Annotated in this window: 50 protein-coding genes, 2 tRNA genes and 2 pseudogenes (2 of these 54 running past the window's edge); 30 read left to right on the top strand and 24 right to left on the bottom strand. The window is 71.5% G+C overall.

Translation table 11 applies throughout. From position 1 onward, the window contains the following. From OIE75_RS12635 to OIE75_RS12615, 5 genes are all read right to left on the bottom strand, one after another. Positions 1-496, bottom strand: the 5' portion of a protein-coding gene (locus OIE75_RS12635; RefSeq protein ID WP_307012130.1) for a carbohydrate ABC transporter permease. Its footprint begins 398 nt before the window's first position; only the first 496 of its 894 coding nucleotides appear in the window; its start codon is at positions 494-496; its stop codon lies off the left edge, out of view. After that, positions 493-1437, bottom strand: coding sequence for a carbohydrate ABC transporter permease (locus tag OIE75_RS12630; protein ID WP_329470866.1), 945 nt, complete (start codon positions 1435-1437; stop codon positions 493-495). Before OIE75_RS12630 ends, OIE75_RS12635 begins: the two co-directional genes overlap by 4 nt. A 5-nt stretch (positions 1438-1442) precedes the next feature. Next, positions 1443-2780, bottom strand: coding sequence for an ABC transporter substrate-binding protein (locus tag OIE75_RS12625; protein ID WP_307012125.1), 1338 nt, complete (start codon positions 2778-2780; stop codon positions 1443-1445). A 91-nt stretch (positions 2781-2871) separates the two neighbouring features. Continuing rightward, positions 2872-4083, bottom strand: a complete 1212-nt coding sequence (locus OIE75_RS12620) for an ROK family transcriptional regulator (RefSeq protein ID WP_329470864.1) — start codon at positions 4081-4083, stop codon at positions 2872-2874. Positions 4084-4291: 208 nt separating this feature from the next. Beyond that, positions 4292-5392 carry a mechanosensitive ion channel family protein gene (locus tag OIE75_RS12615; protein WP_307012122.1) on the bottom strand — a complete coding sequence of 367 codons (1101 nt, stop codon included), beginning with the start codon at positions 5390-5392 and terminating at the stop codon, positions 4292-4294. 305 nt (positions 5393-5697) lie between these two features. Between OIE75_RS12615 and OIE75_RS12610 the strand changes: the two genes are divergently transcribed. Further along, positions 5698-6234 carry an HNH endonuclease gene (locus tag OIE75_RS12610; RefSeq protein ID WP_122620089.1) on the top strand — a complete coding sequence of 179 codons (537 nt, stop codon included), beginning with the start codon at positions 5698-5700 and terminating at the stop codon, positions 6232-6234. Positions 6235-6270: 36 nt separating this feature from the next. On the opposite strand, the gene OIE75_RS12605 is transcribed toward OIE75_RS12610, so the two are convergent. From OIE75_RS12605 to OIE75_RS12595, 3 genes are read right to left on the bottom strand one after another with little or no spacing between them, the layout of a single operon-like run. Further along, a complete protein-coding gene (locus tag OIE75_RS12605) occupies positions 6271-6855 on the bottom strand; it encodes a Uma2 family endonuclease (RefSeq protein ID WP_329470860.1) in 585 nt (194 codons plus the stop codon). After that, positions 6852-7553 (bottom strand): ABC transporter ATP-binding protein, encoded by a 702-nt coding sequence (locus OIE75_RS12600; RefSeq protein ID WP_329470858.1) that lies wholly within the window; start codon positions 7551-7553, stop codon positions 6852-6854. The genes OIE75_RS12605 and OIE75_RS12600 overlap by 4 nt, the downstream gene beginning before the upstream one ends. Further along, positions 7550-8083: a PadR family transcriptional regulator gene (locus OIE75_RS12595; RefSeq protein WP_329470856.1), complete on the bottom strand. Its 534-nt coding sequence runs from the start codon at positions 8081-8083 to the stop codon at positions 7550-7552. Before OIE75_RS12595 ends, OIE75_RS12600 begins: the two co-directional genes overlap by 4 nt. A gap of 213 nt (positions 8084-8296) precedes the next feature. Between OIE75_RS12595 and OIE75_RS12590 the strand changes: the two genes are divergently transcribed. The 3 genes from OIE75_RS12590 (at position 8297) to OIE75_RS12580 (ending at position 11089) form a co-directional block, all read left to right on the top strand. Beyond that, positions 8297-8602 carry a hypothetical protein gene (locus OIE75_RS12590; RefSeq protein ID WP_122620544.1) on the top strand — a complete coding sequence of 102 codons (306 nt, stop codon included), beginning with the start codon at positions 8297-8299 and terminating at the stop codon, positions 8600-8602. A gap of 9 nt (positions 8603-8611) precedes the next feature. Then, positions 8612-10723, top strand: a complete 2112-nt coding sequence (malQ, locus tag OIE75_RS12585) for a 4-alpha-glucanotransferase (RefSeq protein ID WP_329470854.1) — start codon at positions 8612-8614, stop codon at positions 10721-10723. A 72-nt stretch (positions 10724-10795) separates the two neighbouring features. Further along, positions 10796-11089, top strand: a complete 294-nt coding sequence (locus OIE75_RS12580) for a hypothetical protein (RefSeq protein WP_329470852.1) — start codon at positions 10796-10798, stop codon at positions 11087-11089. A gap of 92 nt (positions 11090-11181) precedes the next feature. Here the strand turns inward: OIE75_RS12580 and OIE75_RS12575 are convergent. After that, positions 11182-11529: pseudogene (locus tag OIE75_RS12575) on the bottom strand (TetR/AcrR family transcriptional regulator); the annotation flags it as partial. On the opposite strand from OIE75_RS12575, the pseudogene OIE75_RS12570 reads away from it, so the two are divergent. Then, a pseudogene (locus OIE75_RS12570) lies at positions 11527-11895 on the top strand (aromatic-ring hydroxylase C-terminal domain-containing protein); the annotation flags it as partial. The pseudogenes OIE75_RS12575 and OIE75_RS12570 sit on opposite strands and share 3 nt — an antisense overlap. 30 nt (positions 11896-11925) lie before the next feature. Here OIE75_RS12570 and OIE75_RS12565 read toward each other — a convergent pair. Next, positions 11926-12459 carry a MarR family winged helix-turn-helix transcriptional regulator gene (locus OIE75_RS12565; protein ID WP_329470850.1) on the bottom strand — a complete coding sequence of 178 codons (534 nt, stop codon included), beginning with the start codon at positions 12457-12459 and terminating at the stop codon, positions 11926-11928. A gap of 78 nt (positions 12460-12537) precedes the next feature. Between OIE75_RS12565 and OIE75_RS12560 the strand changes: the two genes are divergently transcribed. From OIE75_RS12560 to OIE75_RS12550, 3 genes are read left to right on the top strand one after another with little or no spacing between them, the layout of a single operon-like run. Beyond that, complete coding sequence (locus OIE75_RS12560; RefSeq protein WP_329470849.1) at positions 12538-13491, top strand: EamA family transporter; 954 nt, start codon at positions 12538-12540, stop codon at positions 13489-13491. Between the two features lie 34 nt (positions 13492-13525). Next, complete coding sequence (locus tag OIE75_RS12555) at positions 13526-14455, top strand: DMT family transporter (RefSeq protein WP_443078338.1); 930 nt, start codon at positions 13526-13528, stop codon at positions 14453-14455. Between the two features lie 29 nt (positions 14456-14484). Continuing rightward, positions 14485-15387 (top strand): LysR family transcriptional regulator, encoded by a 903-nt coding sequence (locus OIE75_RS12550; RefSeq protein ID WP_307012103.1) that lies wholly within the window; start codon positions 14485-14487, stop codon positions 15385-15387. Positions 15388-15558: 171 nt separating this feature from the next. Here the strand turns inward: OIE75_RS12550 and pepN (OIE75_RS12545) are convergent, their stop codons facing one another. Further along, a complete protein-coding gene (gene pepN / locus OIE75_RS12545) occupies positions 15559-18135 on the bottom strand; it encodes an aminopeptidase N (RefSeq protein ID WP_329470848.1) in 2577 nt (858 codons plus the stop codon). A 113-nt stretch (positions 18136-18248) separates the two neighbouring features. On the opposite strand from pepN (OIE75_RS12545), the gene OIE75_RS12540 reads away from it, so the two are divergent. Further along, positions 18249-18725: a DUF1203 domain-containing protein gene (locus tag OIE75_RS12540; RefSeq protein ID WP_329473972.1), complete on the top strand. Its 477-nt coding sequence runs from the start codon at positions 18249-18251 to the stop codon at positions 18723-18725. Positions 18726-18735: 10 nt separating this feature from the next. On the opposite strand, the gene OIE75_RS12535 is transcribed toward OIE75_RS12540, so the two are convergent. After that, a complete protein-coding gene (locus tag OIE75_RS12535; RefSeq protein ID WP_307012101.1) occupies positions 18736-19752 on the bottom strand; it encodes an aspartate-semialdehyde dehydrogenase in 1017 nt (338 codons plus the stop codon). Between the two features lie 275 nt (positions 19753-20027). Between OIE75_RS12535 and OIE75_RS12530 the strand changes: the two genes are divergently transcribed. Then, a complete protein-coding gene (locus OIE75_RS12530; protein ID WP_307012100.1) occupies positions 20028-20564 on the top strand; it encodes an RNA polymerase sigma factor in 537 nt (178 codons plus the stop codon). 1 nt (position 20565) lies between these two features. Beyond that, the gene (locus OIE75_RS12525) at positions 20566-21348 is read left to right on the top strand and encodes a hypothetical protein (protein WP_329470847.1); all 783 of its coding nucleotides are present in this window, start codon (positions 20566-20568) and stop codon (positions 21346-21348) included. Between the two features lie 71 nt (positions 21349-21419). Here the strand turns inward: OIE75_RS12525 and OIE75_RS12520 are convergent, their stop codons facing one another. The 3 genes from OIE75_RS12520 to pepN (OIE75_RS12510) all read right to left on the bottom strand — a co-directional run bounded on the left by OIE75_RS12520 (position 21420) and on the right by pepN (OIE75_RS12510) (position 28933). After that, positions 21420-24716: a S8 family serine peptidase gene (locus OIE75_RS12520; protein WP_329470846.1), complete on the bottom strand. Its 3297-nt coding sequence runs from the start codon at positions 24714-24716 to the stop codon at positions 21420-21422. A 299-nt stretch (positions 24717-25015) separates the two neighbouring features. Further along, complete coding sequence (locus tag OIE75_RS12515) at positions 25016-26080, bottom strand: hypothetical protein (RefSeq protein WP_329470844.1); 1065 nt, start codon at positions 26078-26080, stop codon at positions 25016-25018. Between the two features lie 222 nt (positions 26081-26302). After that, a complete protein-coding gene (gene pepN, locus OIE75_RS12510) occupies positions 26303-28933 on the bottom strand; it encodes an aminopeptidase N (protein WP_329470843.1) in 2631 nt (876 codons plus the stop codon). 145 nt (positions 28934-29078) lie between these two features. Between pepN (OIE75_RS12510) and OIE75_RS12505 the strand changes: the two genes are divergently transcribed. Then, positions 29079-29717 (top strand): mycothiol-dependent nitroreductase Rv2466c family protein, encoded by a 639-nt coding sequence (locus tag OIE75_RS12505; RefSeq protein ID WP_307012092.1) that lies wholly within the window; start codon positions 29079-29081, stop codon positions 29715-29717. On the opposite strand, the gene OIE75_RS12500 is transcribed toward OIE75_RS12505, so the two are convergent. Next, positions 29704-29931 carry a hypothetical protein gene (locus tag OIE75_RS12500; protein ID WP_307012091.1) on the bottom strand — a complete coding sequence of 76 codons (228 nt, stop codon included), beginning with the start codon at positions 29929-29931 and terminating at the stop codon, positions 29704-29706. The genes OIE75_RS12505 and OIE75_RS12500 overlap by 14 nt on opposite strands. A gap of 127 nt (positions 29932-30058) precedes the next feature. Here OIE75_RS12500 and OIE75_RS12495 point away from each other — a divergent pair, with 127 nt between their 5' ends. After that, positions 30059-30844 (top strand): SAM-dependent methyltransferase, encoded by a 786-nt coding sequence (locus tag OIE75_RS12495; RefSeq protein WP_329470839.1) that lies wholly within the window; start codon positions 30059-30061, stop codon positions 30842-30844. 127 nt (positions 30845-30971) lie between these two features. Here the strand turns inward: OIE75_RS12495 and OIE75_RS12490 are convergent, their stop codons facing one another. Together OIE75_RS12490 and OIE75_RS12485 are read right to left on the bottom strand one after the other, a co-directional pair. Continuing rightward, positions 30972-31613: a superoxide dismutase gene (locus OIE75_RS12490; RefSeq protein WP_307012088.1), complete on the bottom strand. Its 642-nt coding sequence runs from the start codon at positions 31611-31613 to the stop codon at positions 30972-30974. Positions 31614-31761: 148 nt separating this feature from the next. Then, positions 31762-33144 (bottom strand): amino acid permease, encoded by a 1383-nt coding sequence (locus OIE75_RS12485; RefSeq protein WP_329470837.1) that lies wholly within the window; start codon positions 33142-33144, stop codon positions 31762-31764. 328 nt (positions 33145-33472) lie between these two features. On the opposite strand from OIE75_RS12485, the gene OIE75_RS12480 reads away from it, so the two are divergent. Continuing rightward, positions 33473-34057 (top strand): biotin transporter BioY, encoded by a 585-nt coding sequence (locus tag OIE75_RS12480; protein WP_307012084.1) that lies wholly within the window; start codon positions 33473-33475, stop codon positions 34055-34057. 84 nt (positions 34058-34141) lie between these two features. On the opposite strand, the gene OIE75_RS12475 is transcribed toward OIE75_RS12480, so the two are convergent. Beyond that, entirely contained in the window at positions 34142-35599 is a 1458-nt protein-coding gene (locus OIE75_RS12475) for an amino acid permease (protein ID WP_307012083.1), read from the bottom strand. Positions 35600-35806: 207 nt separating this feature from the next. Between OIE75_RS12475 and OIE75_RS12470 the strand changes: the two genes are divergently transcribed. Together OIE75_RS12470 and OIE75_RS12465 are read left to right on the top strand one after the other, a co-directional pair. Further along, the gene (locus tag OIE75_RS12470) at positions 35807-36292 is read left to right on the top strand and encodes a ribose-5-phosphate isomerase (protein WP_307012081.1); all 486 of its coding nucleotides are present in this window, start codon (positions 35807-35809) and stop codon (positions 36290-36292) included. Between the two features lie 389 nt (positions 36293-36681). Continuing rightward, on the top strand, positions 36682-37500 hold the full coding sequence (locus tag OIE75_RS12465; protein ID WP_329470834.1) for an Fpg/Nei family DNA glycosylase: 819 nt from the start codon (positions 36682-36684) through the stop codon (positions 37498-37500). A 10-nt stretch (positions 37501-37510) separates the two neighbouring features. Here the strand turns inward: OIE75_RS12465 and OIE75_RS12460 are convergent, their stop codons facing one another. After that, positions 37511-38740, bottom strand: a complete 1230-nt coding sequence (locus OIE75_RS12460) for a GNAT family N-acetyltransferase (protein ID WP_329473971.1) — start codon at positions 38738-38740, stop codon at positions 37511-37513. Between the two features lie 196 nt (positions 38741-38936). On the opposite strand from OIE75_RS12460, the gene OIE75_RS12455 reads away from it, so the two are divergent. After that, on the top strand, positions 38937-40127 hold the full coding sequence (locus OIE75_RS12455) for a PP2C family protein-serine/threonine phosphatase (RefSeq protein WP_329470833.1): 1191 nt from the start codon (positions 38937-38939) through the stop codon (positions 40125-40127). 13 nt (positions 40128-40140) lie between these two features. Next, positions 40141-40632 (top strand): HD domain-containing protein, encoded by a 492-nt coding sequence (locus OIE75_RS12450; protein WP_329470832.1) that lies wholly within the window; start codon positions 40141-40143, stop codon positions 40630-40632. A gap of 32 nt (positions 40633-40664) precedes the next feature. On the opposite strand, the gene OIE75_RS12445 is transcribed toward OIE75_RS12450, so the two are convergent. Beyond that, positions 40665-41843 carry an acyltransferase family protein gene (locus OIE75_RS12445; RefSeq protein ID WP_329470831.1) on the bottom strand — a complete coding sequence of 393 codons (1179 nt, stop codon included), beginning with the start codon at positions 41841-41843 and terminating at the stop codon, positions 40665-40667. A gap of 663 nt (positions 41844-42506) precedes the next feature. Here OIE75_RS12445 and OIE75_RS12440 point away from each other — a divergent pair. Continuing rightward, the gene (locus OIE75_RS12440) at positions 42507-42701 is read left to right on the top strand and encodes a hypothetical protein (protein ID WP_053130833.1); all 195 of its coding nucleotides are present in this window, start codon (positions 42507-42509) and stop codon (positions 42699-42701) included. Positions 42702-42745: 44 nt separating this feature from the next. Here OIE75_RS12440 and OIE75_RS12435 read toward each other — a convergent pair whose 3' ends face one another. Then, on the bottom strand, positions 42746-43231 hold the full coding sequence (locus tag OIE75_RS12435; RefSeq protein ID WP_393562881.1) for a hypothetical protein: 486 nt from the start codon (positions 43229-43231) through the stop codon (positions 42746-42748). Positions 43232-43331: 100 nt separating this feature from the next. Beyond that, a tRNA-Gly gene (locus tag OIE75_RS12430) sits at positions 43332-43405 on the bottom strand. Positions 43406-43569: 164 nt separating this feature from the next. Here OIE75_RS12430 and OIE75_RS12425 point away from each other — a divergent pair. The 5 genes from OIE75_RS12425 (at position 43570) to clpX (ending at position 48419) form a co-directional block, all read left to right on the top strand. Then, positions 43570-43646, top strand: a tRNA-Pro gene (locus OIE75_RS12425). A gap of 195 nt (positions 43647-43841) precedes the next feature. After that, positions 43842-45236, top strand: coding sequence for a trigger factor (tig, locus tag OIE75_RS12420; RefSeq protein WP_329470827.1), 1395 nt, complete (start codon positions 43842-43844; stop codon positions 45234-45236). Between the two features lie 368 nt (positions 45237-45604). Further along, entirely contained in the window at positions 45605-46210 is a 606-nt protein-coding gene (locus tag OIE75_RS12415; protein WP_031040345.1) for an ATP-dependent Clp protease proteolytic subunit, read from the top strand. A gap of 50 nt (positions 46211-46260) precedes the next feature. Further along, a complete protein-coding gene (locus OIE75_RS12410; RefSeq protein ID WP_052838146.1) occupies positions 46261-46941 on the top strand; it encodes an ATP-dependent Clp protease proteolytic subunit in 681 nt (226 codons plus the stop codon). 191 nt (positions 46942-47132) lie between these two features. Continuing rightward, positions 47133-48419, top strand: coding sequence for an ATP-dependent Clp protease ATP-binding subunit ClpX (gene clpX / locus OIE75_RS12405; RefSeq protein ID WP_122620118.1), 1287 nt, complete (start codon positions 47133-47135; stop codon positions 48417-48419). A 74-nt stretch (positions 48420-48493) separates the two neighbouring features. Here clpX and OIE75_RS12400 read toward each other — a convergent pair whose 3' ends face one another. After that, on the bottom strand, positions 48494-49474 hold the full coding sequence (locus OIE75_RS12400; protein ID WP_307012069.1) for a hypothetical protein: 981 nt from the start codon (positions 49472-49474) through the stop codon (positions 48494-48496). Between the two features lie 137 nt (positions 49475-49611). Here OIE75_RS12400 and OIE75_RS12395 point away from each other — a divergent pair, with 137 nt between their 5' ends. The 6 genes from OIE75_RS12395 to mreC form a co-directional block, all read left to right on the top strand. Further along, positions 49612-52263, top strand: coding sequence for a valine--tRNA ligase (locus OIE75_RS12395; RefSeq protein WP_329470823.1), 2652 nt, complete (start codon positions 49612-49614; stop codon positions 52261-52263). A gap of 169 nt (positions 52264-52432) precedes the next feature. Then, the gene (gene folC / locus OIE75_RS12390) at positions 52433-53947 is read left to right on the top strand and encodes a bifunctional tetrahydrofolate synthase/dihydrofolate synthase (RefSeq protein WP_307012066.1); all 1515 of its coding nucleotides are present in this window, start codon (positions 52433-52435) and stop codon (positions 53945-53947) included. Between the two features lie 6 nt (positions 53948-53953). Then, positions 53954-54310 (top strand): DUF4233 domain-containing protein, encoded by a 357-nt coding sequence (locus OIE75_RS12385; RefSeq protein ID WP_125493043.1) that lies wholly within the window; start codon positions 53954-53956, stop codon positions 54308-54310. 104 nt (positions 54311-54414) lie between these two features. After that, positions 54415-54828, top strand: coding sequence for a nucleoside-diphosphate kinase (ndk, locus tag OIE75_RS12380; RefSeq protein ID WP_307012065.1), 414 nt, complete (start codon positions 54415-54417; stop codon positions 54826-54828). A 321-nt stretch (positions 54829-55149) separates the two neighbouring features. After that, positions 55150-56169, top strand: a complete 1020-nt coding sequence (locus OIE75_RS12375; RefSeq protein WP_007449816.1) for a rod shape-determining protein — start codon at positions 55150-55152, stop codon at positions 56167-56169. A 201-nt stretch (positions 56170-56370) separates the two neighbouring features. Further along, positions 56371-56738, top strand: the start of a protein-coding gene (gene mreC / locus OIE75_RS12370) for a rod shape-determining protein MreC (RefSeq protein ID WP_329470821.1). The gene runs 685 nt beyond the window's last position; 368 of the gene's 1053 nt are visible here — the first part of the coding sequence; the start codon lies at positions 56371-56373; its stop codon lies beyond the right edge, outside the window.

Genomic DNA, 56738 nt, shown 5'->3' with positions numbered 1-56738 from the left:
TCGGGATGATCAGCGGCCAGAGGGTGCCGGACAGGTCCAGCTGCTTCGCCCAGAACAGGTACATCGGGATGATGATCACCTGCGGGGGCAGCATCATCATCGAGATCACCAGCATCAGGGACAGATGCCGCCCCCGGAAGCGGAACTTGGCCAGCGCGTAGGCCACGGGCACCGAGGACACGACGGTCAATGCGGTGCCCAGACCGGCGTAGAGCAGTGTGTTCCGCCACCAGGTGAGGAAGCCGGGCGTGTCCAGGACCGTGCGGTAGTTGCCCCACTCCCAGGTGTGCGGCCACAGGTCCCGGGTGAGGGCCTGCTGGTCGCTCATCAGCGAGGTGAGCACCACGAAGACGAACGGCAGGGTGAAGAACAGGGCGGCGGCGACGCCCAGGGCGTGGACGCCGATCCACTCCAGGAACACGCGCCGGCGGGCGGCACGCCGTGCGGTGGGTGGTGTCGTGCCGGCCGCCACGGGCCGGTCCAGTACCTGGGTCATCGGTCACCTGCCTGGATCAGTCCGCCCCGGCGGCGCATCAGCAGCGCCGTGCACGCCATGGCCAGCGCGAACAGCACGAGGGCGACCACGCACGCGGAGCCGTAGTCGAAGCGCTGGAAGCCGAGGTTGTAGACGAGCTGGGGGAGCGTGAGGGTCGACTTGTCCGGGTAGCCCGGCTCGAAGGACTGGCCGGAGCCGCCGATGATCCCGGAGGCGACCTTCCCCGCGACCAGCGGCTGCGTGTAGTACTGCATCGTCTGGATCACGCCGGTGACCACGGCGAACAGCACGATCGGCGAGATGTTCGGCAGCGTCACGAACCGGAACCGCTGCCACGCCGACGCCCCGTCCAGCTCCGCCGCCTCGTACTGCTCCTTCGGTACGTCGAGCAGCGCGGCCATGAAGATGACCATGAGGTCGCCCACGCCCCACAGCGCGAGCGCGGTCAGCGCCGGCTTGGACCAGGCGGCGTCCGTGAACCAGCCGGGCGCGTGGACGCCCAGGCCCTCCAGGACGGAGTTGACCGGTCCGGTGCCGGGGTTGAGGAGGAAGACGAAGGCCAGCGTCGCGGCGACCGGCGGGGCGAGGTAGGGGAGGTAGAAGAGGGTGCGGAAGACTCCGGCCCCCGTCCTGATCTTCGTGATGAGCAGCCCGATCCCGAGCCCGAACACGACCCGGCAGGTCACCATCACCACGACCAGCCACAGGGTGTTGCGCAGGGCCGGCCAGAACAGGGGGTAGTCCTGGAAGACGTACACCCAGTTGTCCAGGCCCCGGAACTCCGGGACCCCGAAGCCGTCGTACCTCATCAGCGAGAAGTACACGGTGGACACCAGGGGGTAGGCGAAGAAGACGCCGAACCCGACGAGCCACGGTGACATGAAGGCCAGCGTGCGCAGCGCCGAGGAACGGCGCTTCGCGCGGAGGGTGTTCGTGGTCATGCCCGCTACTTCGTCTGCTCGATGTCGCGGTCGATCTGCTCGGCGGTCTTCTCCAGCCCGGCCTCGAGATCCTTCACCTTGCCCGACTCGTACTGGTACCCGAAGTCCTGGAGCGTGAGCTGGTACGTGGAGCCGTTGACGGAGGCCGGCGGGGAGTTCGACCCGGGGTGCCGGGCGATGTCCAGGAAGGTCTTGAACGCGGGGTCGGTCCTGAGGTCCGGGGACTTCAGGGCCGGGAACGTGGAGGGCACGTTGCGGATGGCGTTGGCGAAGGCGACGACGGCCCCGGTGTCGGTCGTCATGTACTTCACCAGCTCCCACGCGGCGTTCTTCTTCTCGCTCTGCGGCGCGATGCCCATGACGGTGCCGGACAGGAACCCCTTGCCGTACTCGTCCACCTCGTCGTCGGCGACGGGCATCGGCGCCGTGCCGATCTCGAAGTCCACCCCGGCGTCCTTGGCCATGCCGAGCCGCCACTCGCCGTCGAGCTGCATCGCCACCTGGCCGGTGTGGAACGGGTGTTCGGCGCCCCACTCGTCACCGAAGGTGTTGCGGTACTTCTCCAGCCTGTCGAAGCCGCCGAGGTCGTCGACGAGCTTCTTCTGGTACGTGAACATCTCCGCGAAGGCCGGGTCCTCGGCGACGCTCGACTTGCCGTCCTGGTCGAAGTAGGCGTGGTCCCACTGGGACATGTAGTGGTCGACGACGGTCTCGTAGCCGTGGTAGTTCGGCATGAAGCCGAGCTGCTCGTAGCCGTCGCCCTTCGGCTTGGTCAGCTTCTTCGCCACCTCGGCGAACTCGGACCAGGTCCTGGGCGGGGCCTTGATGCCGGCCGCCGCGAAGGCGTCCTTGTCGTAGTAGAGGCCGTAGGCGTCGCCGAGCAGGGGCAGGGCGCAGCGCACGCCCTCGAACTGCGTGTAGTCCAGCATCGGCTTCGGGATGAGCGTGTCCAGGTCGAGCTTCGACTTCTCGATGAAGGGCTTCAGGTCGGCGAAGGCGCCCGACGAGCAGAACTTGCCGATGTTGGAGGTGGTGAACGAGGACACCACGTCGGGCCCGCTCGAACCGCCCGCGCGCAGCGCCTGGTTGAGCTTGTCGTCGTTGATGTTGCCGACGACCTTCACCTTGATGTTGGGGTGCGCCTTCTCGAAGCGGTCGACGTTGGCCTGGACGGCCTTCACCTCGGCGGGCGCGCTCCAGCCGTGCCAGAAGGTGAGGGTGGTCCTGGCGTTCGGGTCGTCGGAGGCGCCGGAATCGGCCTGGCCGGTACAGGCGGTGGCGAGCAGGGCGAGGGAGGCGGAGGCGGCGACCGCGAGGGCGGCCTTTCTGGATATTCCGGGCATGGCGAGGCTCCCTGGGGCAGGGCGTGGCGGGACGGGGGTGGTGGTGCGGTGCGGGTGGTGCCGTGCGGGGGTGGTGCCGTGCGGGGGTGGCTCAGCGCGAGGTGTCGAAGACCTCGTCGCGGGTGGTCGCGAGGGCGCTCTCCAGCGCGCCGCGCAGTACGGGGTGGTCGGTCACGTCACCGACGACGAGCCGGGGCCGGGAGGCGGCCAGTTCCTCCAGCTCGTCCTGGACCAGGTCGCGCAGCGTCTCGCCGCCGGCGGCGAGCGAGGTGCCGCTCAGGACCACCAGCTCGGGGTCGAGCACCGAGACGAGGGAGGCGAGGCCGGTGGCCAGACGGGTGGCGTAGGTCTGGAGCAGCCGGCGGTGCGCTTCGTCGTCGGCCTCGGCGGCACGGGCGACGAGGGCGGCGGCGGCCTCGTGGTACGGCCCCGGGGGAAGGTCGGTGAGTCCCAGCTCCCGGGCGAGCCCCGGCAGGGCCTGGGAGCCGGCGAGTTCCTGGAAGCCGCCGCTGCCGGTCCGGCTGACCTTGCGGACCAGCGGTGCGCCCGGCACCGGCAGGAACCCGACCTCGCCCGCGCCGCCGGTCCAGCCGCGGTGCAGCCGGCCGCCGAGCACCAGGGCGGCGCCCAGGCCCTCCTGGTTCCACAGGAGCACGAAGTCCTCGTGCCCCCGGGCCGCGCCGAGGCGCTGCTCGGCCACGGCCGCGAGGTTCACGTCGTTCTCGTACTCGACCGGCATCGGCAGCGCGGCGGCGAGTTCGTCGAGGAGGGCGGGGGAGTGCCAGCCCGGCAGGTGGGAGGCGTAGCGCAGCCGCCCGGTGCCCGGGTCGAAGGCGCCCGGGGTGCCGATGACGAGGCGGTGGACGTCGGCCCGGGCCAGCCCGGCGGCCTTCACCGCGCCGTCGAGGGCGTCGGTGACCTGCTGGACCACCGGGGCGACCGGCCGCCGGCCAGGGGTCGGCAGTTCGAAGCGGCCGACGGTGCGCCCGGTGACGTCGGCGACCGCGGCCAGGACGCGGTCCGGGGTGACGTCCAGACCGGCGGCGTACGCGGCGGCCGGGTTGACCTCGTAGAGCTGGGCGCCGGGGCCCGGGCGGCCCTCGGTGGTGCCGCCGGCCAGTACCAGGCCCGCGGCCTCCAGGCGGGCCAGCAGCTGGGAGGCGGTCGGCTTGGACAGGCCGGTCAGCTTGCCGATCCGGGTCCGGGACAGCGGCCCGTGCTCCAGCAGGAGGTCCAGGGCGGCCCGGTCGTTCATGGCGCGCAGGACGCGCGGGGTGCCCGGCGTGCCGGCGGTTCCTGCCATGCGTGTCCACACCTGCCTCTCGGCCGCTCAGCCTTTCAGTGGGGGACGGGTAAGTCCACTGCTCGTCCCACCGACGGTGACTGTTAGGAAAGTTTCCTGTTGGCTGAGAAACGTAGGCCCGCCCGGGAGGGGGCGTCAAGAGACCGCCCCGGGGCAACGCAGTCGTTACCTCGGGGGCGGTGTCACGGAGGGAGGGGAGCCGGTCCCGCTACTTGGTGGTACTCGGCGGCGTGATCGGGGACGCGGCGACGGACTGCGGCGACACCGTGCTCGCGTATGCCGACGGCGGCGCGACACCGGCCGCCGGGTCGGCGACGGCCGGGACGCCGTCCACCGGGAACGTGGCCCCGCCGACGATCGCGATGCCGGCCTCGTCGAAGGCCCGCTTGATCCGCCAGCGCAGCTCACGCTCGACGGTGAGGGACTTGCCGGGCATGGTCTTCGCGGAGACCCGCACGACCATGGAGTCGAGCAGTACGGAGTCCAGGCCGAGGACCTCGATCGGGCCCCAGAGCATCTCGTTCCAGGGCTCCTCCTTGCTCATCCGCTCGCCGACCGCGTCGAGGGTCTCCTTCACCTTGTCCAGGTTCTCGTCGGAGCGGACGGTCACGTCCACACCGGCGGTGGACCAGCCCTGGGAGAGGTTGCCGATCCGCTTGACCTCGCCGTTGCGGACGTACCAGATCTCGCCGTCGACGCCGCGCAGCTTGGTCACCCGCAGCCCGACCTCTATGACCTCGCCGGAGGCCACACCCGCGTCGATGCTGTCGCCGACGCCGTACTGGTCCTCAAGGATCATGAAGACGCCGGACAGGAAGTCGGTGACCAGGTTGCGGGCGCCGAAGCCGATCGCCACGCCCGCGACACCGGCGGACGCCAGCAGCGGGGCCAGGTTGATCTGGAAGGTGCCGAGGATCATCAGCGCGGCGGTGCCGAGGATGAGGAAGCTGGCCACCGAGCGCATCACGGACCCGATGGCCTCGGAGCGCTGCCGGCGCCGCTCGGCGTTGACCAGCAGACTGCTCAGCGCGGTGCCGCCGCCGGTTCCGGTCCTGCGGTTCATCCGCTCTATCAGCTTGGTGATCGCCCGCCGCACCACCGCCCGCAGCACCGCCGCGATCACCAGGATCAGCAGCACCCGCAGACCGATCGCCAGCCACGTCGACCAGTTCTCCTCGACCCAGCCCGCGGCGTTCGTCGCGTGTTCCTGGGCGTCCCGGAGCGAGGGCACGGGCGGCGTCGTCGACCCCGAGGGCGTCGGGGACGGCGACGGACCGGCGGCCGTGCGGACGGCGGCGGACAGGGACACGACGGCTTACCTCCAAGTGCGGCGGCCCGTCCTTCGAGGTCCGGTTCAAGGTCACGGAAAGGTCACCGGACGGGCAGATGCACCACACTAACGGGGCACCGGGCGCGGAACGGCCCGAAATGGGCGGGAGAGACGGTCCTCACCCGCGCTCGGACTGGTCACGCCACCGGCGCCGCGCTCCGTGTGGTCGAAAACACTCCCAGCCCGTTACCGGGACATGGTGGCGCTTCGACCAGCCATGAGGGGAGACTGAACCAGATCGTCCCGGCGCGAGCCACGCGCCGCCGACGCCCAAGGAGGCACCCGTGCCGCATGTCCTGGTCCTCAACGCGTCGTACGAGCCCCTCGGCGTCGTACCGCTCCGCCGCGCGCTCGTCCTCGTCCTCGAGAACAAGGCCGTATGCCTCGAGGAGTCCGGCGCCTACCTGCACAGCGCGACCGTCACCGTGCCCGCACCCAGCGTGGTCCGGCTCAAGCGGTTCGTGCGGGTGCCCTACCGGGGCCCCGTCCCGCTCACCCGCCGTGCCCTCTTCGCCCGCGACGGAGGCCGCTGCATGTACTGCGGCGCCGTCGCCACCAGCGTCGACCACGTCATCCCGCGCAGCCGCGGAGGGCTGCACGCCTGGGACAACGTGGTGGCCTCCTGCCGCCGCTGCAACCACGTCAAGGCCGACCGCCACCTCGGCGAGATCGGCTGGCGCCTGCACCACAAACCCGCCCCGCCCACCGGTCTGGCCTGGCGCATCATCGGCACGGGCCATAGGGACCCGCGCTGGCTGCCCTACTTGCAGCCGTACGGCGCGGACGACGCCATGGCCCGGATCGACGGCATTTCCGCCTGACGGTCCGGGCCTTCGCGTACGCCGGTGCGGGGCCGCTCAGCGCACCCAGTTCTTCAGCGGCTCGGTCTCCAGCGTGATCCCGACCGGCTCGGGGAGCGCGACCTCCTTGCCGAAGGGCAGGGTCTGCACGGTCTCGTAGCGTCCGCCGTCCGGTCGGCTGTGCACCTTGACCTCGCAGGTGTCCCGGTCGATGAGGACGAAGACCGGGATCCCCGCTCCGGCGTACGCACGTGGCTTCTCGACGCGGTCGCGTCGGTCGGTGTCGGAGTCGTACGAGGTGACCTCGACGGTCATGAGGACGGGGGCGGGATCGGCCCATTCACCTTGGCCGACGAACGCCTCCGCCGGGGCCAGGGAGCCGTCGGGGCGGGCGCGCCCGCCGCGGTACGTCTCGACCACGAGCCCTTGCACCGGGTCCAGCCACAGGTCAGGCCTGTGCTGCATGCAGATGCGCGTGAGCCACTGAATGACACGTCCGTGATCGCCGTCCGGCACGGCCTTGCCCCCAAGGTGTCCGTTGATGAACTCGAGCCGCGCGCCTTCTATGCTCCGGTCGGCATGGCGGGCGAGTTCCTCGAACTCGGTGACGAGCATCTGGGGCCTGTCAGCGGTCACGGTCACAGGGCTCCTCCGGTTGTGCAGGGGTCCACATCGTCAGGGTAGGGGAGATCCGGCCTGGCGGGCGGGGCGTTCGGATCGGTTGCACCCTCCTGCTGAACGGCCGTCACACGTACCGCAGCTCTCCCGGCCGCACCGAGCGCCCCAGCAGCGGCAGAGCCGTGGCGGCCGCCAGCAGGCAGGCGGCGTACACCGCCGGTGCGACCAGCAGGGCGGTCCAGCGCCGCCCGCTGTGCCTGCCCGCCGCTCATCTCTCCGGGGCGCAACTCCTCCTGCCCGCGCACCCCGAACCGTTCCAGCCACTCACCGGCGCGCGCCCGCGCCTCGGCCCGTGCGGTGCCGGCCAGCATCAGCGGCAGTGCCACGTTGTCCAGCGCCGTCAGTTCCGGGATCAGCTGCCCGAACTGGAAGACCACCCCGAAGTCGGTGCGCCGCAGCTCGCTCAGCCGATGCTCCGGCAGCCCCTCCAGCGGCCGGCCGGAGTACGTCACCGAGCCCGCGTCCGGCCGGACGATCCCGGCCAGGCAGTGCAGCAGCGTGGACTTGCCGCTGCCGCTGGCCCCGGTGACGGCGAGGATCTCGCCGGCCCGGAGGTCGACGGAGACTCCCCGCAGGGCCTCTGTCCTGCCGTACGTCTTCACCAGGTCGCGGGCCGCGAGCAGCGGTCCCGTCGTGGCCTGGTACGTGTCCCCGTTCGTCATGCGGTGCGGACCTCCGTGGTCAGGGTGGTGAGCCGGGCCGCGGTGGTGGTCATCCAGCGCAGGTCGGCATCGAGGTGGTTGAGGGCGTAGTCGGCCGAGAGCACGGTCGCGAGGTCGGTGCCCGGCGTCGTCTTGAGCGCGGTGAGCTCCCGCATCCGGCCCATGTGGGCTTCGCGCTGGGCCAGCAGGTAGGCACCCGCGTCGCCGCCGGTGAGGATCGAGACGACGACCTTGGCGAAGATCTCGTTGGTCACGAAGGGTGCGGGCGGTGCGATCTCGCCCGCCCACCGCGCCAGTTCACGCGCGCCCTCGTCCGTCGCGCGGTACGCGGTGCGCTCCGGGCCGCCGTCGGACGCGATGCCGTCGACCTCCGCGAGGCCGTCCCGGACCAGCCGCTGCAGGGTCGTGTAGACCTGCCCGTAGGCCAGTGGACGGGCCTGTGGGAAGCGTTCGTCGTGGCGCCGTTTGAGGTCGTAGCCGTGGCTCGGCCCCGAGGCGATCAGGCCCAGGAGGAGATGGCGGGTGCTCATGAAGATCAGTATTCACCACGTACATGTACTGAGTGAATAGCATGACGGACTCGGTTGGGGATTTCTTTTGCCCGGATCATGGGTATTTGGAAGGAGTGAGATGTGACCAGGGCCACGTTGCGGGTGTCAGAGTGCCTGTCTGCGCACCTTCTGGGTAGGGGGCTGCCGAAACCCGCAAGAAGCGTGCTCGCAACACAGCCCGACCCAAAGGAGATCTCCGTGGCTGCACCCCTCCTGCTCCCGGCCCCTTCCAAACCCGTGGCGGAGCCGTCCACTCCATGGGCCGAGCCCTCCGCCGCCTCCGAGACCGCGCACTACTGCGTCTTCGGCGCCGCCCAGAGCTTCGCCGAGACCCCGCTCACCAGCGAACCTCCACTGCCCGACGCCGAGCCCCTGACCAGCGAGTCGCCGTTCGCCGACGCCGTGCCGCTGACCAGCGAGTCCTCGCCCGAGCTCACGGCCGACGTGCCGGAGCAGGGCGGCCCCTCCTTCGCCGTTCCCGAGCCGACGAGGTCGTGAGGGTCACAGATGCCAGCAGCCGGGCCGGCCGAGCCCTCCGCCGAGGACCTTCCCGAGGATCTGACCAGGCTCGCCGCCCTGCACGGCGTCGCCACCGCCTACCGCCCGTCCCCGGACCGCACCGTCCCGGCCTCGGTCACCGCGGTGACCCTCGCGCTGGCCGCCCTCGGCGTGGACACGAGTACCCCCGAGGCCGTACGGGCCGCGCTCGCCGCGTGTGAGAACGGGCTGCGTGACCGCCTGCTGCCGCCCACCGTGGTCGGCTGGAGCGACGGCGGCACGCCGGCCGCTCTCGCCGCACTGCCCGAGGGCACCCTGCTCCGCGTCGACACCGAGCAGGGCGAGACCCGCGACGACGCCGGGCGGCTCCCGCCCGGCGTCCACCGCCTGACCGCCACCACCCCCGACGGCCGCACCGCCCGGGCCCACCTGATCGTGGCGCCCGCCCGGCTGCCCGCGCCCGCCGGCCGCTCCCACGGACTCCTGGTCCAGCTCTACTCCCTCCTCTCCCGCCGCTCCTGGGGCATGGGCGACCTCGGTGACCTCCGCGAACTGGCCGACTGGGCCGGACGGGCCCTCGGCGCCGGGTTCGTCCAGGTCAACCCGCTGCACGCGGCCGTGCCCGGCGCCCCGTCCGACCCCTCCCCGTACCGGCCCTCCTCGCGCCGCTTCCCCGACCCCGTCCACCTGCGGATCGAGGACGTGCCCGAGTACGCCTACGTCACCGACCCCGAGCGCGCCCGGAAGCTCGGGGAACGGGCGGGACGGCTGCGCGGTGCCGTACTGGACGACGGCGCCCTCATCGACCGGGACGCCGTGTGGGAGGTGAAGCGCGACGCCCTCGACCTGCTCCACGAGGTCCCCCTCGGGCCCGGCCGCCGCGCCGCCTACTGCGACTACCTCGCCGCACAGGGCACCGCGCTGGAGGACCACGCCACCTGGTGCGCGCTCGCCGAGATCCACGGCCCCGACTGGCACCGCTGGCCCGAGGGTCTGCGCGACCCCCGCTCGGCCGCCACCGAACGCGCCCGCACCGAGCTGATGGACCGCGTCGACTTCCACTCCCGGCTCACCTGGCTCACCGACACCCAGCTCACCGCCGCCCAGCACACCGCCCGCGAGGCCGGGATGCCGGTCGGGATCGTGCACGACCTCGCCGTCGGCGTGCACCCGCGCGGCGCCGACTCCTGGGCGCAGCAGGAGTACTTCGCCCGCGGCATGTCGGTGGGCGCCCCGCCCGACGCCTTCAACGCCCTCGGCCAGGACTGGGGCCTGCCGCCCTGGCGCCCCGACCGCCTCGCCGACTCCGGGTACGCGCCCTTCCGGGACCTGCTGCGCGGCCTGTTCCGCTACGCCGGCGCGCTGCGCGTCGACCACGTCATGGGCCTGTTCCGGCTCTGGTGGGTTCCCGAGGGCCACCCGCCCACCCAGGGCACCTACGTCCACTACGACGCCGAGGCCATGCTCGCCGTCCTCGTCCTGGAGGCCACCCGGGCCGGTGCCGTCGTCATCGGCGAGGACCTGGGCACCGTCGAACCCGGCGTGCGCGAGGCGCTGCGCGAACGCGGGGTGCTGGGCACCTCGGTGCTGTGGTTCGAGCGCGACTGGACCGGCGACGGCCGTCCGCTGCCACCCGAGCGGTGGCGCGCCGACTGCCTCGCCACCGCCACCACCCACGACCTGCCGTCCACCGCAGCCCGCCTCACCGGCGAGCACGTCGAACTCCGCGACCGCCTCGGCCTGCTCACCCGCCCGCTGGAGCGGGAGCGCGCCGAGTCCGCGGCGGACACCGCGGAGTGGCTGGAAGTCCTCGCCCGGCTCGGGCTGCTGGACGGCACCGGCGGCGACACCGGAGCCCCCGCGGAGGAGGCGGAGATCCAGGCCGTGCACCGCTTCCTGCTGCGCACCCCGGCCCGCATGGTCGGCGTCTGGCTCCCGGACGCCGTCGGCGACCGCCGCCCGCAGAACCTCCCCGGCACCTGGGACCAGTACCCGAACTGGCGGCTGCCCGTCGCCGACGCCGAGGGCCGCCCGGTGACCCTGGAGGACCTGGCCGCCTCACCCCGCCTGCACGCCCTGATCGACGTCGTAAGGGAACGCGACGACGGCCGGGACGGCTGAACCGGGCGCCCGCGGGCCCCGTACGGGCACCCCGGGCGCGCGGTCCCTCCGGCCGTTCGCTAACTTGGCACCGTGGACAAGAAGAACGCCCTGCGCGCCGGCGCCCTGGCAGCCGGTACGACGCTGATGATGCTGCTCATGTCGTCCCCCGCGCTCGCGCTGACCCGCGACGACGGCGACGACCCCGGCACCGGCCTGAGCGTCATCGAGACGCTGGGCTACTACGTCCTGGCCCCGCTCGCGCTGTTCGTGGTCATCGCCGGTCTGGTCATGGCCCTGGACAGGTCCAAGCCGGAGCACCGGGTGATCACTCCCGGGACCAAGAACAAGACCAAGACCAAGGCCGAGGTCGCCGCGAAGGCCTGACCTCTCCGCAACGGCTTCACCGAGGGCGCCGCCCCGCACACATGTGACGGGGCGGCGCCCTTTGGCGTTCTCACGGGCCGGGGCCGCGTGTCTCAGGGACTCGGCGCGGTCAGATAGCGTTCGAGCGTCGGCGCCAGCCACGCCAGAAGCTCCTCGCGGTGCAGCGCCACGGCCGGCGGGAACCGCAGGATGTAGCGCGTGAGCGCCAGACCGAGCACCTGCGTCGCGACGAGCGCGGCCCGCGCGGGCGCCTGCTCGGGGTCCGGGCAGACCCGTAGGGCGACCGGCAGTACCTGGTCGCGGAAGATGCCCTGCATGCGTTCCGCCCCGGCCTGGTTGGTGGTCCCGGCCCGGAGCAGCGCCGTGAGCACCTCGTTCTCCTCCCACCGGGAGAGGAAGTGCGTCATCAGGGCCCGTCCGACCTCCTCGCGCGGCAGCTCGGCCACGTGGGCCCGGCCCGTCGCCGGGTCACCGGCCGGGTCACGGGCATCGGCTACAACTACCCCGCTCCCCGCGGCGCCCACGGGCTGACCGGCACCCGCGTCCCGGACCTGCCCCTCGCGGGCGGGGGCCGGCTCTACGAGGCGCTGCGCGGCGGACGGTTCGTGCTGATCACTCCGGCGTCGGCCCAGGGTGCGCAGGCGCACCTGGACGGGGAGGGCCGCAAGGAGCGGCTGTCCGTGGAGTGCTGGGCGAGCGGGCGGCGTACGACGGTGCTGGTGCGCCCCGACGGGTACGTGGCCTGGGCGGCGGACGACGCCGGCGCGGCGGAGACCGGGTCGGCCGTCGCCGCGCACGTGGGCTGAGGGATCTGAGGGATCCGCCTGCTTCCCGGCCTACTTCTCGGTGCCGGCGAGCAGGACCCGCAGCAGGCCGGCCACCTCGGCGGCCTGTCGCGCGTCCAGGGCGGACAGGGCCTCCGTCTGGGCGGCGAGACCCGCGCCGACCGCCTCGTCGATCAGCTCCAGGCCCCGGTCGGTGAGCGTGACCTGGAGTCCCCGGCGGTCGTGCGGGTCGGGGGAGCGCCGCAGCAGCCCCGCGCGTTCGAGCTTGTCCAGGCGGCCGGTCATGCCGCCGGTGGTGAGCATCAGCGTGGCCGAGAGCTGCCGGGGCGAGAGCGTGTAGGGCTCGCCGGAGCGGCGCAGGGTGGCCAGGGCGTCGAACTCCCCGCGGGAGATCCCGAAGCGGGCGTACGCCTTCTCCATCCGGTCGCCCATGGCGCGGGCCAGCCGGAAGACCCGGCCGAACACCTCCATGGCGGCCGTGTCCAGGTCGGGACGGACCACCGCCCACTGGTCGACGATCGCGTCGACGGGGTCCTTGCGCGGCTCGGGGGAGGACTCGGGGGGTGTCCCGGGGTGATCGGTCATGGCACGAGTATCGGGAGGATTCCGCTCGGCCGCAAGAAAGTAGCTTGACGGAAACTTGCTTACAAGTAAGCTACCTCCATGCCGTCCGCCGGTCGCACCTCCCTCATCGCGCTCACCGCCCTCGCCCCCGTCTCCTGGGGCACCACCTACGCCGTGACCACCGAGTTCCTCCCACCGGACCGGCCCCTGTTCACCGGTCTGGCCCGCGCCCTGCCCGCCGGCCTGCTGCTGCTCGCGCTCGCCCGGGTGCTGCCGCGCGGCGCCTGGTGGTGGAAGGCGGCGGTGCTGGGCGCGCTGAACATCGGCGCCTTCTTCCCGCTGCTGTTCCTCTCCGCGTACCGGCTGCCGGGCGGCATGGCGGCCGTCGTCGGCTCGGTCGGCCCGCTCTTCGTCGTCGGGCTCTCGGCCCTGCTGCTGGGACAGCGGCCCACCACGCGCGCGGTGCTCACCGGTGTCGTCGCCGCGTTCGGCGTCAGCCTGGTCGTGCTGAAGGCGGCCGGGGGGCTGGACGCGCTCGGCGCGCCGGCCGCCCTGGCCTCCGCCGCGTCCATGTCCACCGGCACCGTGCTCACCAAGCGCTGGGGCCGCCCCGAAGGCGTCGGCCCGCTCGCGCTCACCGGCTGGCAACTGACCGCGGGCGGGCTGCTCATCGCGCCGGTCGCCCTCCTGGTCGAGGGTGCTCCACCCGCCCTGGACGGCGCGGCGGTCGGCGGCTACCTCTACCTGGCGCTGGCCAACACGGCGGTGGCGTACTGGCTCTGGTTCCGCGGCATCGGCCGGCTCTCCGCCACCCAGGTCACCTTCCTCGGCCCGCTCTCGCCGCTCACCGCCGCGGTCGTCGGCTGGGCGGCGCTGGGCGAGACGCTGACGCCGGTGCAACTGGCCGGCATGGCGCTGGCGTTCGGGGCGACGGTCGCGGGGCAGCGGGCGCCGCGAGCGAAGACGGGCACGGCGCTCGAACCGTTCAGTTCTCCTTCAAGGAACAGTCGAAAAGATTCGATGGACCTGACGGGTCCGGGCCTGCGACGGTAGCTCCACCACGACCGTCGACAGTGAAAGGACCTCCGTGGCCGTAGCCGACCGCCGGACCGTCACCCCCGCTCCCACCCCTGCCAACGCCCTCGCCGCGCCCGCCGCCCCCGTCGCGCTCGGGATCGGGCTCGCCGTGCTCGCCACCGTCGTCTGGTCCGGCAGCTTCGTCGCCTCCCGTGCCCTCGGGGACAGCGTCCCGCCCGTGCAGCACGCGTTCTGGCGCTGGGTGGTGGCGCTCGCGGTCGTGGCCCCCTTCGGCGCCCGGCGGGCATGGCGGCAGCGCGCGCTCATCCGGCGCCACCTCGGCTTCGTACTCCTCGCCTCCCTGCTCGGCGTGGCCGTCTACAACACCCTCGTCAACCAGGCCGGCGTCACCACGCCCGCCGCCAACATGGGCATGATCATGGCGGCGTCCCCGGTGCTGATGGCGGTCTACGAACGGGCGGGCGGCGTACGGCTCGGCGCCCGTCGGGTGGCGGGGCTGCTCGTCGCCTGCGCGGGGGTGCTGCTGCTGGTCGGAGGCGGGGCGGGCTTCTCGGCGGGCGACCTGTGGATGATCGCCGCGGCCTGCTGCTTCGGGTCGTACAGCGCGCTGCTGCGCCGCAGGCCCACCGGTCTGGACGGGGTCGGGTTCCTGTTCACCACGTTCCTCCTCGGCACCCTCATGCTGCTTCCCGCGCAGGGCGTCAGCCTCGCCGCGCGGGGCGGCTTCAGCCCGGAGCCGGGCACCGTCCTCGCCCTCCTCTACGTCGGTGTCGCCTCCTCGGCGGTGGCCTTCTTCGCCTGGAACAGGGCGATCTCCCTGATCGGCCCGTCCCGCGCCGGCGTCGTCTACTACCTCCAGCCGGTGTGCGTCGCCCTGCTCTCCTGGGCGCTGCTGGCCGAACCGACCGGCTGGGCGCAGGCGGGCTGCATGGCGCTGATCCTCGGCGGTGTCGTCCTCGGCGCGGGGTCGCGTCGGTGACGGGGGCCGGGCGCGGACAGGTTGCCGACATGGCCGACTGGGACATCCGCAAGCTGCAGATCCTGCGGACGCTGCGGGAACGGGGCACGGTGACCGCGACGGCCGAGGCGCTGAACATGACGCCGTCCGCCGTCTCCCAGCAGCTGACGAACCTCTCCCGGCAGCTCGGCGTGGAACTGCTCCGGGCCCAGGGGCGCCGGGTCCGACTGACGGACGCGGCCCGCCTCGTACTGCGGCACACGGAGGCGGTCTTCGAGCAACTGGAACGGGCGGAGGCCGAGTTGTCGGCGTACGTCCGGGGAGAGGCCGGCGAGGTACGGGTCGGCGCCTTCTCCACCGCCGTGCCGGCGCTCGTCGTACCGGCCGTCACCGCGCTGCGGGCGAGCCACCCCGCCGTGACGGTGCGGGTGCGGGAGGCCGAGGCGCAGGAGGCGTACGAACTGCTGGCCGCCGGGGAGGTGGACCTCGCCCTGTCGCTGGCCGCGCAGGCGCCGAGCGCCGCCGACCCGCGCTTCACCCGCGTCCCGCTGCTCGCCGACCCGCTGGACGTGGCCCTGCCCGCCGACCACCCGCTGGCCCGCGCGGAAGGGCTCCGCCTGGCGGACCTCGCCGCCGAGCCGTGGATCTTCGGCGGCAGCGGCCCCTGGTCCGCCATCACGCATGCGGCCTGCGAGACGGCCGGCTTCCGCCCGCACCAGGCCCATACGGCGGCCGGCTGGACGGCGATCCTCGCGATGGTCGGGGCCGGGATGGGCGTGGCCCTGGTACCCCGCATGGCGGCCGTCCCGCGCGACGGCGTCTCCATGCGCGACCTGCACGCCGACCGCCCCGTCCGGCACGTCGTCGCGGCCGTACGCAGGGGAGCGTCGGAGGCCCCCGCCGTCGCGACGGTACTCGGGGCTCTCCACGGGGCGGCGGCCTCCCGCCCCTGAGCCGAGCCGCGCCGGGGGCCCCGCGGCGCGGCGCGCGCCACCGGGCGTGGTGGGCGAACGGCACGGCCCGGGCGGGCCCGGTGACGGGGCGGCCGCGCGTCGGCCCACCCGGGCACACGGCAGGGGCGCCCGGCCCGACGTGCGGACCGGGCGCCCCTGCGGCGTGAAGACCTACTCCGTGGTCGCCGCCGCGTCGGCCGCCTGGGCCAGCAGGGCGCGTTCGATGCCCGAGCGGGACTCCGAGACCAGGCGGCGCAGGGCCGCGTTCGGCTGGGCGGAGGCCAGCCACGCGTCCGTGCGGTCCAGGGTCTCCTGCGACACCTGCACCGCCGGGTACAGGCCGACCGCGATCTGCTGGGCCATCTCGTGCGACCGGGACTCCCAGACGCCCTTCAGCGCCTCGAAGTACCGCTCCGTGTACGACGCCAGCAGCTCGCGCTGGTCGGTCTGGACGAAGCCGGCGATGACCGCCTCCTGGACGGCGTTCGGCAGCTTGTCGGACTCCACGACCGACTCCCAGGCCTCCGCCTTGGCCTGCTCGGTGGGCCGGGCGGCACGCGCGGTGGCGGCGTGCCGCTCACCGGCGGCCGTCTTGTCCCGCTCGTACTCCGAGGCGATCTCCGAGCCGCCGAACCGGCCCACGGCCGCCAGCCGCTGCACGAACGCCCAGCGCAGCTCCGTGTCGACGGCCAGGCCCTCGATCGTCTGCGTGCCGTCGAGGAGCGCGTCCAGCAGGTCGAGCTGCTCCGGCGTCCGCGCCGTCGCCGCGAACGCGCGCGCCCACGCCAGCTGGTGGTCGCTGCCCGCCTCGGCGGCCCGCAGGTGGGCCAGCGTGGCCTCGGTCCAGCGGGTGAGCAGCGCCTCGCGGGCGGTCGGGGCGGCGTACTGGTCGATGGCCAGCTTCACCTGGCGGTGCAGCGACTGCACGACACCGATGTCGGATTCCTTGCCGATGCCGGACAGCACCAGGGAGAGGTAGTCCCGGGTGGCCAGCTCCGCGTCCCGGGTCATGTCCCAGGCCGACGCCCAGCACAGCGCGCGCGGCAGCGACTCGGTGAAGTCGCCCAGGTGCTCGGTGACGACGGCCAGGGACTGCTCGTCCAGCCTGACCTTCGCGTACGACAGGTCGTCGTCGTTCAGGAGCAGCACCGCCGGGCGGGCCTTGCCGACCAGCTGCGGTACGTCCGTCAGCTCCCCGTCCACGTCCAGTTCCACGCGCTCGCCGCGCACCAGCTTGCCGTCCGCGTCGAGGTCGTAGGCGCCGACCGCGATGCGGTGCGGGCGCAGCGTGGGCTCGCCCTTGGCACCGGCGGGCAGGGCCGGAGCCTCCTGCCGGATGGCGAAGGAGGTGATCACTCCCTCGCCGTCCGTCTCGATCTCCGGGCGCAGCACGTTGATGCCCGCCGTCTCCAGCCACGCCTTCGACCAGGTCTTCAGGTCGCGCCCGGAGGTCTCCTCCAGCACGCCCAGCAGGTCGGACAGGCGCGTGTTGCCGAACGCGTGCCGCTTGAAGTACGCCTGCACGCCCCGGAAGAACGCGTCCTCACCGACGTACGCGACGAGCTGCTTGAGCACGCTCGCGCCCTTGGCGTACGTGATGCCGTCGAAGTTGACGAGCACGTCGTCCAGGTCGCTGATGTCCGCCATGATCGGGTGCGTGGACGGGAGCTGGTCCTGCCGGTAGGCCCAGGTCTTCATCTGGTTGGCGAACGTCGTCCACGAGTGCGGCCACTTGGAGCCGGGCGCGTCGGCCTGGCAGGCGGCCTCGGCGTAGGTGGCGAACGACTCGTTCAGCCACAGGTCGTTCCACCACTCCATGGTGACCAGGTCGCCGAACCACATGTGCGCCAGCTCGTGCAGGATCGTCGCCGCCCGCACCTCGTACGCGGCGTCCGTCACCTTCGAGCGGAACACGTACTGGTCCCGGATGGTCACCGCGCCCGCGTTCTCCATCGCGCCCGCGTTGAACTCCGGCACGAAGAGCTGGTCGTACTTCTTGAAGGGGTACGGGTAGTCGAACTTCTCCTGGAACCACTCGAAGCCCTGCCGGGTCACCTCGAAGATGGCGTCCGAGTCGAGGTGCTCGGCGAGCGACGGGCGGCAGTAGATGCCGAGCGGGACGGACTGGCCGTCCTTCTCGTACACGCTGTGCACCGAGTGGTACGGGCCGACGATCAGGGCCGTGACGTACGACGAGAGGCGCGGGGTCGGCTCGAAGACCCAGACGCTGTCCTTCGGCTCGGGCGTCGGCGAGTTGGAGATGACCGTCCAGCCCTCGGGCGCCTTCACGGTGAACTGGAACGTCGCCTTGAGGTCGGGCTGCTCGAAGGACGCGAACACCCGGCGGGCGTCCGGCACCTCGAACTGGGTGTACAGGTACGCCTGGTCGTCCACCGGGTCGACGAACCGGTGCAGGCCCTCGCCGGTGTTGGTGTACGCGCAGTCGGCGGCCACGCGCAGGATGTTGCGCCCCGGCAGCAGGCCCGGCAGGGCGATGCGGGAGTCCTGGAACACCTCGTCGGCGTCGAGGGCGTCGCCGTTCAGCGTCACCTCGTGGACCGTCGGCGCGACCAGGTCGATGAAGGACTCGCCGCCGCCCTCCGCGACGTCGAAGCGCACCGTGGTCACGGACCGGTAGGTGCCGCCCTCCTGCGCGCCGGTGAGGTCGAGATCGATCTCGTACGAGTCAACGCTCAGCAGCGTCGCCCGCTGCCGCGCCTCTTCGCGAGTCAGGTTTGTGCCAGGCACGCGGTCATCTCCTCGTTATGTGTCGGTTGCGCCATCCTTCCACGGGGCCCGCACGGAGCGCGATGTCCATTTCCCGCCGGTGGGCGGGCCGCGCGGGCGCGAACCTGGGAGCCATGGAGCACTACACCGCACACCCGGTCCCCCCTGCCACCCTGAAGGAACTGCGCGTCACCGACGACGCCGGCCGCGCCCCCGACCCGCTCACCGACCCCGAGGGCGGCGCACCCCTGCGCTGCTGCCTGCGCCGCAGCGTGCCGGGGGAGAGGATCGCCCTCGTCTCCTACGCCCCGCTGCGCCGCTGGGCGGCTCGCACCGGCGCCGACCCGGGCGCGTACGACGAGCAGGGGCCGGTCTTCGTCCACGCCGAGGAGTGCGCGGGGCCCGACGGGGACGGCCTGGCCTTCACCAACGCCCACCGCACGGTGCGCCGCTACTCGGCCGAGGGGCACATCCTGGGCGGGCGGCTGGTCGGCGGGGCCGACGAGTTCGCCCCCGCCATCCAGGAAGCGTTCGACGACCCGGCCGTGGCGTTCGTCCACGTCCGGGCCGTCGAGTACGGCTGCTTCCTCTACGAGGTGAGGCGGGGCTAGCCCCGGGCCTCTAGCCCTTCAGCTCCGCCGCCACCAGCTCCGCGATCTGCACCGCGTTCAGGGCCGCGCCCTTGCGCAGGTTGTCGTTGGAGACGAACAGGGCGAGGCCGTTCTCCACGGTCTCGTCCTCACGGATGCGGCCCACGTACGACGGGTCCTGCCCGGCCGCCTGGAGCGGGGTCGGCACCTCGGTGAGGGCGACGCCGGGGGCACCGGCCAGCAGCTCCTTGGCGCGGGCCACGCTGAGCGGGCGGGCGAAACGGGCGTTGATCTGCAGGGAGTGGCCGCTGAAGACGGGCACCCGCACGCAGGTGCCGGAGACCTTCAGCTCCGGGATCTCCAGGATCTTGCGGGACTCGTTGCGGAGCTTCTGCTCCTCGTCCGTCTCGTGCAGGCCGTCGTCGACGATGGAGCCGGCCAGCGGCAGCACGTTGTACGCGATCGGCGCCACGTACTTGTCGGGCTTCGGGAACTCCACCGCGGAGCCGTCGTGCGTGAGCTTGGGGGCGTCCGCGCCGACCTTCTGGACCTGCTCGAACAGCTCGTCCACACCGGCCAGGCCGGAGCCGGAGACCGCCTGGTACGTGGCGACGACGAGGGCTTCGAGGCCCGCCTCCGCGTGCAGCGGACGCAGCACCGGCATCGCGGCCATCGTGGTGCAGTTCGGGTTGGCGATGATGCCCTTGGGGCGGTCCGCGATCGCGTGCGGGTTCACCTCGGAGACCACCAGCGGGACCTCGGGGTCGCGGCGCCAGGCGGAGGAGTTGTCGATCACGACGGGGCCCTGCGAGGCGACCTTCTCGGCCAGCGCCTTGGAGGTGGCGCCGCCCGCGGAGAAGAGCACGATGTCCAGGCCGGAGTAGTCGGCGGTGGTCGCGTCCTCGACCGTCACGCCGTCCAGCTCCTTGCCGGCGCTGCGCGCCGAGGCGAACAGGCGCAGCTCGGTGACCGGGAAGTCGCGCTCCGTGAGGATCCTGCGCATGACCGTGCCCACCTGGCCGGTGGCTCCGACGATTCCGATCCTCACGGTGACTCCTTCTCCGTTTGTACGCGTGTCTTCACGCGCGCTTTGCTCGGCCGAGACTTTTCCATCATGGGGCGAAGCCCGGCCCGCCTGTCCAATCCTTTGCCCCGGGTGCCCGCACCCTGGGACGCGGTGGCTCGGTCCGCCCCTGCCCATCCCGTCCCACCCCACACGACGATGTGACGTACGCCTCGCGCCGCCTGCCGGCCGGACGGGCGAACGTTTCGGGCTGCCGCGGCGTCATAGGGGAGACGCGGGGACAGGTCCCAGGGGGAGGGGTGGCAGTGCTGCGCAGAAAGGCCCGCCGCGGCCAGGGGGACGCCGGACGGGACGATCCCCTGGACGCGGCCCAGGAACGCCGGGTGCGGGCGGTGCTCGCGCTGGGCGGGGTGCCGCAGGCGGACCTGCCGGACGGGGTGCAGCAGGTCCGCCTGCGGTTGCTGGAGCGGACGGCGAGCGGCCGGGAGGCGCCGCGCGACGTGTCGGCGTGGGCGGCGGTCGTCGCCTCCAACCTGGCGATGGACTGGCACCGCGCCCGGCGCCGCCAGGACCGGCTCGGGGAGCGCCTGGCCGCGCTCCGCCAGACGGACCACCCGTCGGGGGAGGACACCAGCGTGCTCTCCCTCGCCGTCGCCCAGGGCCTGGACGAGCTGCCCGACGCCCAGCGCCAGGTCCTCGTCCTGCGGTTCTTCGCGGACCTGCCGGTGCGCGGCATCGCCGAGGAGCTGGGCATCCCCGAGGGCACGGTCAAGAGCAGGCTGCACACGGCGGTACGGGCACTGCGGGCCCGCCTGCACGAGGACGAGGTGGTGTGAGATGGCCGCCGAGAAGCAGCCCGACGGGCACGCCGACGGGCACGCCGGGCACGACGCGCTGATGGCCGCGATCACGGGGGAGCCGCTGCCGCCCGGCGTCGGCGCGGAGGCCCACGGCGCGTACCGGTCCGCGACGGCCGACGTGGCGCTGCTGCGGGAACAGCTGGGGATCATCGGCCGCTCGCTGAGCGGGCCACCCGCCGAGCCGGTCCCCGGGCCGCTCCCCGAGCCCGGGACCTCCACGGTGGTCCCCGCCCCCCGCCGCCCCCGGCGCCGTCCGCTCGCCCTCGCTCTCGGCGCCCTCGCGGTGGTCTGCGCGGGCACCGTGGTGACGGGCCTCGGCTGGCTGGTGGCGCAGGGCGGGAGCGGTGGCTCCGACGACGCGTCCGGCAAGGGCGTGGCGAGCGACGAGCGGGCGGACTCCAGCGGGTCCGGAACAGCCTTCGGCAGCCCCCACTACCTCGCCTGCGCCCGACTGGTGGCCGAGGGCACGGTGACCCGCGCCGAACCCGTGCCGGGCACCGGACGCCACCGCGTCACCCTCGACGTGACCCGCACCTACAAGCCGGAGCCGGGCGGACGGCCGGAGCAGGACGGCGAGCCGGTCACCTTCGAGCTGGACGACGGCACGGCCCGCCTCGCCGCGGGCGACCGGGCGCTGATCGGCATCCCCCTGCACGGGGACACCCCGGACGCCGTGATCACCGGCGGCCCGGCCATCGCCGCCGAACGCGCCTGGATCACCGCGTCCCTCGCCGAGTCCCGCACCCTCACCTGCGACTGACCGCTGACCGCCGGACACAGCAAAGGGCGGGCGCCCCCGCGGAGCGCCCGCCCTCCCCGTACCGCACCGGACTACGGCACGACCTTCCCGATCCGCACGCTGCCCAGGCCCGCGGCCGTGCCGTGGGCGTTGACCAGCTGGACCCGGCCGAAGAACTCACGGCCCTCCGGGGCGGCGGCCAGCGCCGTCACCTGGGCGGTGACCGTCGCCGAGTCGCCCGTGCCGAGCTCGACCGGCGCCGCGTCGTCCACGGAGACCGAGCCGAGGGTGGCCGCGAAGAACACGTCCCGGTAGTCGTACTCCGTGCTGCCCGACGGCACCGAGTAGCCGGCGACCTCGACGGTGTACGTGCCGGCGGCCGGCTTCGCGACGGAGACGGACTCCTCGGAGTCGCCGTCGGCGGACTGGCCGACCACGGCACCGTCCGCGCCGTAGACCGTCAGGTCCAGGTCGGCGGCCGCGTCGGAGACCCCGCCGATGGCGACGTCCAGCGAGTCGGCGCCCTCGGGCACCTCGACGGTGGAGGTGGCCGTCTGTCCCTGCGCGATGGACGGGCGGGACGTCTCGGACGAGCCGAGCGGGCCGCCGACCAGCTTGCCCTCCAGCGGGGCGTAGCGGTTCGTCACCTTCCAGGAGACGGCGGCCGGCGTGCCGGCCTTCGCCTCGGGCACGGCCACGGTCTCCGGGTCGAAGACGGCGCCGAGGACGGTGACGTCCAGCTCGTACGGGTTGTCCAGCAGCGGCGAGGTGCGCCGCGACTCGACCTCGATCTCCCAGACGCCGGGCTGCGGGTCGGCGTACGCGCGCACGTCGGGCCGGCAGCCGTTGCCGTCGAGGTAGTTGTTGTAGCAGTACGGCGTGGAGGTGTTGTCGACCGGGACGCCGTACGGGTGGATGGCGATGAACCGGGTCTGGCTCCCGTCCCTCAGCCCGCTCATCGCCACCTCCAGCGTCTTCGCGCCCTCGGGGACGGTCACGAAGTAGGACTTGGTGGCGTTGCGCTGCACCGAGCCCCGGGCGGAGACGTCGTACTTCAGCGGGGCGGAGACCACGACCGTGGTCAGGACCTGCTTGTCGACGCCCTCGGTGCGGGGGTCGTCGACCTCCAGGACGGCGCTCTTGAGCCCCGCGGACCCGGGCCGCGCCTCGACCTTGACGGTCACCGGCTCGTTCAGCGGCAGCCGCACCTCGTCCGGACCGACGATCCGGAAGGTGCGCCCGGCGTTGTTCTCGAACTCCAGCTCGTGCCGGACCGCCCGGTCGGAGCCGGAGGTGCGGGTGAGCGTGATCTCGTACGTCTTGCGCTCGCCGGCCTTCAGGCCGCCCTCGCGGTCGTAGAGGCCGGTGCCCTTGCCCGGGGTCTTCAGGAACTGGTCGATCGCGGTGTCGACCGGGGCCTGGACGGTGTACTCGTGGGCGGTGGCGCCCTCGCGGATCGCGCGCCAGGCGTCGGGGACGTTGATCAGGCCCGCGCCCTCCTCGTACGCCTGCACGCCGCTGATGTGGTCGGCGGTCGAGGTCAGCGCCGTGCGCAGCTTCGCGGGCGTGAGGTCGACGCGCGCCTGCTTCGCGGCGGACAGCAGCAGCGCGGAGGCGCCGGCGGCCTGGGGGGAGGCCATCGAGGTGCCCTGGAGCATGCCGTAGCCGGCCGGCAGGTCGTAGCCCGCCTCCGGGACCGGGGCGCCGGGCATCCAGGTCTGGATGGTGTTGACCGCGGCGCCGGGTGCGGTCAGCGTCGGCGTGAAGCCGCCGTCCTCACGCGGGCCGCGCGAGGAGAACGGCATCATCGCGTACCTGGTGCGCACCTGGGAGCCGTAGTTGGCGGCCCAGGTCTCGCGGGAGATGGACGCGCCGACGGAGATCACCTTGTCGGCGAGGCCGGGGTCGCCGATGGTGTTGGCGCCGGGGCCCGAGTTGCCCGCGGAGATGACGAGCTGGACGCCGTGGTCGTCGATGAGCCGCGTGTACAGCTCCGCGCGGGCGTTGTTGCCGTCGTTGAGCGCGGGCAGGCCACCGATCGACATGTTGACGATGTCGACGCCGCGGTTGACGACGAGGTCGATCATGCCCTCGGTGAGCGCGACGTTGGTGCAGCCGCCGCTCCAGGTGCAGGCGCGGGAGGAGACGATCTTCGCGCCGGGCGCGGCACCGTCCATCCGGCCGCCGAACAGGCCGTTGGCGGCGGTGAGTCCGGCGACGTGCGTGCCGTGCTCGGACTCGATGACGCCGATGTTGACGAAGTCGGCCTTGGCGCCGGAGGAGTTGTAGACGACGTCCTTGCGGATCTCGATGACGAAGGGCTGGCGCTCGGCCACGTCCGTCTTCGGGTCGTCGGTGCCGAAGTACCCGACCTGGAAGCCGTCCTTGTAGGGCTTCATCGGGGTGTCGTCGGCGAAGTCGTGGTTGCCGTTCAGGTCGACGCGGACCGTGCCGGCCTGCGCGTCGTACAGGACGCCCCAGGAGTCGGTGGTGTCGCCGTCCCGGTTGGCGTCGCCGGCCGCGTCACCGCCGGTGGTGTAGGACTCCAGGAAGGTGCTGACCCGGTAGGAGCCCGCGGGAGCCGTCCAGGTCTGCCCGCCGAAGGTGAAGGTCGGCCCGGACACCGAGGTGGTCATCGGGCGCCAGGTGCGGTCGCCGTCGACGACCGGGTCGGTGGCGGTGACCCAGTCGACGATCTTGCGCTCGCCGGTGGTGGTCTTCCGCAGCGCCGGGTGCCCGAGGTCGACACCCGAGTCCAGGATGCCGATGGTGACGCCGCGGCCGTCCGCCTTCGGGTACTTCTCCACGAAGTCGACGGCGCCCGTCTCGAAGGACGGGTTGTACGGGTTCTCGGCGGGGGTGCGGCGGTCCGGCGCCGGGTAGGAACGGCCCTTGTGGTGCGTGGCGCCCTTCGCCCGGTCCGCGCTCGGCGTCGGGTCGTCCAGCGGTATCTCCTCGCGCAGGTCGATGCCGTGCACGGAGGAGAGCTTCGCGGCGGCGGCGATGGCCGAGTCCGCCTTGGCGGTGGGGACGGTGGCGCGGACGTAGCCCAGCTCGTCGTAGGTCCGGCCGACGGTGCCGCCGGGGACCGCCTCCAGCTCCTTCGCCACCCGCTCGGTGTCGCCCGGCGCGGTGGCGACCATCATCGTGACGTTCTTCTCGCCGTCCGCCTTCGCCTCGGCGAGCCGGTCCGCGTCGTCCGAACCGAGCTTGTCGTGCGCGGACTTGACGGAGGCGTCGGCCGGCAGAGCGGCCGCCGGGCCGTCGGCGGCGAAGGCCGCGGGCACGGGCCCGGCCGCGGCGAGCGCGGCCACGAGGCCCGCGGCCACGGCGATGCGGGCCGCGCGTCTCGCGCCCGGTATCGGTTCGCGCTGGGGGGTGTGGGTCATCGGCATCCCTTGTAGGTAAAGGAACGTGCGTGAACGACCGGGGCAGACCGGCCCTGGCCGAGGCAGTCCGGAATCCGATCCCGGACGACCGCTCAGCTTTACGTAAGGGATCACTGTTTGGGGAGAGTTGTCCGGGACGGGAAGGAGTCATGGCGTACTTCCGCCATACGCCATCCGGGACACAAGGGGCGGGCCATGACAATCCCCGGAGCCGGACCGGGGGCGGCGTGAGGAGGGGCCGCGGGGCGTCGTGCCCCGCGGCCCCTCCTCTCCCCTCCTGGTGACCGCCCCGTCGTCCGCTACTGGGGCAGCACCACGACATACGCGGCGGGTTCCCGGTCCCCCGCCGCCATCAACGCCGTACGGACCACGGTCGCCTGGTGCTCGAGCGCGTCCCGCAGTTTGCGCGGGGTGAGGTGCACGACCGTAATGCCCAGCCGCTCCAAGTGCTCCCGCTTGCGCGCGTGTTCCGCCCAGACCGGGTCGTCCTCCCGCTGCCGGTGCGCGCGGGTGTCCAGCTCCAGCGCCACCGCCTGCTCCGGCCAGAAGGCGTCCACGCCGCCGAGGTGGGGGCCGCCGGGCATGCGCAGGTCGACGTTCCAGACCGGCTCCGGCAGACCGTGCTCGCGCACCATCCGGTACAGGCGCTGCTCGGCCAGCGCCCGCCCCTCGGCGACCAGCGAGTCCACGGCGTCCACCACGTGCGGCCGGCTCAGCAGCCGCGCGCGGTTCAGCTCCCGCACCACCGCGGCCGGTTCGCAGTGCCCGCCGCGCACCGCCTCCGTCAGCAGCCGCCGCACGGTCTCCGCGTCCGTCAGCTCCGCCACCGCGTCGGCCAGCGCCCGCGCCACCGGCGCCACCGGCACCCCGGCGACCTCCTCGGCGACGGGCAGCGCGGCCGTGCGGACGATGCGCGCGCACCCCGTCGTCCGCAGCCGGCGCAGCCGCGGCACCAGTACGTCGACGACCTCCAGGGACGGCAGCGGGGGAGCGGCCGAGAATCCGTGCAGCGCCAACGCGGCCGGCCCCGTGATCATCGCCTCCGCGTACGCGGGGACGGGCGGGTGCTCGCGGCCCGGCTGGACCGGCACGGCGGCGGTGACGCCCGGGACCGCGCCGGACGTGCGCTCCCGCGCCGCGTAGAGCAGCACCGCGTGCAGGCGTTCGTCGCCGGTCGGCGGGCCCGGGTGCAGCAGGACGACGTTCGGGAGCAGTTGCCGCCAGGGGCCGCCGGGCCGGCACCGTTCGTTGGTCTCGGCGGCGGAGACGCCGTGCGCCCGGAGCTGGGCGGCCGTCATCAGCCGGCGCCTGCCGTGCGCCAGGTCGTGCAGGGGGCGGGGGGAGAGCGGGGTGTTGTGCGTCATGACCGGGGGTTTCCCGCGCCCGATCCGTCCCTTAACCCCTGTTACACGCTCATCGCCGAACCCGGACAAGCCCGTCCTAAAGGACGGGTGTTCGGATGCCGAAAACCCCTGGTCCGCCGAGGTGCGGGCCAGGGGTTACGGCTGCTATTGACTGAATTCCGTAACGATGACGCAGCGCCCAATCATTGGCCAAAGATCGTCGTCGTCCGGGACACGTCCGGCCTAGCGGGCCGCCGCCGCGTCACACGCCTGCCCCCGCAGCGCACGCGACAGGTCGTCCCGCGCCTCGAGGACCAGCCTGCGCAGCGCCGGTGCCGCGTCCTCGTGAGCCGACAGCCACGCGTCCGTCGCGTCCAGCGTGTCCTGGGAGTCCATCAGGGACGGGAAGAGGCCCCGGACCACGTCCATCCCGATCTGGATGGACCGCTCGGCCCACACGCGCTCGATCGCCGCGAAGTACTTCTCCGTGTACGGCGCGAGCAGCTCCCGCTGCGAGGACCGCTCGAAGCCCGCGATCGTCGCCTCCACCAGGGCGTTGGACAACGCGTCCGACTCCACGACCTGCGCCCACGCCTGCGCCTTCACCGCCGCCGAAGGCCGGGCCGCCAGGCAGCGCACCTGGTGGCGCTTGCCGGAGGCCGTGTCGTCGCGGGCCAGCTCGGCGGCCAGCACCGCCTCGTCCGCCACGCCGTGCGCAGCGAGCGGGGCGAGGAACGCCCAGCGCAGCTCCTGGTCCACCTCCAGGCCGTTGATCTTCTCGGAGCCGTCCAGCAGCCCGCGCAGCAAGGACAGTTCGGCCTCTTCGGACGCCACCGCCGCGAAGAACCGCGCCCACGCCAGCTGCGGCTCGCCGCCCGGCGCCGCCTCCCGCAGCTCCCGCAGCGCGCCCTCGCCGAGCAGCCGGCCACCGGTCTCCCGCCACTCGGGGGCCACGTAGTGCACCAGCGCCGACTCGGCCCAGGCGTGCAGCATCTGGAGCACGCCGATGCCGGACTCGCGCCCCGCGAACCGCAGGACGAGACCGATGAAGTCCCGGGCCGGCAGCAGCGCGTCCCGCGTCATGTTCCACAGCGCCGACCAGCACAGGGCGCGGGCCAGCGGGTCCGTCAGCGAGCCCAGGTGCTCGCGCAGCGTCGCCAGCGAGGTGTCGTCGAAACGGGTCTTGCAGTACGTCAGGTCGTCGTCGTTGACCAGGACCAGCTCGGGCGCCTCGGCACCGGCCAGCTCCGCGACGACCGTGCGCGGCCCGTCGACGTCCACCTCGGCGCGCGCGTACCGCTCCAGGGATCCCTCGCCCGTACGGCGGTACAGGCCCACCGCGACCCGGTGCGGGCGCAGTTCGGGGTGCGACTCCGCTGCCTCCTGCACCACCGCCAGCTCGTCGATCCGTCCCGCGGCGCTCAGCAGCACCTGCGGGGTGAGCGAGTTGACACCCGCCGTCTGGAGCCAGGAGCGCGCCCAGGCCGCCATGTCCCGCCCGCTGGTCTCCTCAAGGGCCGACAGCAGATCACCCAGCCGCGTGTTGCCGTACGCGTGCCGCTTGAAGTAGCGCCGCGCGCCCTCCAGGAACGCGTCCTGGCCGACGTACGCCACCAGCTGCTTCAGCGCGGAGGCGCCCTTGGCGTAGGTGATGCCGTCGAAGTTGAGCTTGGCGTCCTCCAGGTCACGGATGTCGGCCGTGACCGGGTGGGTGGAGGGCAGCTGGTCGGCGCGGTAGGCCCAGGCCTTGCGGCGGTTGGCGAAGGTGATCCAGGCGTCCTTGAAGCGGGTCGCGCCGACGTTCGCGAACGCGCCCATGAAGTCGGCGAAGGACTCCTTCAGCCACAGGTCGTCCCACCACTCCATGGTGACCAGGTCGCCGAACCACATGTGCGCCATCTCGTGCAGGATCGTGTTGGCGCGGCCCTCGTAGGACGCCCGCGTCACCTTCCCGCGGAAGATGTACTCCTCCCGGAAGGTCACCAGGCCCGGGTTCTCCATCGCGCCGAGGTTGTACTCGGGCACGAACGCCTGGTCGTACTTCCCGAAGGGGTACGGGTAGTCGAAGTGGTCGTGGAAGAAGTCCAGGCCCTGCTTGGTGATCAGGAAGACGTCGTCGGCGTCGAAGTGCGGCGCCAGCCCCTTGCGGCACAGGGCGCCCAGCGGGATCTCCAGCCGCGTGCCGTCCTCCAGGGTCCGCTCGTAGGAGTCCGTCACGTAGTGGTACGGACCGGCCACGACACACGTGATGTACGTCGAGATCGGCTTCGTCTCCGCGAACCGCCACACCCCGCCCGCCCGTCGCCCACCGCCACCCTTCTGCGGAAGCGCTTCGCGCCCCTCTTTCATGCGCTCGCCCGCGCCGTTGCTCCACACCGTCCACTCCTCGGGCGCCCGCACCTCGAAGCGGAACGGCGCCTTCAGGTCCGGCTGCTCGAAGTTGGCGAAGACCCGGCGGGAGTCGGCCGGCTCGTACTGGGTGTACAGGTACACCTCGCCGTCCTCGGGGTCGACGAAGCGGTGCAGGCCCTCACCGGTGCGGGAGTAGGCGCACTGGGCGTCGACGACCAGCTCGTTGTCGGCGGCCAGGTCCTCCAGCGCGATCCGCGTGCCGTCGAAGACCTCGCTCGGGTCGAGGTCGCGGCCGTTGAGGGAGACGGCGGTGACGCTCGGGGCGACCAGGTCGGCGAAGCTGCTCGCGCCGGGTTCGTTGCAGCGGAACCGGAGCGTGGTGACGGAACGGAAGGTGCGGGGACCCTCGCCCTGCGTGTCACCCACGGCCGAGCGCACGTCGAGGGACACCTCGTACCCGTCGACGGACAGCAGGGCGGCCCGCTCCCGGGCCTCGTCGCGGGACAGATTCTCACCGGGCACGGGTGGCACTCCCTCGGATGGTGTTCAGTATGCGGACAGCACCGATCCTGCCATGTGCCCCTGACGCGCGGCAGCCCGGGAATGGCGGGGTACCCGGCCGCGTTGCCCGTACAGAAGCCCGCTCGTGCGCCTCATGAGGAGAGACATGTCGGACAAGACTCCCGTCGACTTCTGGTTCGACCCCCTGTGCCCCTGGGCATGGATGACCTCGCGCTGGGTCCTGGAGGTGGAGAAGGTCCGGGACATCAAGGTCCGCTGGCACCTGATGAGCCTCGCCGTGCTCAACGAGGACAAGCTCGACGAGCTGCCCGACGAGTACCGCGAGATGCTGGAGGTCAAGGCCTGGGGCCCGGTCCGCGTGGTCGTCGCGGCCCAGGAGGAGCACGGCGCCGAGGTGCTCGGCGACCTCTACACGGCGCTCGGCACCCGCATCCACAACCAGGAGGAGGGCCCGGGCCGCGAGACCGTCGCCGCCGCCCTGAAGGACGTCGGCCTGCCCGAGTCCCTCATGGACCACTGGGACGCGACGCCCTACGAGCCCCAGCTGCGCGCCTCCCACAAGGAGGGCATCGACAAGGTCGGCCAGGAGGTCGGCACCCCGGTCATCGCCGTCCCCGGCGCCGACGGCGGCCAGGTCGCCTTCTTCGGCCCGGTCGTCACCCCGGCGCCCAAGGGCGAGGAAGCCGCCCGGCTGTGGGACGGCACCCTCGCGGTGGCCTCGGTCCCGGGCTTCTACGAGATCAAGCGCACCCGCACCAAGGGCCCGGACTTCAGCAACCTGTAGGCCGGAAGGAGTCCGGCAGATCGAACCCGGACTTCCAGTTGAAGTAGGACTGCACCCGCACGCAGCCCTCGCGCGCACAGCGCCGGTAGGTGCCCAGGTCGGCCCTGGACACCTGCGCGAGGGTGAGCGCGTACGCCCGCTCGGCCCCGTCGAGCGGGCGGAAGTCCTGGTCCGTGTCCCCGCAGTTGGGGCAACGCCGGTTCGGAAGACTCATGCCGGACACTGTGGCCCGGAACCAGTCGCACCGGGAAGCCTCCGCCCGGCGGCGGTCATCTGTTCCCGTCGGCTCCCCTCCCGTAGGAGCATGGGCACACCCACTCACTGGAGGCGAGCCCCATCCCATGACGGAGATCGACACCTCGGTGCCGCACTCGGCCCGGATCTGGAACTACTGGCTGGGCGGCAAGGACAACTACCCCGTGGACGAGGCGGCCGGCGACGCCTACACGGCCGTCTTCCCCGGCATCGTCACCATCGCCCGCAGCAGCCGGGCCTTCCTCGGCCGCGCCATCCGGTACCTGGCCCTGGAGGCCGGGGTGCGCCAGTTCCTGGACGTCGGCACCGGGCTGCCGACCGCAGACAACACCCACGAGGTCGCCCAGCGGTACGCCCCCGGGGCGCGGATCGTCTACGTCGACAACGACCCGCTGGTCCTCGCGCACGCCCGCGCCCTGCTCACCTCCACCCCCGAGGGCGCCACCGCCTACGAGGACCTGAGCCTGTACGAGCCGGAGCGCGTCCTGGAGGCGGCCGGACGCACCCTCGACACGACCCGCCCCACCGCCCTCGTCCTCAGCGGCATCCTCGGTCACATCGAGGGCCACGACCGGGCCCGCGACCTGGTCCGCCGCCTGATGGCGGGCCTGCCCGCCGGCAGTTTCCTGTGCGTCAACGACGGCTCCCGCGGCACCGACCCGGCCTACGAGACGGCCCAGGACGGGTACAACGAGACCGGCGCGGTCCCCTATTTCCTGCGTCCCGTCGAGCAGATCGAGGCCTACTTCGACGGCCTCGACCTGGTCGACCCGGGCGTGGTGTCGGTCCCGCTGTGGCGCCCGGACCCCGCCCCGGACGGAACGGCCCCGCAGCCGATCGGCCAGCACGGCGGGCTCGCCCGCAAGCCCTGACACCCCGCCCGGCACACAGAAAGCCCCCGCGAGTCAGGTCCTCGCGGGGGCTTCCCTCATTCCGCCTGCCGCCGTGAAGGGTGAGAAGACGATCACGAGGCAGGACGACTCGGGGAGTCGGGCGGCGTCAGGGCGCCAGCAGCAGCACGTTCGTGCGTGCCTTGGCGGCCTCGTAGCGCTTGGCCACGTCCTGCCAGTCGACGACGGCCCACATGGCGTCGATGAAGTCGACCTTCTGGTTCTTGTACTGGAGGTAGAAGGCGTGCTCCCAGGCGTCGAAGACCAGGATCGGCGTGGAGCCCTGGCCGACGTTGCCCTGGTGGTCGTAGACCTGCTCGACGATGAGACGGCCGCTCAGCGGCTCGTACGCCAGCACACCCCAGCCGGAGCCCTGCGTGGTCGCGGCGGCCTTGGTGAGCTGCGCCTTGAAACCGGCGAAGGAACCGAACGACTCGGCGATCGCGTCGGCCAGGCCGCCCACGCCGTCCTTGTCCAGGGGCTCGCCGCCGCCGTCACCGGTCATGTTGTGCCAGTAGATGGAGTGCAGGATGTGGCCGGAGAGGTGGAAGGCGAGGTTCTTCTCCAGGCCGTTGATCGACCCCCACGACTCCTTGTCGCGCGCCTCGGCGAGCTGCTCCAGGGTGTCGTTGGCGCCCTTCACATAGGCCGCGTGATGCTTGTCGTGGTGCAGCTCGATGATCTCGGGGCTGATCACGGGGGCCAGCGCGGAGTAGTCGTACGGCAGTTCAGGAAGCGTGTAGACGGACATGGTGGATCCCCTCCGAGCCTCTTATTGCAAAAGACTTGCAAGTGCACGCTAGCAGCAAGGCGTGGCGAGAGTGCGGACGGGCGGGCCGAACGCGCACGAAAGAGCCCCCGCACGCGTCCGTGCGGGGGCTCTCGGAGAGGTCGGGCGGTCACACGCGAGCGCGCCGCCGCTGCCAGGCGTAGCCGACGGCCGCCAGGACCAGCGTCATCCCGCCCGTCGAGTACAGCTGCACCCGGGTGTCCGGCTCGCGGGCCATCAGGACGAAGATCGCGGCCATGCCCGCCAGCGCCACCCACGTGAGCCACGGGAAGCCCCACATGCGCACGACCAGCTTCTCGGGCGCCTCGCGCTCCAGGCGGCGGCGCAGCCGCAGCTGGGCGACGGCGATGAAGATCCAGACGACCAGGATGACCGCACCGATCATGTTCAGCAGCCAGGAGAAGACGTCGTCCGGCCGCCAGTAGCTGAGCAGCACGCAGCCGAAGCCGAAGAGGGAGGAGACCAGCACCGCGACCCGCGGCACCCCGCCCGACACCCGGCCCAGCGCCCTCGGGCCCTGGCCGCGCTCGACCAGCGAGTAGCCGATCCGCGAGGCGCCGTAGATGTTGGCGTTCATCGCGCTCAGCAGCGCGACCAGCACGACGACGTTCATGAGCTGGCCGGCGCCCGGGATGCCCAGCTCGTCGAGGGCTGCGACGTACGGGCCCTTCTCGACCACCTCGGGGGAGTCCCAGGGGACCAGGGTGACGATGACCGCCATCGAGCCGATGTAGAAGAGCGCGATCCGCCACATCGCCGTCCGCACGGCGCTCGCCACACCCTTCACCGGGTTCTCCGACTCGGCCGCCGCGATGGTCACCGTCTCCAGGCCGCCGTAGGCGAAGACCGAGGCGAGGAGGCCGATGATCAGGCCGTTGCCGCCGTTGGGCATGAAGTCGCCGAGGTGCGAGGTGCCGGGGGCGTCCGTGCCCGGCAGGACGCCGACGATCGCCAGCACGCCCAGCACCAGGAAGAGCGAGATCGCGCCGACCTTGAGGGCGGCGAACCAGAACTCGAACTCGCCGAAGTTCTTCACCGCGGCCAGGTTCGTCCCGCAGAACACCACCATGAACAGCGCCACCCACGCCCACTCGGGCGTGCCCGGCAGCCAGCCGTGCACGATCTGCGCCGCGCCGATGCCCTCCAGGCCGACGGCCGTGCAGAGCAGCACCCAGAACGCCCAGCCCGCGGTGAACCCGGCCCAGGGGCCGATCGCCCGTTCGGCGTGCGCGGAGAAGGAGCCCGAGGACGGGTAGGCGGCGGACATCTCGCCCAGCATCCGCATCACCAGCATCACGAGGAGGCCGGAGAGGGTGTAGGCGACGACGATCGAGGGTCCGGCGGCGGCGATACCGGCCCCGGAGCCGACGAACAGCCCGGCGCCGATCACGCCACCGAGGGCGATCATCGACAGGTGGCGCTGCTTGAGGCCGTGGGAGAGGGCGGCGTCGTCCGACCGCGGCGGTGCCTCGGTGGTGGTGCTGTTGGACATGGAGCGGCTCGTCCAATGCGTGGGGGAGGGGCAGGGCAAAAACGCCCACAGTCTCCGGGGTCGCGCCGGTGGGCGACAGCGGCTGCCCACGATACGGACACCGCCGATACGGAACGTGGTCGTCCGAATGCGGGATTCCGCCTGCCGTGACGCCCGCCTCATCCACTCCGTGACCGGTGTCACCCGAGAGCGGGTGTATCCCGCGCGTTTGTCGGGAGCCCACCAAGCCGCCGATCGAGCCTTTGTCGAGCGCTGCTGGTGATCGGCCCCGGCCCGCTGGGATAGCGTCACGCTGTCCCGACATGTCCACACCACCGCGGAGTCCCCCATGAGCACCGCCGCCGTCCCCACCCCCCGTTCCGGGCAGGTCCTCGCCGACCTCATCCCCTCCTCCCGCGTCCGGGACGCAGCGCTCGTGGCCGGCGGCGCCGTGCTCACCGGCGTGGCCGCCCAGATCGCGGTACCCGTGCCCGGCTCCCCGGTGCCGGTGACCGGACAGACCTTCGCGGCGCTGCTCGTCGGCACGGCGCTCGGCGCGCGCCGCGGCCTGCTCTCGCTCGCGCTCTACGCGCTGGTCGGCATGGCCGGCGTGCCGTGGTTCGCGGAGGGCGGCTCCGGCACCGCGGCCCCGTCCCTCGGCTATGTCTTCGGCATGCTGCTCGCCGCCACGGTGGTGGGCGCCCTGGCCCGCCGCGGCGCCGACCGCTCCGTGCTGCGCATGGCCGGCACGATGCTGCTCGGCGAGGCGATCATCTACGCCGTCGGCGTGCCGTACCTGGCCCTGGCCGCGGACATGTCCCTCACCGCCGCGATCGCGGCCGGCCTCACCCCGTTCCTGATCGGCGACGCGCTGAAGGCCGCCCTGGCGATGGGCGTCCTGCCCACCGCGTGGAAGCTGGTCGACAAGCGGTAGGGCCGCGGCAGCGCACGAAAGAGGCTCGCCCGGTCGCAGCAGCGACCGGGCGAGCCTCTTTCGTGTCCCGGATCCGGGCGGCGGTCAGCCCTTCTCGGCGACGGCCTTGTCGGCGGCGTCCTTCCGCCCGGTGATCCGCTGCTTGACGAGGGCGACGACGATGACGAGCGCCGCGACGAGCAGCGACAGCAGCACGGTCGTGCGCCCGTTGTTCTCGGTGTCGGTGAGCATGTAGCCGAGCACGAAGACGATGACGGCGGCGGCCACCCAGGTCAGGTACGGGAACAGCCACATCCGCACCACCAGCTTCTCCGGCGCCTCCGCCTCGATGATCCTCCGCATCCGCAGCTGCGAGAGGCAGATCACCAGCCAGACGAAGAGGGCCACGGCGCCCGAGGAGTTGACGAGGAAGAGGAAGACGGAGTCCGGGAACTCGTAGTTGAAGAAGACGGCGACGAAGCCGAACACCACGGACACCAGGATCGCCGTCCGCGGCACGCCCTGCGAGGTCGTGCGGGCGAAGGCCTTCGGCGCGTCACCGCGCCGGCCGAGCGAGAAGGCCATGCGGGAGGCCGTGTAGAGCCCGGAGTTCAGGCAGGAGAGCACCGAGGTCAGCACGATGAAGTTCATGATCTGACCGGCGTTCGCGATGCCGAGCGAGTCCAGCGCGGCCACGTACGAGCCCTTGTCGATGATCGACTGCGAGTCCCACGGCAGCAGCGCGACCACGACGAAGATGGAGCCCAGGTAGAAGACGCCGATACGCCAGATGATGCTGTTGGTCGCCTTGGTGACGGCGCGCTGCGGGTCCTCGGACTCACCGGCGGCCAGCGTGGGGATCTCGCTGCCCATGAAGGAGAAGACGACGAGCAGTACACCGGTCAGGATCGCGCCCGCCCCGTTCGGCAGGAACCCGCCGTGCTCCGTCAGATTGGACAGTCCGGCCTGGTCGGTGTCGGCGCCGGGCAGCAGCCCGAAGACGGCCAGCCCGCCGACGACGATGAACGCGGCGATGGCGACGACCTTGATCCCCGCGAACCAGAACTCGAACTCGCCGTAGGAGCCGACGGAGACGAGGTTGGTGGCGGTCAGGACGACCATCACGATCAGGGCCCAGCCCCACTGGGGCACGGCCGGTATCCAGCCTTCGAGGATCACGGCCCCGGCGGTCGCCTCCACGGCCAGCACGACGACCCAGAAGAACCAGTAGAGCCAGCCGATGGTGAACCCGGCCCAGGGGCCGATCGCCCGGTCGGCGTGCGCGGAGAAGGAGCCGGAGGTGGGGTTGGCGGCGGACATCTCCCCGAGCATCCGCATCACCAGCACCACGAGCGTGCCGACGAGGGCGTAGGAGAGGAGGATGCCGGGGCCCGCGGTGGCGATTCCCGAGCTGGAGCCGACGAAGAGTCCGGCTCCGATGACACCGCCGATGGCGATCATCGACAGATGGCGGTTCTTGAGCCCTGCCTGAAGCCCCGGCCCGGGTTCTCCGGGCCCCGCGGGCCCGTCCTCGGGCTTGGTCAAGGTCGGCTGCGAAGTCATGGGGGAGGTCTTCCTTTGCGCCGGTCGTGCACTTTCCCGTACGAGCGGTGTACGAGCCGGACCAGTGAAACGGAGGTGAACGGATTGGGGAACCTCTGAATCCGGATCGTTACTTGAGCTTTGCCTGAGGTTCCATAGTTTCACTCGGTGATTTCAAGGCTGACACCCGACAGGGCCCTCCCCTGGGGCGCATGTCACACTCGTCGCATGCGCGTGTATCTCGGCTCGGACCATGCAGGCTTCGAACTCAAGAACCACCTCGTCGACTGGCTCAGGGCGGCGGGCCACGACCCCGTCGACTGCGGCCCGCACATCTACGACGCCCAGGACGACTACCCGCCCTTCTGCCTCCGCGCGGCCGAGCGGACGGCCGCCGAGCCCGGCGCCCTCGGCATCGTGATCGGCGGCTCCGGCAACGGCGAGCAGATCGCCGCGAACAAGGTGAAGGGCGTGCGCGCGGCGCTGGCCTGGAGCGAGGAGACGGCCGCTCTCGGCCGCCAGCACAACGACGCCAACGTCGTCGCGGTCGGCGCCCGCATGCACACCCGGGAGGAGGCGACGAAGTTCGTCGAGACCTTCCTCGCCACCCCGTTCTCCGGCGACGAGCGCCACATCCGCCGCATCGACATGCTCGCGTCCTACGAGACCACGGGCGACCTCCCGCCGATCCCCGCACACCACCCGCAGCAGTAACGCGGGGCGTCTCCGACGGTGCCGTTTCCCCGGCGTGTGCGCGCCGGGGGGCCACGCCGCCTGGGGCAAGGCGACCCGCGGCGCTTGGGCGCCGGAACACGCCCGGGTGCCGGAACCTGGGCCCGCGGTGCTGGAACGTGCGCCCGCGGTGCTGGAACCTGGGCTCGCGGTGCTGGAACCTGGGCTCGCGGTGCCGGAACCTGGGCCCGCGGTGCTGGAACGTGCGCCCGGGGTGCTGGAACCTGGGCCCGGGGCACGTGCCCCAGGGGTGCAGGGGACGGAGTCCCCGCCGGGGGGCGGGGCGGAGCCCCGGGGCGAGTCCCGCCTCTCGACCGACCGAGTCGGGTGGGCGGGTGGGCCAAGGCAAGGAAAGGAAGGGAAAGGACACCGTGCCAGAGGGGCACACCATCCACCGGCTGGCCCAGGACTACGCCGCCGCCTTCGCCCGGACGGCAGTCCACGTCACCAGCCCCCAGGGCAAGTTCGCCGACTCCGCCGCCCTCCTCACCGGCACCCCCCTCGTCCGCACCGAGGCCCACGGCAAGCACCTCTTCCTCGGCTTCGGCGCCGCCGAGCCCGCCGGCTGGGTCCACATCCACCTCGGCCTCTTCGGCAAGGTCACCTTCGGCACAACCCCGGCGCCCCCGCCCACGGACACCGTCCGCCTCCGCCTCACCAACGACACCGCGTACGTCGACCTCCGCGGCCCCACCACCTGCGCCCTGATCACCGACCCGGAGAAGCAGGCGATACACGACCGCCTCGGCCCCGACCCCCTGCGCCCGGACGCCGACCCGCAGGCCGCCTACCGCCGCGTCTCCCGCAGCCGCACCACGATCGCCGCCCTGCTCATGGACCAGAAGGTCATCGCCGGCGTCGGCAACGTCTACCGCGCCGAGGTCCTCTTCCGCCACGGTATCGACCCGTACCGCCCCGGCAAGGCCGTCACCCCCGCCGAGTGGGACACCATCTGGCACGACCTCACCGTCCTCATGCGCGAGGGCGTGCGGAACAACCGCATCGACACCGTCCGGCCCGAGCACACCCCCGAAGCCATGGGCCGCCCGCCCCGCGTCGACGACCACGGCGGCGAGGTCTACGTCTACCGCCGGGCCGACCTCTCCTGCCACCTGTGCGGCGACGCGATCCGCACCGCGGACCTCGCCGCCCGCAACCTCTTCTGGTGCCCCACCTGCCAGAAGCGGTAGGGCCCCGCCCTCAGAACCCGTACGGCAGCCACGGCACGACGGGCGACCCGAACCCCACCGACGCCTCCGTCAGCGCCCCGGGCCGCAGCTCCCGCACCCGCCCGGCCGCGGCCAGCGAGGCCAGGCCCACGCCCCCGAGGTAGGCCGCGCCCAACTCCCGTACGGACAGGGCGAGATCCGCCGCGTCGGACGTACGCTCGCAGGACGCGCCCTTGCGGTCGCCGCTCAGCCGCCAACACCCCTCGTTCCAGGGGCAGAAGGCGTCCTCGACCTCGAACACCACGTCCACCGGCGCCTGGTAGGTCCGCGCCGCCAGCGCCGCCCCCACGTCCACCAACCGCACGTACAGCGCGTCCCGCAGCGTCGGCCGGCACCGCCGGATGTCGGACACCTGGTACTGCCACGCCTCGTCGACCGGCCGTCCCCGCGCCGTCAGCGTCGAGGTCAGGTCGATGTCGAACAGGAAGCGCCACAGCGCCGCCTCGGTCGCCGCGTCCAGCCCCGCCAACTCGTCCAGCACCACCGTCCCCTTGGGCCCCGCGGGCTCCCAGTCCGGCCGCACCCGGAACCGCGCGTACCCGGTGACCTCGCCGTCCCGCCGGGCGACCACGCACTGCAGCGGCGAGGCGCCCTCCCGGTCCTTCTCCGGATCGAGCAGCCCCAGCCGGTCCCAGCCCGGCAGCCGGGCCAGCATCCCGGGCCGCCCTGGCACCAGCCGCGCGAACACCGCCTCGCACGCGTCGAGCACGTCGGCGGGCGCCGCGTACGCGAGCCGTACGTCATCCGTGCCCGGCGGCACCGACAGCCGGACCCGGTCCGTGTCGATCTCCGCGTTGACCTGGAAGGTCGCGGCGCCGTACCCGAACCGGCCGTAGATCGCCGGTTCGGAGGCGGTCAGTACGGCCAGTGGCTCGCCCCAGGACCGTACGTCGTCCAGCTGCCGCCGCATCATCGACGTGAGCACACCCCGCCGCCGGTGCGTGGCGGCGACGCTCACCATCGTCACGCCGGCCGCGGCCACCGCCGCACCGCCCGGCACGGTCAGCCGGAAGTCGAACGCCCCCGCCGTACCGACGCACGCGTCGCCCTCCCACACGCCGATCGAGCGCTCGACCCGCGTCAGCTCCCGGTACATCGCCGTCTCCTCGGCGGATTCCGGGACCCCGCCGAAGGCACGGGTCAGCGACCCGTACCAGATGTCCCATTCGTCGCGCCGCAGCACCCGCGGCCCGGTCGTCATGTCGTCGCCGTCTGTTCCCGTGGAGCGTCCCATGCAGCATGCGTACCAGGGCGGTACGGAGAGGAGCGAGGCAATTTCGGCAGGGTTGCGGCGCGAAGGCCGTTCGTGAAGTTCACTGTGAAGTCGGGCCTCGGACGGGGGACAAGTGGGACCTCCCGTGCCAAGCGGCCGGTCCGATGGATAGGGTCCCGAACTAATGACAGCAGGACGACAGCGCCGCGCGGCGGCCGAGACGTTCACGGCCCGGTGGAAGAAGCAGTGGCACCGGGCCCGCGTCGGCGTGCGCCGATCCGCCGTCGACTACTTCCGCGGCGACGGCTCGGACTGGATCGCGCTCGCCGGACTGCTGTTCACGATCCCCGTCATCGCGGCCACCACGATGATGAACTCCGTGTGGTGCGCCCCCGCCGCGCTGGTCATCCCGATCGTCGCGGGCGGCCTGCTGCTGCGCCCGGCCAGCCTGCTCGGCCTGTACGCGGCGGCCGCCACGGCGCTGATCGTGGAGTCCGTGCAGCTCGGCCCCTACACCGAGGGCCCCTCCCGGGTCACCCCCGGCGTGGTCCTGACCGTCGCGGCCTGTGGTTTCTTCGGGCTGCTCGTGGCCCAGTTCCGCAGCCGGGTCGGCGTGCCCTGGCGGCGCGGCGGCACCATGCTCTTCGACCTGCGCGAACGCATCCGCGTCCAGAGCAAGCTGCCCCAGCTGCCGGCCGGCTGGCACCGCGAGATGGCACTGCGCCCGGCCGGCGGCCAGTCCTTCTCCGGCGACTTCGTCGTGGCCGCCCGCACCAACGGCGGCCGGACGCTCGAGGTGGTCCTCACCGACGTCTCCGGCAAGGGCATGGACGCGGCCTCCCGCGCCCTGCTGCTGTCGGGCGCCTTCGGCGGACTGCTGGGCAGCCTGCCCCCGCACGCCTTCCTTCCCGCCGCCAACGGCTATCTGCTGCGCCAGGACTGGGACGAGGGCTTCGCCACCTCCATCCACCTCGTCCTCGACCTCGACTCCGGCGACTACGAGCTGTACTCCGCCGGACATCCGCCGGGCCTCCAGCTCAGCGCCGGCACCGGCCGATGGGAGGAGAAGTCGGCCGACGGGCCGCTCCTCGGCGTGTACGACGGGGCGCAGTTCGACCAGGTGAAGGGTTCGCTGCGCCCCGGAGACGTGCTGATGCTCTTCACGGACGGCCTGGTCGAGACCTCCGACCGGGACATCGCCGAGGGCATCGACCGGCTCACCGGCGAGGCCGACCGCTATGTCGCGGGCGGTTTCCACGGCGCCGCCTGGCATCTGATCGAGGCGGTGGCCAAGGACGTCAACGACGACCGGGCGCTCCTGCTGATCAGCCGCGGGGGCCTGGCGTCCCAGTCGGCGTCGCCGGCGGCCGGCTGACACAGTGGACACCGTGTCCCGCACCTCTTCACCCGCACCACCCCCGCCCGCCTCGCGGCTCACCCCGGCCGAGGTCGAGGCCACCGCCCGTGCCGCCCACGCCGGACAGACCGACAAGGCGGGCCGGCCGTACGCCGAACACCTGCGGGCCGTCGCCGAGGGCGTGCGGCGGCGCGGCGGGGACGACGAGCAGATCGCGGCGGCCTGGCTGCACGACGCCGTCGAGGACGACGCCCTCTCCGAGCGATGGCTGTGCGAGGCCGCGCTGAGCCGCCGCACCAAGGACATCGTCCTCGCCCTCACCAGACGGCCGGGCGAGGCGCCCGAGGCGTACGCGGCACGGATCCTGGCCACGCCCGGCGCGGCCCTGGTCAAGGCGGCGGACCTGGCGCACAACGCGGACCCGGCGCGCCTCGCGGTCCTCGACGAGGCCACCCGCACGCGGCTGACCGAGAAGTACACGCGGATGCGCGCACTTCTCGGCCTGGTCGAACCGGGTGCCTGAGTCGGGGGCGGAACGGGCCGCGGGACCCGTCGCTAGACGGAGACCTTCTCGCCGGCCCTGCTGGGCGCGGTCGCCTGGCGCGCCTCGGCCGGCTCGGTCTTCTTCTCCTGTTCCCTGCGTCCCCGGGCGGCCGCACCCGAGTCGCGCTTGAACGCCCAGTCCATCTTCGGCTCCACGACGAACCGCAGGGCCCGTTGGACCGGCTTGGTGCAGAACAGGGTGACGACGGTGGCGCCGAGGACGGTGAGGCCGATCTCGCCGAGCGGCTGGTCCAGCAGGGGCTGCTTGAACCAGTCCGTGTAGCTGCCCTCCTTCACCAGGAAGCCGTGCAGCAGGTAGCCGTAGATCGTGCCCGCGCCGAGCGCCGTGAACCACATGCGACGGCCCGGCACCCAGGCGAAGAAGCAGGCGGTCAGCACGACCGAGCAGCCGAAGAGCGCGAGGGTGACGATCGCACCGGACCACCAGGGCAGGCCCGTGTCCGTCATCGCGGCGTTGCGGTAGAACCAGCCGGTCTCCATGCGCGGCACCGACCACCAGGCGACGACCACGGCCGCCGCGACGACCGGTACGGCCACGATCCGCGCCGAACGGCGGCGCACCAGCTGGAAGTGCTCGGGGCGCAGCACGAGGCCCAGCACGAAGCAGGGCAGGAACTGGAGCACCCGCTGCATGTTCAGGTCGTTCCCGACGCTGGGCGTCACGGACGCCGCCGCGGCGATGGCGAGCGAGATCGGCAGCGGCCAGCGGACCGTCTGCCAGATCGGCGTGGTCAGCCGCCAGACGAACAGCGCGCACAGGAACCACAGGAGGTAGGTGGGGTCCAGCAGGCTGAAGTCGCTCTGCGGGTCCTCGCTGAAGCGGCGGTGCAGCGTGTACACGACCTCGAACACCAGGTACGGGACGGCGACACCGGTGATCAGCCGCTTGACCCGCTTGGGGCTCAGGTCGAAACTGCGCGAGAAGTAGCCGGAGATGACGATGAACGCCGGCATGTGGAACGTGTACAGGACCCGGTAGAGGGTCTCCACGGTCCGGTTCCCGTCCAGGATCTGTCCCCAGGCGTGACCGATGCCGACCAGCACGATCGCCAGGTACTTGGCGTTGTCGAAGAACGCGTCACGTTGGCGGCCCGGCCGGGGGTGCTGGGTCTGCTGGTCCGGAGGGGACGGCGTTTTCCGGTCACCGTGCGATCGCAGCGAGCTAGTCATGCAACCCCCCGCCGGAAACTCGGCGAGTCGTCACAGGACCTCGCTGCTCTTGTGGGGGACGGGGCAGCGTAGAACATCTGAGGCACCCTAGCGTTCTCTGTGTGATTCCGTAAAACCCTCGACGTCATTCCTGCATTCGACTCCCGCGTGCCTGTCGGGTACCCCGCATTTCACGGAACTCGACGCCTCCGTTCGCGTGACAGCCCCCACATCACCGGGTAGGCCGTGCGGTGACAGGGTGCGTCGAAGCACCCCACTTGTCATGACTCATCATGACTAAGCACCGCATAAGACCGGCGGGCGACTCTGCTGGAATGTCCCCTTCAATACGCTTACGGGGCCCGTGGGTGATCCTGTGATCTCCCTGTGATGTGGTGGACGCTGTGGCTGCGGCGACAATTCGAAATATCTGCGAACGCGATGTGTGTGTATGGAAACGAAACGACTGGAATTCCCCGTACGGGCGATCTCTCGAATGTACATACGAGGTGTGATCTTCGAGTGAGCCCGCCCGTGCGGGGCACGGGGTCACCCGGAACCGGCCGGACGATGTGTCACCCGCCGCATAGCGGGGCCCGGTTGGTGGCACGATGGTTCTGGCGGGGGTGTGCGATGCGGCACCTCCGGGCCGGGAGAGCGGACCGACCGAGGGTGTGATCAGTTGTGGCCATTTCGCTGTCAGTGGTGCTGCTGTTGGCAATCATCCTGGTGGTGCTGCTCCGGGGAGGCTCCATCAAGGCGGGGCCGGCGATCGTCGCCGTCCTCTTCGGCTTCTTCCTGGCCTCGACCGGCATGGCCGACGACATCCAGCGGTTCCTGAACTCGATAGCGGACACGATCAACTCGATCCAGTTCTAGGGGACCGCATCCGGGCCCGCCCTGGCAGAGCACGCCGGGGAGGGTCAGGAGGGCTGCCGCCGCCGCTGCCGCGCCACGAACACGGCCGCGACGACCGAGGCCACCAGGAAGAGCAGGGCGAACCCGCCCGACACCGCCGCCAGTACGGCTGCCCCGCCGCCCCCGACATCGGCCTCACGGGCGACCACGTGCGGATCGTCCGCCTGGTACCGGACGGTCAGCGAGCTGCCGGCAGAGGTCTTGCCGCCGCCGCTGCCCACGGGCAGATCGGCCACCACGGTCCGTCCGCCGGCCTCGAACTCGACCCGGCACTTGCCCGCCATGCACGCGCCGTCCGTGTGCAACGTCGCGCGCGCCCGCTCGCCGTCCTGGAGAGAGCGCAGGTGCTGGGCCGCCGGAAGCATCACCAGCGCCGACAGCGCGCCCAGCAGCAGCGCGAGCACCAGTGACACCAGGAAGGACGCGCGAGGCCCGGGGTCGCCGTCCCACCGGCGCGCGCCGGAGGCCCCCGCCTTCGGCATGCCGTCCAGGGCTCTCACCGTCCGTTTCGTCCGACGGGTCCGACCGGGACCCGGAAAAACAATCTGGGCAAGGTCGGAGGAGTGATCCTCCGACCTTGCCCAGATCGGTTGGAGCGGGCGACGGGAATCGAACCCGCGTAGCTAGTTTGGAAGACTAGGGCTCTACCATTGAGCTACGCCCGCACACCACGCGCCGCAGGTCGGTGACCGCGGCACTGAAGGCATCGTAGCGGGTCGTTCCCCCTCACCGCACACCCCTTCCGGTCCGCGCCGGGCCGGACCGGACGCACCGGAAAACTCTGCGGTACCCGGCGCCCGGCGGCATGTACCCTACGTCTCGCACCAGACGGGGTGTGGCGCAGCTTGGTAGCGCGTCCGCTTTGGGAGCGGAAGGCCGTGGGTTCAAATCCCGCCACCCCGACCACCTCGGCCGATCACCTGAGGATCCCCCGCGCACGAGCGCCGGTGATCGCCTTTTGGGCCGTGTAGTCGCTGCCGTTACTATGCAAGCTGCACGCCCGTGTGTCTCAGCGTCTGAAGTCTCCGGGCGGCGAAATTTGCCGGATGCCGCTCTGGCTCCGGCGAAACCCAAGAAGTCAGCCACCAAGGAGACCGAACCGTGAAGAGCGCCGTGGAGACCCTGAACCCGACCCGGGTTCGGCTCACTGTCGAGGTGCCCTTCGAGGAGCTCAAGGACAGCCTCGACGCGGCGTACAAGAAGATCAACCAGCAGGTCACGGTGAAGGGCTTCCGCAAGGGCAAGATCCCGGCCCGGGTCATCGACCAGCGGTTCGGCCGCGGTGCGGTGCTGGAGGAGGCGGTCAACGACGCGCTTCCCAAGTTCTACACCGACGCGGTCAACGAGGCCGAGCTGAACCCGCTCGGCCAGCCCGAGGTCGACATCACGGAGCTGAAGGACGGCGAGACGCTGAACTTCACCGCCGAGGTCGACATCCGTCCGACCGTCGAGATCCCGGACTACTCCGGCATCGAGGTGGAGGTCGACGCCGTCGACGTCTCCGACGACGACGTCGAGAAGTCGGTGGAGCAGCTGCGTGAGCGCTTCGCCTCCACCTCCCCGGTCGAGCGCGCCGCCGCCGAGGGCGACGTGGTCACCCTCGACCTGCGGGCCGAGGTCGACGGCGAGGTCCTGGAGGACGGCGTCGCCGACGGCGTCTCCTACACGATCGGCTCCGGCGAGCTGCTGGAAGGCATCGACGACGCCGTGACGGGCCTGGAGGCCGGTGGCGAGACCACCTTCACCTCCGAGCTCAAGGGCGGCTCGGGGGCCGGCAAGGAGGCCCGGGTGACCGTCAAGGTCAGCCAGGTCGCCGCGCGCGAGCTGCCCGAGCTGGACGACGACTTCGCGCAGCTCGCGTCGGAGTTCGACACGCTGGAGGAGCTGCGCGCCGACAGCCGCAAGCGCCTCGCCAACATGAAGCAGTACGACCAGGCCACGCAGGCCCAGGAGCGCGTGCTGGACAAGCTGCTCGAACTGGTCGAGGTCCCCGTCCCCGAGAAGCTCCTCGAGGACGAGGTCAACACCCGTAAGCACAACCTCGAGCACCACCAGCTCGGCCAGATGGGTCTCGACCTGGAGAAGTACCTGGAGCTCCAGGGCAAGACGGCCGAGGAGTTCGAGACCGAGACCCGTGAGGCCGCGGTCAAGGGCATCAAGACCCAGTTCGTCCTCGACGAGCTGGTCAAGCAGGAGAAGCTCAACGTCAGCCAGGAAGAGCTGACCGAGCACCTCATGCGCCGTGCCGCCTCCTCCGGCATGTCCCCCGACCAGTTCGCCCAGGCCGTCGTCGAGCAGGGCCAGGTCCCGCTCCTCGTCGGCGAGGTCGCCCGCGGCAAGGCCCTGGCCGCCGTGGTCGAGAAGGCCACGGTCAAGGACACCAACGGCGAGATCGTCGACCTGGACGACGAGGACGAGGAGACGGAGGCCACGGAGGCCGCCACCGAGTCCACCGAGTCCGCCGACGAGAAGGCCGAGGAGAAGACCGAGGGCTGATCAAGCTGATCACCCCTCGCTTCGTCCCCGACGGATGCGAAACGGGCCCCGGACGTCTGACGCCGGGGCCCGTTCGTCATACGGCTGGACAGCCCACCCAGGGGCGCGGGGAACCGCGCGACCAGCCACAGGCGGCCCGCGGCCGTAAACCGGCGGGCCCGCCCACGGCGGTGGGGTTCTGCGCACCCTGCGGAGCTCTACGCCCCCGGCGAACACCCGCAGAACCGGGATGGCGCCGCAGGCCCACCGCGTTAGGGTCCATGAATACGAGGGCAGGGGAGTCCCCGAAAGCGGCTCCAGCCCCGCAGGGAAACGTGAGACGGCCCGGCGCCGTCGTAAGACGAGCAGGTGGATACGTGACGAATCTGATGCCCTCAGCCGCCGGCGAGCCCTCGATCGGTGGTGGCCTCGGCGACCAGGTCTACAACCGGCTGCTCGGCGAGCGAATCATCTTCCTCGGCCAGCCGGTCGACGACGACATTGCCAACAAGATCACCGCACAGCTGCTGCTCCTTGCCGCCGACCCGGACAAGGACATCTTCCTGTACATCAACAGCCCCGGCGGCTCGATCACGGCCGGCATGGCGATCTACGACACCATGCAGTACATCAAGAACGACGTGGTGACGATCGCGATGGGCCTCGCGGCCTCGATGGGGCAGTTCCTGCTCAGCGCGGGCACCCCCGGCAAGCGCTTCGCGCTGCCGAACGCCGAGATCCTGATCCACCAGCCCTCCGCCGGCCTCGCCGGTTCGGCCTCGGACATCAAGATCCACGCCGAGCGGCTGCTCCACACCAAGAAGCGCATGGCCGAGCTGACCTCGCAGCACACCGGCCAGACGATCGAGCAGATCACCCGCGACTCGGACCGCGACCGCTGGTTCGACGCCTTCGAGGCCAAGGAGTACGGCCTCGTCGACGACGTCATCACCACGGCCGCCGGCATGCCGGGAGGCGGCGGCACGGGCGCCTGAGCCATCCCCCGCCCCGAGCCGACCGCCTCAGCCCCTTTACAGGAGACACTGTGAACGACTTCCCCGGCAGCGGCCTGTACGACCGCTCGCGTGCCGAGTACACCGGCCCGTCCGCCGAGTCCCGCTACGTGATCCCGCGCTTCGTCGAGCGCACCTCGCAGGGCGTGCGCGAGTACGACCCGTACGCGAAGCTCTTCGAGGAGCGCGTGATCTTCCTCGGCGTCCAGATCGACGACGCCTCCGCCAACGACGTCATGGCGCAGCTGCTGTGCCTGGAGTCGATGGACCCCGACCGGGACATCTCGGTCTACATCAACAGCCCCGGCGGCTCCTTCACGGCGCTCACTGCCATCTACGACACGATGCAGTACGTGAAGCCGGACGTCCAGACGGTCTGCATGGGCCAGGCCGCCTCGGCCGCCGCCGTCCTGCTGGCCGCCGGCACCCCGGGCAAGCGCATGGCGCTCCCGAACGCCCGCGTGCTGATCCACCAGCCGTACAGCGAGACCGGCCGCGGTCAGGTCTCCGACCTGGAGATCGCCGCCAACGAGATCCTCCGGATGCGCTCGCAGCTGGAGGAGATGCTGGCCAAGCACTCCACCACCCCGGTCGAGAAGATCCGCGAGGACATCGAGCGCGACAAGATCCTCACGGCCGAGGACGCGCTGAGCTACGGCCTGATCGACCAGATCATCACCACCCGGAAGATGGACAACTCCTCTCTCCGCTAGGCGGGAGGCTGTATCGTCTGCCGCTCCTTGGCACGGTTTGACGCGGTTCACGTCAAAGCGAACCGTGCCAAGGGGGGCCCGGACGGGGGGCCCGGCAAGGTACCGTCGGACATAAGGCAGCACCAGGAGTCCGCTGCACGTTGACGTCAGGTCGACGTCCAGGAGTCTCCCAGGCGAAGGGGAAGCACACCGTGGCACGCATCGGTGACGGCGGCGATCTGCTCAAGTGCTCGTTCTGCGGCAAGAGCCAGAAGCAGGTCAAGAAGCTCATCGCAGGGCCCGGTGTCTACATCTGCGACGAGTGCATCGATCTCTGCAACGAGATCATCGAGGAAGAACTCGCGGAGACCAGCGAGGTGCGCTGGGAGGAGCTCCCGAAGCCCCGCGAGATCTACGAGTTCCTCGAGGGCTACGTGGTCGGCCAGGAGGCGGCCAAGAAGGCCCTCTCCGTCGCGGTGTACAACCACTACAAGCGGGTCCAGGCCGGCGAGAACGGCGGCGCCCAAGGCCGCGAGGACGCCATCGAGTTGGCCAAGTCCAACATCCTCCTGCTGGGCCCCACGGGCTCCGGCAAGACCCTCCTCGCGCAGACCCTGGCGCGCATGCTGAACGTCCCCTTCGCGATCGCCGACGCCACGGCGCTCACCGAGGCGGGGTACGTCGGCGAGGACGTCGAGAACATCCTGCTGAAGCTGATCCAGGCCGCCGACTACGACGTCAAGAAGGCCGAGACCGGGATCATCTACATCGACGAGATCGACAAGGTCGCGCGGAAGAGTGAAAACCCCTCCATCACGCGCGACGTGTCGGGCGAGGGCGTCCAGCAGGCCCTGTTGAAGATCCTGGAGGGCACCACCGCCTCCGTCCCGCCGCAGGGCGGCCGCAAGCACCCGCACCAGGAGTTCATCCAGATCGACACGACGAACGTCCTGTTCATCGTGGGCGGTGCCTTCGCCGGCCTGGAGAAGATCATCGAGGGCCGGGCGGGCGCCAAGGGCATCGGCTTCGGCGCGCAGATCCGCTCCAAGCGGGAGATCGAGTCCAAGGACCAGTTCGAGCAGGTCATGCCGGAGGACCTGGTCAAGTTCGGCATGATCCCCGAGTTCATCGGCCGGCTCCCGGTCATCACCTCGGTGCACAACCTCGACCGCGAGGCCCTGCTCCAGATCCTGGTCGAGCCGCGCAACGCGCTCGTCAAGCAGTACGAGCGCCTCTTCGAACTCGACGGCGTGGAGCTGGACTTCGAGCGTGAGGCCCTGGAGGCCATCGCCGACCAGGCCATCCTCCGCCAGACCGGCGCCCGCGGCCTGCGCGCCATCATGGAGGAGGTCCTCCAGGGCGTGATGTACGAGGTCCCGTCCCGCAAGGACGTCGCCCGCGTCGTCATCACCGCCGACGTGGTCCTCTCCAACGTCAACCCGACGCTGATCCCCCGGGATTCGCGGGGGCGCGGCTCGGGCGAGCAGAAGACGGCGTAACCGCCGCACGTACGACTTACGCCGAAGGGGCCCCGGTCGAGTTCCGACCGGGGCCCCTTCAGGTGTGTGCGTGTTCAGGCCTTGACGCGGATCTCCTTGCGGAGCTTGGTGGTGATGTCCACCGCGACGTCCTTCGTCACGCCCTTGGTGGCGTCACCGGGGGAGACCAGCGCGATCGTGCTGTAGTCCGACCATGCGCAGATCCAGTCCGTCTTCTGCTTCTTGGTGAGCGGGTTCTTCCCCTCGACTCCCTGGCACTTCATGACCGCGCCGTCGATGTCGACCGACTCGGGCTCGCCGACCACCTTGCCGCCGCCGGTCTCGGACGAGGAGGAGGAGTTCTTCTCGGACTCCTTCTTGAACTCGGCGAAGAACTTGTCGAGTACGGTCTCCGGGTCGGAGATCTTCCCGTACGCGCCGATGTAGGTGACGCCCTTGGCGGTCGCCATCTCGCTCGGGTCGGGAGCGGTCTCCGGGTCCGAGGGGTCGTAACCCGTCAGGTCGGCGGTGGTGTAGAAGCCGGTCACGCTCGTGCCGTCCTCGACCCCGCTCTTCTTGAGGTCCTCGACCGTGTCCTTGTCGGTCTCGGCGGACTCCTCGCTCGCGCGTTTGTAGTCGGTCAGGACCGTCGCCGGCGTCGTCAGCTTGTGCGCGCCGTCGTCCTCCAGGCCGCCCGCGCCGCCGCCCCCGCCCAGCACGAAGTACGCGCCCACGCCGATGGCCGCCACGACCGCCACCGCGCCGATGATCAGGCCGGTCTTCTTCTTGCCGCCGCCCGGCGCCGGGGGCTGGGGCATGCCGTAGGGCTGCTGGCCGTAGGGCGGCTGCTGGCCGTACGGGGGCTGCTGGCCGTAGGGAGGGGTCTGCGGCGGGACGCCGCCCTGCGGCTGCTGCTGCGGGTAGCCGTAGCCCGGCTGCGGGGGAGGCGTCTGCTGGGGGTAGCCGTAGCCGGGCTGGGGCGCCTGCGGCGGCTGCTGGCCGTAAGGGCCCGGCTGGCCGTACGGACCGGGCTGCTGGGGCTGCCCGCCGTACGGGCCCGGCTGGTTGTGAGACATTCCTGGGTTCCCCTCCAGATGCTTACGTGATGCTGACATCCTGACTCAGACCTGGCGTGCGCAGGTCACCGGGGGGCGCACCGTTACAAAGGAAACGCGTTTCGGGACAGGGCCGTGACGCCCTTAAACTGACCCCCGTGACCGAGAACTCTCAGCAGCCGCAGCCCGCACCCACCACCGAACTGCCGACCCAGTACGCGCCGGCCGAGGTAGAGGGGAAGCTGTACGAGCGCTGGGTAGAACGGGGTTACTTCGAGGCCGACGCCAAGAGCGAGAAGCCTCCGTACACCGTCGTCATCCCCCCGCCGAACGTCACCGGCAGCCTGCACCTCGGGCACGCCTTCGAGCACACGCTCATCGACGCCCTGACCCGCCGCAAGCGCATGCAGGGGTACGAGACGCTGTGGCAGCCCGGCATGGACCACGCCGGCATCGCCACGCAGAACGTCGTCGAGCGGGAGCTGGCCAAGGAGGGCAAGTCCCGGCACGACCTGGGCCGTGAGGCGTTCGTCGAGCGCGTCTGGCAGTGGAAGGGCGAGTCCGGAGGCCAGATCAGCGGGCAGATGCGCCGCCTCGGCGACGCGGTCGCCTGGTCCCGTGAGCGCTTCACGATGGACGAGGGCCTCTCGCAGGCCGTCCAGACCATCTTCAAGCGGCTCTACGACGACGAGCTGATCTACCGCGCCGAGCGCATCATCAACTGGTGCCCCCGCTGCCTGACCGCGATCTCCGACATCGAGGTCGAGTACCAGGACGACGACGGCGAGCTGGTCTCCATGAAGTACGGGGAGGGGGACGACACCATCGTCGTCGCCACCACCCGCGCGGAGACGATGCTCGGTGACACGGCCGTCGCCGTCCACCCCGAGGACGAGCGGTACAAGCACCTGATCGGCAAGCTCATCAGGCTGCCGCTCACCGACCGCTCGATCCCCGTCGTCGCCGACGAGCACGTCGACCCCGAGTTCGGCACCGGCGCCGTCAAGGTGACGCCCGCCCACGACCCGAACGACTTCGAGATCGGCCGGCGCCACGACCTGCCCGCCATCGCGGTCATGGACGAGCACGCCGTCATCACCGCCCACGGCCCCTTCCAGGGTCTGGACCGCCTCGAGGCCCGCTCCGCCATCGTCGCCGCGCTGCGCGCCGACGGCCGGATCGTCGCCGAGAAGCGGCCCTACGTCCACAGCGTCGGCCACTGCTCGCGCTGCAAGACCACCATCGAGCCGCGCCTGTCCATGCAGTGGTGGGTCAAGGTCGGCCCGCTGGCCAAGGCGGCCGGCGACGCGGTCCGCGACGGCAAGGTCAAGATCCATCCGCAGGAGATGGAGAAGCGGTACTTCGACTGGGTCGACAACCTCCACGACTGGTGCATCTCGCGCCAGCTGTGGTGGGGCCACCGCATCCCCGTCTGGTACGGGCCGAACGGCGAGGTCGTCTGCGTCGGCCCCGACGACGAGGCGCCGAGCGGCGAGGGCTGGACGCAGGACAACGACGTGCTCGACACGTGGTTCTCCTCCGGCCTGTGGCCCTTCTCCACGCTCGGCTGGCCGGAGCAGACCGAGTCGCTCGCGAAGTTCTACCCGAACTCCGTCCTGGTCACCGGCTACGACATCCTCTTCTTCTGGGTCGCCCGGATGATGATGTTCGGCCTCTACGCGATGGACGGCACCCCGCCGTTCCACACCATCGCCCTGCACGGCATGGTCCGTGACCAGAACGGCAAGAAGATGTCGAAGTCCTTCGGGAACGTCGTCAACCCGCTGGACTGGATGGACAAGTACGGCTCCGACGCGCTCCGCTTCACCCTCGCGCGCGGTGCCAACCCGGGCACCGACGTCCCGATCGGCGAGGACTGGGTCCAGGGCTCCCGGAACTTCGCCAACAAGATCTGGAACGCCACCCGCTTCGCGCTGATGAACGGCGCGACGGTCGAGGGCCCGCTGCCGGACGCGTCCGCCATGTCCTCGACCGACCGGTGGATCCTCTCCCGCCTCAACACGATCGTCGCCGAGGTCGACGCGTACTACGAGGACTACCAGTTCGCGAAGCTCTCCGACGCCCTGTTCCACTTCGCCTGGGACGAGGTCTTCGACTGGTACGTCGAGCTGTCCAAGACCACCTTCCAGGCGGGCGGCGAGGCGGCCGAGGTCTCCAAGCGCGTCCTGGGCGAGGTCCTGGACGTCACGCTGCGCCTCCTCCACCCGGTCGTCCCCTTCGTCACCGAGACGCTGTGGACGACGCTCACCGGCGGTGAGTCGGTCGTCATCGCCGACTGGCCCGCCGCTGTGTCTGTTCCCGGGGCTGACGCCCCGGGGGGCTTCCGGGACGCGGACGCCGAGCGGGAGATCGAGACCGTCCAGTCGGTGATCACCGAGGTCCGCCGCTTCCGCGCCGACCAGGGCCTCCAGCCCGGCCAGCGGGTCCCGGCCCGGCTGACGCTCGCGGGCAGCCCCCTCGCGGCCCACGAGGCGGCCGTCCGCCAGCTGCTGCGCCTCCAGCCGGAGGGCGACGCCTTCACGGCGACGGCCACGCTCCCGGTCGCGGGCGTCGAGGTCTCCCTCGACCTCTCCGGCGTGATCGACTTCGCCGCCGAGCGCAAGCGCCTCGCGAAGGACCTCGCCGCCGCCGAGAAGGAGAAGGCCCAGGCCAACGCCAAGCTCGGCAACGAGGCGTTCCTGGCCAAGGCCCCGGACAACGTGGTCGACAAGATCCGCGGCCGCCTGGCCAAGGCGGACGAGGACATCGCCCGCATCCAGGCCCAGCTGGAGCGGCTGCCGCAGGCGTAGACGCCGGTACGACGACGAAGGTCCCCGGAGCATTGGGCGCCGGGGACCTTCGCTACTCAGGGGCGCGGGGAACTGCGCGACCAGCCACAACGGCGCCGCACTCGCCTGTATGCGCAAGCCACCCCACTCCGTGGGCGTTCTGTCGGCCGGCCTCCGTAGACTGGTCTTCGTGAGTGACAACCCCGGCGACAACGACCAGCCCGACCCCGCTGACTCCTTCGAGCAGATCATCGCGGCGGAGACCACCCGCGACCCCGACCTCGCCGTCATCGAGGCCGGCAGCCGCACCCTGCGCACCCAGGGCGGCCCCCCGCAGGCCGAGGTGCCCGGGCGTCCCGAGGACCCCGAGGTGGACAAGGCCCTGCGCGAGGTCGAGGCGGAGCTGGCGACCCGCTGGGGCGAGACCAAGCTGGAGCCGTCCGTCGCCCGGATCGCCGCGCTGATGGACGTGCTGGGCGACCCGCAGCGCTCGTACCCCTCCATCCACATCACGGGGACGAACGGCAAGACCTCCACCGCGCGCATGATCGAGGCCCTGCTCGGCGCCTTCGAGCTGCGCACCGGGCGCTACACCTCGCCGCACGTGCAGTCGGTCACCGAGCGGATCAGCCTGGACGGCGCCCCGATCTCCGCCGAGCGGTTCGTCGAGACGTACGAGGACATCAAGCCGTACGTGGAGATGGTCGACGCCCAGCAGGAGTACCGGCTGTCCTTCTTCGAGGTGCTGACGGGCATGGCGTACGCCGCGTTCGCCGACGCGCCCGTGGACGTCGCCGTCGTCGAGGTCGGTATGGGCGGCTCCTGGGACGCGACCAACGTCATCGACGGGGACGTCGCCGTCGTCACCCCCATCGACCTGGACCACACCGACCGACTGGGCGAGACGCCCGGCGAGATCGCGACCGAGAAGGCCGGCATCGTCAAGCAGGACGCCACCGTGATCCTGGCCCAGCAGCCGGTGGACGCGGCGCAGGTGCTGCTGAAGAAGGCCGTGGACGTCAACGCCACCGTCGCGCGCGAGGGACTCGAGTTCGGCGTGGTCTCCCGGCAGGTGGCCGTGGGCGGGCAGTTGATGACCCTGCGCGGCCTCGGCGGCGAGTACCCCGAGGTCTACCTGCCGCTGCACGGCGCCCACCAGGCGCACAACGCCGCCGTCGCGCTGGCCGCCGTCGAGGCGTTCTTCGGCGTGGGCGCGCAGCGTCCCGAGCCGCTGGACGTCGACACCGTCCGCAAGGCGTTCGCCGCCGTCGCCTCGCCCGGACGGATGGAGGTGGTGCGGCGCTCGCCGACCGTGGTGCTCGACGCCGCGCACAATCCGGCCGGCGCCCGGGTCACCGCGGAGGCCGTCGGAGAGGCGTTCGAGTTCAGCCGGCTCATCGGCGTGGTCGGCGCGAGCGGCGACAAGAACGTGCGGGGGTTCCTGGAGGCCTTCGAGCCGGTCTTCGCCGAGATCGTCGTCACCCAGAACTCCAGCCACCGCGCGATGGACGCCGACGAGCTGGCCGGGATCGCCGTCGAGGTGTTCGGCGAGGACCGCGTGCAGGTCGAGCCACGGCTGCCGGACGCCCTGGAGGCCGCGATCACGCTGGCCGAGGAGGAGGGCGAGTTCGCGGGCGGCGGTGTCCTCGTCACCGGTTCCGTCATCACCGTCGGCGAGGCCCGACTGCTCCTGGGGAGGGGCTGAGAAACCGTGCGTACGCTCTGTGCTTCCACTCTGATCGGCGAGGTCTTCGTGATCGGCTTCGCCGGCCTGGTCGCGATGAAGGACCCGGACCTGTCCACGGGGACGGTGTGGACGGTCTGCGGCATCGCCATGTTCCTGTGCGTGGCGCTGTGCGGCGCCGTGACCCGGCCGGGCGGCGTCGCCCTCGGCTGGGCGCTCCAGATCGCGCTGATCGCCTCCGGCTTCGTCGTCCCGGCGATGTTCTTCCTGGGCGTCGCCTTCGCCGCCCTGTGGTGGGCCTCCGTGCACTACGGGCGGAAGATCGACGAGGCCAAGGCGAGATTCGCCGCCCAGGCCGAGGCGGCCGCGCCCGACGCCGCCTGAGCGGGCCTCCCCGTCATCGCCTGACGCTGCGTGACCGGCGCCGCGACACGCCCGGTAACCTCAGTCATCACCCGCACAACCGCACACCTCCAAGGGAGCCCCTCGTGACCCAGCGCAGCCTCGTCCTCCTCAAGCCCGACGCCGTCCGTCGTGGCCTGACCGGCGAGATCATCAGCCGTATCGAGCGCAAGGCCGGCTGGCAGATCACCGCGCTGGAACTGCGCACCCTGGACGGCGAGACCCTGGAGCAGCACTACGGCGAGCACAAGGGCAAGCCCTTCTACGAGCCGCTGGTCGAGTTCATGGCGTCCGGCCCGGTCGTCGCCCTGGTCGTCGAGGGCGAGCGGGTCATCGAGGGCGTGCGCGCGCTGGCCGGCCCGACCGACCCGATCGCCGCCGCCCCCGGCTCCATCCGCGGGGACTACGGCGTGATCGTCCGGGAGAACCTGATCCACGCCTCCGACTCCGAGGAGTCCGCCGAGCGCGAGCTGAAGATCTTCTTCCCGGGCCGGGTCTGAGTCCACTCCAGGACCCGACGGACACCTTTTTTCTGACAGCACGTCAGTCGAACGGCCCAGGCGGAGCAGGGGGGGCGGTCGCGTCGAAAGCGGCCGCCCCATGGCATATGCGCGCCTGATCGGGGGAACGGATCCCACCGTTGGCCCGTCTCCACAAGCGAGGCGGTGCGCCATCTGCTGACAATGGCGGAGACCCTCGCGCAGTGTTCGCGAAAGCGCGTCTACGATGGAAGCCTCCACGCGTCACTGCACCCACTTCGCCTACCTGAAAAGCCCTCAAAAGCTCCTGGGAAGGCCAGTCGAATCCTGATGGGGAACTCAATGTCGTTCATCGGCCGTGACATGGCTGTCGACCTCGGGACCGCCAACACGCTGGTGTACGTCAGGGGTCGCGGGATCGTACTCAACGAGCCGTCCGTCGTCGCGATCAACACCAACACCGGTGGCATCCTCGCGGTCGGCGCCGAAGCGAAGAAGATGATCGGGCGCACGCCCGGCAACATCGTTGCCGTGCGTCCGCTGAAGGACGGCGTCATCGCCGACTTCGAGATCACCGAGCGGATGCTCCGCTACTTCATCCTGAAGATCCACAAGCGGCGGTATCTGGCTCGTCCGCGGGTCGTCGTCTGTGTGCCCTCGGGCATCACGGGCGTCGAGCGCCGCGCCGTCATCGAGGCGTCGTCCCAGGCCGGCGCCCGGCAGGTGCACATCATCGAGGAGCCCATGGCCGCGGCCATCGGCTCCGGCCTGCCCGTCCACGAGGCCACGGGCAACATGGTGGTGGACATCGGCGGCGGCACCACGGAGGTCGCGGTCATCTCGCTCGGCGGCATCGTCACGGCCCAGTCCATCCGCGTCGCGGGTGACGAGCTGGACAACGCGATCATCCAGCACGTGAAGAAGGAGTACAGCCTTCTTCTGGGTGAGCGCACGGCCGAACAGATCAAGATCACGATCGGTTCGGCGTACGACCTCGACTCCGACGAGCACACCGAAATCCGCGGCCGGGACCTGGTCTCCGGCCTGCCCAAGACCGTCGTCATCTCCGCCGCCGAAGTGCGCAAGGCGATCGAGGAGCCGGTCAACGCGATCGTCGACGCCGTCAAGACGACCCTCGACAAGTGTCCGCCGGAGCTGTCCGGCGACATCATGGACCGGGGCATCGTCCTGACCGGTGGCGGCGCGCTGCTGCGCGGGCTCGACGAGCGGCTGCGCCGGGAGACCGGGATGCCGATCCACATCGCCGAGGACCCGCTCGACAGCGTGGCGCTCGGCAGCGGCAAGTGCGTCGAGGAGTTCGAGGCGCTCCAGCAGGTGCTGGACGCCTCGCCCCGCAGATGACGTAACACTTCGGTTCCGCCGTACGAGACGATCTCCTCTCGTGCGGCGGATCGTTGATATAGAGGGTTCCAGTACCGGACGTACGGGAAGCGCGCGATGCGCCGCACGTACCGCGAAGTACCGAATCAGCTGAATTCCTGAACACCGCCACGTAAATTCCGGGATTCCCGAATTTCGACGAGGAAGGCACGGCCGCCGCACGTGAGGGACACGAAAGAGAGCCGGCTGCTCCTGGTACTGCTGATCGCCGTCGCGTTCGCGCTGATCACGGTGGACATCCGCGGTGGGGAGGACTCGCCGGTCGACGGTGCCCGGCAGGCCGCGGCCAACGTCTTCGGTCCGATCGAGAACGGGGTCTCCTCCGCGGTCGACCCGGTGGGCAACGCGGTCTCCGCGATCCGCGACTCCGGCGACCGGCACGACCGCCTCGCCGAGCTGGAGACGCAGAACGCGGCCCTGAAGGCGAAACTCGGCAGCGACGAACGCGGCCGCAGCCGGCTCCAGCAGTTCGACAAGATGCTCGGACTGGCCGGCGCCGGACAGTACGGGATCAAGGGCGCCCAGGTCAT

This window comes from Streptomyces sp. NBC_01723, from assembly GCF_036246005.1.
GTDB lineage: Bacteria > Actinomycetota > Actinomycetes > Streptomycetales > Streptomycetaceae > Streptomyces.
The sequence above is the reverse complement of the archived record's forward strand: the minus strand, read 5'-3'. Positions and strand labels throughout refer to the sequence as shown.

What these genes read in the sequence shown, in the direction of transcription:
- OIE75_RS12630 (WP_329470866.1), bottom strand. Translation starts at nt 1,437, where the DNA reads ATGACCACGAACACCCTCCGCGCGAAGCGCCGTTCCTCGGCGCTGCGC.
- OIE75_RS12625 (WP_307012125.1), bottom strand. Translation starts at nt 2,780, where the DNA reads ATGCCCGGAATATCCAGAAAGGCCGCCCTCGCGGTCGCCGCCTCCGCC.
- OIE75_RS12620 (WP_329470864.1), bottom strand. Translation starts at nt 4,083, where the DNA reads ATGGCAGGAACCGCCGGCACGCCGGGCACCCCGCGCGTCCTGCGCGCC.
- OIE75_RS12600 (WP_329470858.1), bottom strand. Translation starts at nt 7,553, where the DNA reads ATGACGAACGGGGACACGTACCAGGCCACGACGGGACCGCTGCTCGCG.
- OIE75_RS12595 (WP_329470856.1), bottom strand. Translation starts at nt 8,083, where the DNA reads ATGAGCACCCGCCATCTCCTCCTGGGCCTGATCGCCTCGGGGCCGAGC.
- malQ (WP_329470854.1), top strand. Translation starts at nt 8,612, where the DNA reads ATGCCAGCAGCCGGGCCGGCCGAGCCCTCCGCCGAGGACCTTCCCGAG.
- OIE75_RS12565 (WP_329470850.1), bottom strand. Translation starts at nt 12,459, where the DNA reads ATGACCGATCACCCCGGGACACCCCCCGAGTCCTCCCCCGAGCCGCGC.
- OIE75_RS12560 (WP_329470849.1), top strand. Translation starts at nt 12,538, where the DNA reads ATGCCGTCCGCCGGTCGCACCTCCCTCATCGCGCTCACCGCCCTCGCC.
- OIE75_RS12550 (WP_307012103.1), top strand. Translation starts at nt 14,485, where the DNA reads ATGGCCGACTGGGACATCCGCAAGCTGCAGATCCTGCGGACGCTGCGG.
- OIE75_RS12540 (WP_329473972.1), top strand. Translation starts at nt 18,249, where the DNA reads ATGGAGCACTACACCGCACACCCGGTCCCCCCTGCCACCCTGAAGGAA.
- OIE75_RS12525 (WP_329470847.1), top strand. Translation starts at nt 20,566, where the DNA reads ATGGCCGCCGAGAAGCAGCCCGACGGGCACGCCGACGGGCACGCCGGG.
- OIE75_RS12520 (WP_329470846.1), bottom strand. Translation starts at nt 24,716, where the DNA reads ATGACCCACACCCCCCAGCGCGAACCGATACCGGGCGCGAGACGCGCG.
- OIE75_RS12515 (WP_329470844.1), bottom strand. Translation starts at nt 26,080, where the DNA reads ATGACGCACAACACCCCGCTCTCCCCCCGCCCCCTGCACGACCTGGCG.
- OIE75_RS12505 (WP_307012092.1), top strand. Translation starts at nt 29,079, where the DNA reads ATGTCGGACAAGACTCCCGTCGACTTCTGGTTCGACCCCCTGTGCCCC.
- OIE75_RS12500 (WP_307012091.1), bottom strand. Translation starts at nt 29,931, where the DNA reads ATGAGTCTTCCGAACCGGCGTTGCCCCAACTGCGGGGACACGGACCAG.
- OIE75_RS12495 (WP_329470839.1), top strand. Translation starts at nt 30,059, where the DNA reads ATGACGGAGATCGACACCTCGGTGCCGCACTCGGCCCGGATCTGGAAC.
- OIE75_RS12490 (WP_307012088.1), bottom strand. Translation starts at nt 31,613, where the DNA reads ATGTCCGTCTACACGCTTCCTGAACTGCCGTACGACTACTCCGCGCTG.
- OIE75_RS12485 (WP_329470837.1), bottom strand. Translation starts at nt 33,144, where the DNA reads ATGTCCAACAGCACCACCACCGAGGCACCGCCGCGGTCGGACGACGCC.
- OIE75_RS12480 (WP_307012084.1), top strand. Translation starts at nt 33,473, where the DNA reads ATGAGCACCGCCGCCGTCCCCACCCCCCGTTCCGGGCAGGTCCTCGCC.
- OIE75_RS12475 (WP_307012083.1), bottom strand. Translation starts at nt 35,599, where the DNA reads ATGACTTCGCAGCCGACCTTGACCAAGCCCGAGGACGGGCCCGCGGGG.
- OIE75_RS12470 (WP_307012081.1), top strand. Translation starts at nt 35,807, where the DNA reads ATGCGCGTGTATCTCGGCTCGGACCATGCAGGCTTCGAACTCAAGAAC.
- OIE75_RS12460 (WP_329473971.1), bottom strand. Translation starts at nt 38,740, where the DNA reads ATGACGACCGGGCCGCGGGTGCTGCGGCGCGACGAATGGGACATCTGG.
- OIE75_RS12455 (WP_329470833.1), top strand. Translation starts at nt 38,937, where the DNA reads ATGACAGCAGGACGACAGCGCCGCGCGGCGGCCGAGACGTTCACGGCC.
- OIE75_RS12445 (WP_329470831.1), bottom strand. Translation starts at nt 41,843, where the DNA reads ATGACTAGCTCGCTGCGATCGCACGGTGACCGGAAAACGCCGTCCCCT.
- OIE75_RS12415 (WP_031040345.1), top strand. Translation starts at nt 45,605, where the DNA reads ATGCCCTCAGCCGCCGGCGAGCCCTCGATCGGTGGTGGCCTCGGCGAC.
- OIE75_RS12400 (WP_307012069.1), bottom strand. Translation starts at nt 49,474, where the DNA reads ATGTCTCACAACCAGCCGGGCCCGTACGGCGGGCAGCCCCAGCAGCCC.
- OIE75_RS12375 (WP_007449816.1), top strand. Translation starts at nt 55,150, where the DNA reads ATGTCGTTCATCGGCCGTGACATGGCTGTCGACCTCGGGACCGCCAAC.